At 70.2% G+C, this 56242-nt stretch carries 59 protein-coding genes (2 of these 59 cut by a window edge); 44 read left to right on the plus strand and 15 right to left on the minus strand.

Annotation, left to right across the window (positions count from 1 at the left end; genetic code table 11):
* The 4 genes from L3Q67_RS27160 to L3Q67_RS27175 form a co-directional block, all read left to right on the plus strand.
* On the plus strand, positions 1 to 763 hold the 3' portion of the coding sequence (locus tag L3Q67_RS27160) for a hypothetical protein (protein WP_499184280.1). Its footprint begins 20 nt before the window's first position; only the last 763 of its 783 coding nucleotides appear in the window; its start codon lies beyond the left edge, outside the window; the stop codon is at positions 761 to 763.
* Complete coding sequence (locus L3Q67_RS27165; protein WP_499184281.1) at positions 760 to 2055, plus strand: Crp/Fnr family transcriptional regulator; 1296 nt, start codon at positions 760 to 762, stop codon at positions 2053 to 2055. The genes L3Q67_RS27160 and L3Q67_RS27165 overlap by 4 nt, the downstream gene beginning before the upstream one ends.
* A gap of 212 nt (positions 2056 to 2267) precedes the next feature.
* On the plus strand, positions 2268 to 2429 hold the full coding sequence (locus tag L3Q67_RS27170) for a hypothetical protein (RefSeq protein ID WP_499184282.1): 162 nt from the start codon (positions 2268 to 2270) through the stop codon (positions 2427 to 2429).
* 10 nt (positions 2430 to 2439) lie between these two features.
* Entirely contained in the window at positions 2440 to 2607 is a 168-nt protein-coding gene (locus L3Q67_RS27175) for a hypothetical protein (RefSeq protein ID WP_499184283.1), read from the plus strand.
* Positions 2608 to 2638: 31 nt separating this feature from the next.
* On the opposite strand, the gene L3Q67_RS27180 is transcribed toward L3Q67_RS27175, so the two are convergent.
* The 6 genes from L3Q67_RS27180 to L3Q67_RS27205 all read right to left on the minus strand — a co-directional run bounded on the left by L3Q67_RS27180 (position 2639) and on the right by L3Q67_RS27205 (position 7964).
* Positions 2639 to 3034 (minus strand): hypothetical protein, encoded by a 396-nt coding sequence (locus L3Q67_RS27180; protein ID WP_499184284.1) that lies wholly within the window; start codon positions 3032 to 3034, stop codon positions 2639 to 2641.
* A 102-nt stretch (positions 3035 to 3136) separates the two neighbouring features.
* A complete protein-coding gene (locus tag L3Q67_RS27185; protein WP_499184062.1) occupies positions 3137 to 4258 on the minus strand; it encodes an IS630 family transposase in 1122 nt (373 codons plus the stop codon).
* Between the two features lie 71 nt (positions 4259 to 4329).
* Positions 4330 to 5412, minus strand: a complete 1083-nt coding sequence (locus tag L3Q67_RS27190; RefSeq protein ID WP_499184285.1) for a recombinase family protein — start codon at positions 5410 to 5412, stop codon at positions 4330 to 4332.
* Between the two features lie 915 nt (positions 5413 to 6327).
* The gene (locus L3Q67_RS27195; RefSeq protein WP_499184286.1) at positions 6328 to 6456 is read right to left on the minus strand and encodes a hypothetical protein; all 129 of its coding nucleotides are present in this window, start codon (positions 6454 to 6456) and stop codon (positions 6328 to 6330) included.
* 243 nt (positions 6457 to 6699) lie between these two features.
* Complete coding sequence (locus L3Q67_RS27200) at positions 6700 to 7158, minus strand: hypothetical protein (RefSeq protein ID WP_499184287.1); 459 nt, start codon at positions 7156 to 7158, stop codon at positions 6700 to 6702.
* A 266-nt stretch (positions 7159 to 7424) separates the two neighbouring features.
* A complete protein-coding gene (locus L3Q67_RS27205) occupies positions 7425 to 7964 on the minus strand; it encodes a PadR family transcriptional regulator (RefSeq protein ID WP_499184288.1) in 540 nt (179 codons plus the stop codon).
* A 146-nt stretch (positions 7965 to 8110) separates the two neighbouring features.
* Here L3Q67_RS27205 and L3Q67_RS27210 point away from each other — a divergent pair, with 146 nt between their 5' ends.
* Both L3Q67_RS27210 and L3Q67_RS27215 read left to right on the plus strand, forming a co-directional pair.
* Entirely contained in the window at positions 8111 to 9253 is a 1143-nt protein-coding gene (locus L3Q67_RS27210) for a serine hydrolase domain-containing protein (RefSeq protein ID WP_499184289.1), read from the plus strand.
* A 178-nt stretch (positions 9254 to 9431) separates the two neighbouring features.
* The gene (locus L3Q67_RS27215; RefSeq protein WP_499184290.1) at positions 9432 to 10157 is read left to right on the plus strand and encodes a dienelactone hydrolase family protein; all 726 of its coding nucleotides are present in this window, start codon (positions 9432 to 9434) and stop codon (positions 10155 to 10157) included.
* 65 nt (positions 10158 to 10222) lie between these two features.
* Here the strand turns inward: L3Q67_RS27215 and L3Q67_RS27220 are convergent, their stop codons facing one another.
* Positions 10223 to 10780, minus strand: a complete 558-nt coding sequence (locus L3Q67_RS27220) for a helix-turn-helix domain-containing protein (protein ID WP_499184291.1) — start codon at positions 10778 to 10780, stop codon at positions 10223 to 10225.
* Between the two features lie 71 nt (positions 10781 to 10851).
* Between L3Q67_RS27220 and L3Q67_RS27225 the strand changes: the two genes are divergently transcribed.
* From L3Q67_RS27225 to L3Q67_RS27290, 14 genes are all read left to right on the plus strand, one after another.
* Positions 10852 to 11556 carry an AzlC family ABC transporter permease gene (locus tag L3Q67_RS27225; RefSeq protein ID WP_499191649.1) on the plus strand — a complete coding sequence of 235 codons (705 nt, stop codon included), beginning with the start codon at positions 10852 to 10854 and terminating at the stop codon, positions 11554 to 11556.
* 11 nt (positions 11557 to 11567) lie between these two features.
* A complete protein-coding gene (locus tag L3Q67_RS27230) occupies positions 11568 to 11879 on the plus strand; it encodes an AzlD domain-containing protein (protein WP_499191650.1) in 312 nt (103 codons plus the stop codon).
* Positions 11880 to 12021: 142 nt separating this feature from the next.
* Positions 12022 to 12579, plus strand: coding sequence for a pyridoxal 5'-phosphate synthase glutaminase subunit PdxT (pdxT, locus tag L3Q67_RS27235; RefSeq protein ID WP_499191651.1), 558 nt, complete (start codon positions 12022 to 12024; stop codon positions 12577 to 12579).
* Between the two features lie 36 nt (positions 12580 to 12615).
* Positions 12616 to 13365 (plus strand): YebC/PmpR family DNA-binding transcriptional regulator, encoded by a 750-nt coding sequence (locus L3Q67_RS27240; protein ID WP_209668191.1) that lies wholly within the window; start codon positions 12616 to 12618, stop codon positions 13363 to 13365.
* A 54-nt stretch (positions 13366 to 13419) separates the two neighbouring features.
* The gene (locus L3Q67_RS27245) at positions 13420 to 13932 is read left to right on the plus strand and encodes a DUF4262 domain-containing protein (protein WP_499184292.1); all 513 of its coding nucleotides are present in this window, start codon (positions 13420 to 13422) and stop codon (positions 13930 to 13932) included.
* A gap of 79 nt (positions 13933 to 14011) precedes the next feature.
* Entirely contained in the window at positions 14012 to 14590 is a 579-nt protein-coding gene (gene ruvC / locus L3Q67_RS27250; RefSeq protein ID WP_499184293.1) for a crossover junction endodeoxyribonuclease RuvC, read from the plus strand.
* Positions 14587 to 15195 carry a Holliday junction branch migration protein RuvA gene (gene ruvA / locus L3Q67_RS27255; protein WP_499184294.1) on the plus strand — a complete coding sequence of 203 codons (609 nt, stop codon included), beginning with the start codon at positions 14587 to 14589 and terminating at the stop codon, positions 15193 to 15195. Before ruvC ends, ruvA begins: the two co-directional genes overlap by 4 nt.
* A 24-nt stretch (positions 15196 to 15219) precedes the next feature.
* A complete protein-coding gene (gene ruvB / locus L3Q67_RS27260) occupies positions 15220 to 16296 on the plus strand; it encodes a Holliday junction branch migration DNA helicase RuvB (RefSeq protein ID WP_499184295.1) in 1077 nt (358 codons plus the stop codon).
* A 144-nt stretch (positions 16297 to 16440) separates the two neighbouring features.
* Entirely contained in the window at positions 16441 to 16884 is a 444-nt protein-coding gene (gene yajC / locus L3Q67_RS27265) for a preprotein translocase subunit YajC (protein WP_499184296.1), read from the plus strand.
* Positions 16885 to 17061: 177 nt separating this feature from the next.
* Positions 17062 to 18777: a preprotein translocase subunit SecD gene (gene secD, locus L3Q67_RS27270; protein WP_499184297.1), complete on the plus strand. Its 1716-nt coding sequence runs from the start codon at positions 17062 to 17064 to the stop codon at positions 18775 to 18777.
* Between the two features lies 1 nt (position 18778).
* Entirely contained in the window at positions 18779 to 20008 is a 1230-nt protein-coding gene (secF, locus tag L3Q67_RS27275) for a protein translocase subunit SecF (RefSeq protein WP_499184298.1), read from the plus strand.
* A 134-nt stretch (positions 20009 to 20142) separates the two neighbouring features.
* Positions 20143 to 20661 (plus strand): purine phosphoribosyltransferase family protein, encoded by a 519-nt coding sequence (locus L3Q67_RS27280; protein WP_499184299.1) that lies wholly within the window; start codon positions 20143 to 20145, stop codon positions 20659 to 20661.
* A gap of 134 nt (positions 20662 to 20795) precedes the next feature.
* Positions 20796 to 23099: a RelA/SpoT family protein gene (locus L3Q67_RS27285; protein ID WP_499191652.1), complete on the plus strand. Its 2304-nt coding sequence runs from the start codon at positions 20796 to 20798 to the stop codon at positions 23097 to 23099.
* Between the two features lie 30 nt (positions 23100 to 23129).
* The gene (locus L3Q67_RS27290; RefSeq protein ID WP_499184300.1) at positions 23130 to 23909 is read left to right on the plus strand and encodes a Clp protease/crotonase-like domain-containing protein; all 780 of its coding nucleotides are present in this window, start codon (positions 23130 to 23132) and stop codon (positions 23907 to 23909) included.
* Positions 23910 to 24182: 273 nt separating this feature from the next.
* Here the strand turns inward: L3Q67_RS27290 and L3Q67_RS27295 are convergent, their stop codons facing one another.
* Positions 24183 to 25058 carry a peptidylprolyl isomerase gene (locus L3Q67_RS27295; RefSeq protein ID WP_209668180.1) on the minus strand — a complete coding sequence of 292 codons (876 nt, stop codon included), beginning with the start codon at positions 25056 to 25058 and terminating at the stop codon, positions 24183 to 24185.
* A 162-nt stretch (positions 25059 to 25220) separates the two neighbouring features.
* Here L3Q67_RS27295 and L3Q67_RS27300 point away from each other — a divergent pair, with 162 nt between their 5' ends.
* Together L3Q67_RS27300 and L3Q67_RS27305 are read left to right on the plus strand one after the other, a co-directional pair.
* Positions 25221 to 25868, plus strand: coding sequence for an MBL fold metallo-hydrolase (locus L3Q67_RS27300; protein ID WP_499184301.1), 648 nt, complete (start codon positions 25221 to 25223; stop codon positions 25866 to 25868).
* 34 nt (positions 25869 to 25902) lie between these two features.
* Complete coding sequence (locus L3Q67_RS27305) at positions 25903 to 26517, plus strand: hypothetical protein (RefSeq protein ID WP_499191653.1); 615 nt, start codon at positions 25903 to 25905, stop codon at positions 26515 to 26517.
* Here L3Q67_RS27305 and L3Q67_RS27310 read toward each other — a convergent pair.
* Positions 26489 to 27751, minus strand: a complete 1263-nt coding sequence (locus L3Q67_RS27310) for a YibE/F family protein (RefSeq protein WP_499184302.1) — start codon at positions 27749 to 27751, stop codon at positions 26489 to 26491. The genes L3Q67_RS27305 and L3Q67_RS27310 overlap by 29 nt on opposite strands.
* Between L3Q67_RS27310 and L3Q67_RS27315 the strand changes: the two genes are divergently transcribed.
* The 15 genes from L3Q67_RS27315 (at position 27701) to L3Q67_RS27385 (ending at position 42112) form a co-directional block, all read left to right on the plus strand.
* The gene (locus L3Q67_RS27315; RefSeq protein WP_499184303.1) at positions 27701 to 28342 is read left to right on the plus strand and encodes a hypothetical protein; all 642 of its coding nucleotides are present in this window, start codon (positions 27701 to 27703) and stop codon (positions 28340 to 28342) included. The genes L3Q67_RS27310 and L3Q67_RS27315 overlap by 51 nt on opposite strands.
* 76 nt (positions 28343 to 28418) lie before the next feature.
* Complete coding sequence (locus L3Q67_RS27320; RefSeq protein ID WP_499184304.1) at positions 28419 to 29207, plus strand: IclR family transcriptional regulator; 789 nt, start codon at positions 28419 to 28421, stop codon at positions 29205 to 29207.
* Positions 29208 to 29345: 138 nt separating this feature from the next.
* A complete protein-coding gene (locus L3Q67_RS27325; protein WP_499184305.1) occupies positions 29346 to 30920 on the plus strand; it encodes an ABC transporter substrate-binding protein in 1575 nt (524 codons plus the stop codon).
* 8 nt (positions 30921 to 30928) lie between these two features.
* Complete coding sequence (locus L3Q67_RS27330; RefSeq protein ID WP_499184306.1) at positions 30929 to 31891, plus strand: ABC transporter permease; 963 nt, start codon at positions 30929 to 30931, stop codon at positions 31889 to 31891.
* A complete protein-coding gene (locus L3Q67_RS27335) occupies positions 31888 to 32724 on the plus strand; it encodes an ABC transporter permease (RefSeq protein ID WP_499184307.1) in 837 nt (278 codons plus the stop codon). Before L3Q67_RS27330 ends, L3Q67_RS27335 begins: the two co-directional genes overlap by 4 nt.
* A complete protein-coding gene (locus L3Q67_RS27340; RefSeq protein ID WP_499184308.1) occupies positions 32721 to 34307 on the plus strand; it encodes an ABC transporter ATP-binding protein in 1587 nt (528 codons plus the stop codon). Before L3Q67_RS27335 ends, L3Q67_RS27340 begins: the two co-directional genes overlap by 4 nt.
* On the plus strand, positions 34304 to 35299 hold the full coding sequence (locus tag L3Q67_RS27345) for a Gfo/Idh/MocA family protein (protein WP_499184309.1): 996 nt from the start codon (positions 34304 to 34306) through the stop codon (positions 35297 to 35299). The genes L3Q67_RS27340 and L3Q67_RS27345 overlap by 4 nt, the downstream gene beginning before the upstream one ends.
* A complete protein-coding gene (locus tag L3Q67_RS27350) occupies positions 35296 to 36027 on the plus strand; it encodes a creatininase family protein (protein ID WP_499184310.1) in 732 nt (243 codons plus the stop codon). Before L3Q67_RS27345 ends, L3Q67_RS27350 begins: the two co-directional genes overlap by 4 nt.
* Positions 36024 to 36788: an amidohydrolase family protein gene (locus L3Q67_RS27355; protein ID WP_499184311.1), complete on the plus strand. Its 765-nt coding sequence runs from the start codon at positions 36024 to 36026 to the stop codon at positions 36786 to 36788. Before L3Q67_RS27350 ends, L3Q67_RS27355 begins: the two co-directional genes overlap by 4 nt.
* Positions 36785 to 37900 carry a mandelate racemase/muconate lactonizing enzyme family protein gene (locus L3Q67_RS27360; protein ID WP_499184312.1) on the plus strand — a complete coding sequence of 372 codons (1116 nt, stop codon included), beginning with the start codon at positions 36785 to 36787 and terminating at the stop codon, positions 37898 to 37900. The genes L3Q67_RS27355 and L3Q67_RS27360 overlap by 4 nt, the downstream gene beginning before the upstream one ends.
* Complete coding sequence (locus tag L3Q67_RS27365; RefSeq protein ID WP_499184313.1) at positions 37897 to 38766, plus strand: amidohydrolase family protein; 870 nt, start codon at positions 37897 to 37899, stop codon at positions 38764 to 38766. Before L3Q67_RS27360 ends, L3Q67_RS27365 begins: the two co-directional genes overlap by 4 nt.
* Positions 38763 to 39518, plus strand: coding sequence for an amidohydrolase family protein (locus L3Q67_RS27370; RefSeq protein ID WP_499184314.1), 756 nt, complete (start codon positions 38763 to 38765; stop codon positions 39516 to 39518). The genes L3Q67_RS27365 and L3Q67_RS27370 overlap by 4 nt, the downstream gene beginning before the upstream one ends.
* 6 nt (positions 39519 to 39524) lie before the next feature.
* Positions 39525 to 40481 (plus strand): dihydrodipicolinate synthase family protein, encoded by a 957-nt coding sequence (locus L3Q67_RS27375; protein ID WP_499184315.1) that lies wholly within the window; start codon positions 39525 to 39527, stop codon positions 40479 to 40481.
* 54 nt (positions 40482 to 40535) lie between these two features.
* Complete coding sequence (locus L3Q67_RS27380; RefSeq protein WP_499184316.1) at positions 40536 to 41183, plus strand: NIPSNAP family protein; 648 nt, start codon at positions 40536 to 40538, stop codon at positions 41181 to 41183.
* A gap of 32 nt (positions 41184 to 41215) precedes the next feature.
* Positions 41216 to 42112 carry a GNAT family N-acetyltransferase gene (locus L3Q67_RS27385; RefSeq protein ID WP_499184317.1) on the plus strand — a complete coding sequence of 299 codons (897 nt, stop codon included), beginning with the start codon at positions 41216 to 41218 and terminating at the stop codon, positions 42110 to 42112.
* 4 nt (positions 42113 to 42116) lie between these two features.
* Here the strand turns inward: L3Q67_RS27385 and L3Q67_RS27390 are convergent, their stop codons facing one another.
* Positions 42117 to 42845, minus strand: a complete 729-nt coding sequence (locus L3Q67_RS27390) for a class I SAM-dependent methyltransferase (RefSeq protein WP_499184318.1) — start codon at positions 42843 to 42845, stop codon at positions 42117 to 42119.
* Between the two features lie 98 nt (positions 42846 to 42943).
* On the opposite strand from L3Q67_RS27390, the gene L3Q67_RS27395 reads away from it, so the two are divergent.
* The 5 genes from L3Q67_RS27395 (at position 42944) to L3Q67_RS27415 (ending at position 49474) form a co-directional block, all read left to right on the plus strand.
* Positions 42944 to 44431: an Rv2578c family radical SAM protein gene (locus L3Q67_RS27395; protein WP_499184319.1), complete on the plus strand. Its 1488-nt coding sequence runs from the start codon at positions 42944 to 42946 to the stop codon at positions 44429 to 44431.
* A 113-nt stretch (positions 44432 to 44544) separates the two neighbouring features.
* Complete coding sequence (gene aspS / locus L3Q67_RS27400; protein ID WP_499184320.1) at positions 44545 to 46314, plus strand: aspartate--tRNA ligase family protein; 1770 nt, start codon at positions 44545 to 44547, stop codon at positions 46312 to 46314.
* A gap of 3 nt (positions 46315 to 46317) precedes the next feature.
* The gene (locus tag L3Q67_RS27405) at positions 46318 to 47259 is read left to right on the plus strand and encodes a DUF389 domain-containing protein (RefSeq protein ID WP_499184321.1); all 942 of its coding nucleotides are present in this window, start codon (positions 46318 to 46320) and stop codon (positions 47257 to 47259) included.
* Positions 47260 to 47293: 34 nt separating this feature from the next.
* The gene (locus tag L3Q67_RS27410) at positions 47294 to 48535 is read left to right on the plus strand and encodes a phosphotransferase (protein WP_499184322.1); all 1242 of its coding nucleotides are present in this window, start codon (positions 47294 to 47296) and stop codon (positions 48533 to 48535) included.
* A 93-nt stretch (positions 48536 to 48628) separates the two neighbouring features.
* Positions 48629 to 49474 (plus strand): SGNH/GDSL hydrolase family protein, encoded by an 846-nt coding sequence (locus tag L3Q67_RS27415; RefSeq protein ID WP_499191654.1) that lies wholly within the window; start codon positions 48629 to 48631, stop codon positions 49472 to 49474.
* Here L3Q67_RS27415 and L3Q67_RS27420 read toward each other — a convergent pair.
* Complete coding sequence (locus tag L3Q67_RS27420; protein ID WP_499184323.1) at positions 49428 to 50003, minus strand: TetR/AcrR family transcriptional regulator; 576 nt, start codon at positions 50001 to 50003, stop codon at positions 49428 to 49430. The two genes, L3Q67_RS27415 and L3Q67_RS27420, sit on opposite strands and share 47 nt — an antisense overlap.
* A 51-nt stretch (positions 50004 to 50054) precedes the next feature.
* Here L3Q67_RS27420 and L3Q67_RS27425 point away from each other — a divergent pair, with 51 nt between their 5' ends.
* Positions 50055 to 51188, plus strand: coding sequence for a flavin-dependent monooxygenase (locus L3Q67_RS27425; protein WP_499184324.1), 1134 nt, complete (start codon positions 50055 to 50057; stop codon positions 51186 to 51188).
* Here L3Q67_RS27425 and L3Q67_RS27430 read toward each other — a convergent pair.
* Positions 51113 to 51874 carry a metallophosphoesterase family protein gene (locus L3Q67_RS27430; protein ID WP_499184325.1) on the minus strand — a complete coding sequence of 254 codons (762 nt, stop codon included), beginning with the start codon at positions 51872 to 51874 and terminating at the stop codon, positions 51113 to 51115. The genes L3Q67_RS27425 and L3Q67_RS27430 overlap by 76 nt on opposite strands.
* Before the next feature lie 90 nt (positions 51875 to 51964).
* Here L3Q67_RS27430 and L3Q67_RS27435 point away from each other — a divergent pair, with 90 nt between their 5' ends.
* Entirely contained in the window at positions 51965 to 53335 is a 1371-nt protein-coding gene (locus L3Q67_RS27435) for a replication-associated recombination protein A (protein WP_499184326.1), read from the plus strand.
* Positions 53336 to 53371: 36 nt separating this feature from the next.
* Here the strand turns inward: L3Q67_RS27435 and L3Q67_RS27440 are convergent, their stop codons facing one another.
* The 3 genes in view from L3Q67_RS27440 to L3Q67_RS27450 are tightly spaced (at most 41 nt apart) and all read right to left on the minus strand, a layout consistent with a single transcriptional unit that may run on beyond the window.
* Positions 53372 to 54064 (minus strand): phospholipase domain-containing protein, encoded by a 693-nt coding sequence (locus L3Q67_RS27440; protein ID WP_499184327.1) that lies wholly within the window; start codon positions 54062 to 54064, stop codon positions 53372 to 53374.
* Complete coding sequence (locus tag L3Q67_RS27445; protein ID WP_499184328.1) at positions 54037 to 55437, minus strand: phosphocholine-specific phospholipase C; 1401 nt, start codon at positions 55435 to 55437, stop codon at positions 54037 to 54039. The genes L3Q67_RS27440 and L3Q67_RS27445 overlap by 28 nt, the downstream gene beginning before the upstream one ends.
* A 41-nt stretch (positions 55438 to 55478) precedes the next feature.
* Positions 55479 to 56242, minus strand: the 3' portion of a protein-coding gene (locus L3Q67_RS27450; RefSeq protein WP_499184329.1) for a phosphoribosylaminoimidazolesuccinocarboxamide synthase. 73 nt of this gene lie beyond the right edge of the window; 764 of the gene's 837 nt are visible here — the last part of the coding sequence; its start codon lies beyond the right edge, outside the window; its stop codon occupies positions 55479 to 55481.

Below are 56242 nucleotides of genomic sequence, written 5' to 3' on the forward strand. Positions count from 1 at the left end.
AACCCATGGTAACGATTCTGATTTTTCGACCTCGGCGGGCAGCGATCCGGTCATGCGCCGGGCCAACGAATCGCTGGGACGTAGGACCGGGGATCTGGATCTTCTCGAGGAACTGCGCGTGCGAGGCTTCGAAGGTCCAAGCTGGCAGCGTTTCGCCGAGGAGCTCGCGCGATACGGATGGGCGGTGATGCAAGCCTGGTTGGTCTCCGGCGAGATCTTCGCGCAGTGCGCGCTCAGGCGCAGATCAGTTGGGACGGCCCCGCTGTACTGGACCGAGGATGACCGCTTCAGCCTGGCCCAGGACACCGTGGTGGAAGGGCTCCGGCTGTTCCGAGAGCGCGGCCTGGTGCAAGGCGGCTGGAACATCGATGGCGGGGCCAGCCTGCGCACGTTCTTCATCGGTGCATGCGTCCTGGTCTTCCCCAACGTCTATAGGACTTGGCGCAAGCGGCACAACGACGAGCGCACTGCATCGCTCGTGCCAAACTGCGACGCGGTTGACTGGGTGGATACCTCCGCCTCGGACCCGGCGATGACCGCAGTCCACCGCGACGAGGCTTGGGCGGCGTTGCGAGCCATGCCGTTGCGTGAGAAACGGGCTGTGTTGCTACAGGAACTGGGTTATGGCCGGATTGAGATCGGTGAACTGCTCGCTCTCGCCGATGGTGAACAACGGCCCTACAGTGAAGCGACTGTGGCAGGCTGGCTACGGCGACAACGGCAGCGAAGCCGCGACCAGCGAGAGGAAGGTGAGCGCCGATGACCAGCCATGACGATACGGGAGGCCGCCACAGGCCAGAAGTGGCGCGGCGGCCCGGCGGGTCTCAGCAGGACACCGACTCGACGCGCGGCCACGACACGAAGTCAGACGGAATCGACGTGCTCATCGAAGGGTCTTCGCTCGGCACGCCAGGTGCAAGCAGTATGCGCAACCGTACGTCCATGCAACGCGCCGAAGAATTGGTTGCGAAGGCGTTCCCCGCCGATAACCCGGCCGGATTGACCGAATCGCGAGGTTGGGACCTCCCTCGGTCGCACCTTTTGCCCGACGCAATCGCCGCATTCGTAGCCGGTGAGCTGTCGGTCGGTGCGCAGGAGCGGGCCGCCGCGCACGTTGCCCGGTGCCGGAACTGTGCGGACGAGGTCGCGGACCAGCGACACGCCCGTACAGCAGGAAAGCGCATGGATACGCCTTCGAGTTCGGCCGGGTTCCTTGCCCGCCTGCGAACGATCCGTCAACACGCCGAACTTGGCGATACGCCGGACGACCTGGCGACCACCGAGAACGGCCACCCGGGCGTATGGCAGCGGCCCGACCAGGCGGCAGCTGGCTCGTCGCCAACCACGGCAGGACCTGCCGGGGATTTTTGGGGCCTACTCGATCAGACGCAACGGGACGTCATCCTGGCCGGGGCGCGCATACGCGAGTTTCGCGCGGGCACGGGCTTGATGGCCGAAGCGGACCGGTTCCGGTCGGTGTTGGTGATTTTTTCCGGTTTGATCAAGGTGACCTGGTCTGGCCTGGATGGGGACGAGTCGGTGTTCAGTGTGTGCGGTCCGGGTGATCTCGTTGGCGAGATCATCGCGACGGACATCGGTACACGTACAGCTGAGATGACCGCGGTTGACGCGGTGACTGCGTTGTGGCTGTCTGCCGACCAATTCGCCGAAATCGTGCGGCGGCATCCTGACATCGCCGTAGCTGTGTCCCAAGTGATCGTTGGCCGCTTGCGCACGGCTGATCTTCGGCGACGCAAGTTCCTGGAAAGGAACGCAGACGCTCGCATTGCCGATCTACTAGTCGACCTCGCGGATCGCTATGGCGTATCCACGTCGGACGGTGTGGTCCTCCCTCTGTCGAACAGCCAGCAGGACATCGCAGACCTCGTCTCGGAGCCTCTCCCGACGGTCACCCAAACGCTGCAAACGTTGCGCGACGCTGGCGTGATCAGCACTACCCGCAGAAGCCTGACCATTCACCAAGTCGCCGTTCTCCGCGACCTGCCCCGTTCACTGGCTGGCGCACGCGCTGAAGCGCCGATGACGGAGAGGTAGTCGCTGGTTACGTCGCGCGCGGCAGTCCGGCCACTCGGTCACCGGCGGGACAGTGCCGCCAGCGAGACCCCTCAGCATGAGTGCGACGACCCGAGCCCCGGTTGGCTCCGCTGGCCCGACCGACCCACCTCCTGCCGGCGATCGACCAGTGGGGCTGCATCGACCCGTAGGGGTCGATGCAGTCGCCATTGCTCTCGGGCCTTGTGCATGCGATGGAGACCGTGGTCGAGGCCCCCGCCGTACCGCGTCGTCTGGCCGAGCCCGAGCCGGCCTGCCCGCAGCGGCGCATCACGGTCGACCAGGAGGCCGCGATCCTCACCCGAGCCGATGAGCTCAATGCCCGCATCGCCCGGATCGTGGGGGAGTACAGATAGAGTCCTCTCCATGGGAGTCGACTGGGAAAGCATCCTGGGCACGAGCGGCGCCGGACTCGGCGATGCCTACGACGCCGCGGCTTCGGGCGCCATGTACCCAGATCGGCCCGAAGCGGAGGTCGTCCGGTCGTTCCCGGTCGGGGAGGAGCACGACGAGATGGAGGGGCTGCACGTTTGAAGGGTCCTTCCCGTCGCGGGGCAAGAATGGCCTACTTAACCTGGTAGGGGTCGTCGGCCCAGAGGCCGATCACGTGGAGACGGCCGGTGAGACCGTCCCGCCGTACGTCCGCGCGATGCACGTAGATCCGTCCTACTGCAGATCGTAGTGCTTCGTTCACCATGCCCGCGTCTGCGCGAGACCACACTGTCGTCAGAGCCTTGAACGCTTCTATCGACGGAATAGAAGGTACTGCGTTCTCGCCGCGCAAGGCCTCCGCCTTCGCCGTGAACATCGTGATCTCGGCCGTGAGCTCGTCACGTTTGTCTCGGAACTCGGCTTGCAAGTCCTTGATCTCGCCGGCGGCGTCGAGGAACACGTCAAGCAGTCGCTGCCGCCGGGCCTTAAGACGGGCGATCTCAGCATCGATGGCATCAGCATCGGCCAAGGCCTTCTCCCGCTTGCTCTGCTGTTCGAGAGCTCGGGCGAAGTCTTGTTCTCCTCGCGCGTTGTGCCCTAGTGCTGTGACCACATAGGTTGGCGGGGTTGGTCAGGCGGCGTGTGTGGCGCGTTGTCCCCACCGGTGACGGCGTTCGCTGCGGATACGGGCTCGTTCACGGCGTTGGGAGGCGAGGACGTCGGGGTGGCGTGCGTTGGCGTTGCGCCATCGCAGGTAGGCGTGCAGGGCGCGGGTGGCGACGGTGTGATTCGGGTGGTTCGATCCGGCGACTGCGAACATCTTCAACGGCCCGAAGTGTGCTTCGATCGGGTTGGCCCAGGAGCTGTAGGTGGGGGTGAAGCACAGTTCGACGTTGCTGCGGTGGGCCCACGCTCTGATCGCGTTGCCTTTGTGGGCGGAGAGGTTGTCCAGGATGATGTAGATCGGTGCGCCGTCCGGGCGTGCGGCGCGGATGGACTTCAGTGCGGCCAGGGTGTTCGCCGCGGATTTTCGTGCTCGGACGACGCCCCAGAGGGTGTCGTCTCCCAGCGAGTAGCAGCCGTGGAACTGTCGGACACCGCAGAGTTTGTGATAGTTGGCAGGCAGCCTGCCGGGATGGTTCTTCTTCGTCCAGCCGGCGCCGGGGTGCGGTCGGATGGTCAGTGGCCCGAACTCGTCGAACGCGAACACCCGGTCGGTGAAGTGGCTGCTCACGTGCTCGATGCGGGCCAGTTTGGTGTCCCGGTCGGGGTCGTTGGTCTCCTTCCAGGTCTTGGTCCGCTGGAAAGTGATGTCGTGCTTGCGCAGGAACTGCCGCAACCGTTCGCGGCCTATCGTGACCCGTCGGTTTCCGTGGTTGCGGGTCAGGTAGGCGCAGAGTTTGCGCAGGCTCCAGCGGGTGAAGGGCTGCTCGAGTGCTTCGGGTCGCGTGGTGGCCGTCGCGATGATGAAGGCTTCGTCCTCAGGGCTGATCAGGCGGGGACGGCCACCCGCCCACTGAGGGTCCAGGCAAGCCAGGCCCATCTCGTTGAACCGGTGGATCACCCCGCGGATTGCGTCCTCGTCGCCTTGGACCAGGCGGGCGATGGCGGGGACGGTGTTTCCGCTGGCCGAGGCCATGATCACCATCGCCCGCCGCAACCGGATCGATGATCCGGTGCCTCTGCGGACGATCTTCTGCAGACGCTGACCCTCCTGATCGGTCAGCCGACGCGCTCGTACTGAATCTGCCATCCGCCCAGACTGGGGCGCGGACGATCAGCAGCCGCGAACGTTGACCGGTGTGTCGCCAACCCGGCCAACGTTCATGGACACAGCACTAGCCAGGCGAGCATGGTCGCCTCGGCGATCGACTGCCGAATCGCGACCGGTGAGGGACACAGAATAGTGGTCTGATTGCTGTACTTGTCCCGGCCGCACTCGTAGCCTCTAAAGCGCTTTCCCCGCTTTGACGACCAGTAGATGCGCATCTTGCGCCCGCATGAGGCACAGTACAGCAGCCCCGAGAGTTTGGTAGCCGCCGCAGCCTCGCGTGGAGCAACCCGTCTGGCACGGCGCTGTACATATGCCTTCCAAGTGCTCTGCTCGATAACGGGCCGATGCGCGCCCGGGTAGTAATCAACAACGTTTGGATCGTCGGTGTTGGGATTAGCCCCGCGACGGTCGATGATCAGGCCCGCTCCGAAGCCCGAATCGAGGATCTTCCGCAAAGTCCTGCTGGTGAAGCGGCCTCCGGCGACGGTGGTGATGCCGTTCTTGTTAAGCTCGAAGACGAGCTTCGTGATCGTCTTGCCTGAGACGAACTCCTCGTAACACTTTTGAAGCCACGGCCCCGTCTTCGGATCCTCGGTGTAGACGAGGCTCGGGTCATCGTCGCGACCTATGTCGTCGTTCTTGACATAGCCGAAGCGGGGGCCGCCGCTGTGCGGCAGGCCTCGATCCCGCCGGTAATCGTGGATTTCCGTCCACGTCTCGCCTATCTGATCCGACTGCAACTGCGCGATGGCGAGCATCTGGGTCAGGGAGAACCGGCCCATCGGCGTCTCGATGTCGTCGAGGTTCTCCGTCGCCGAGGCGATGAAGCCGCCGGCCTCGTGCAGTTCGTAGACGTTGAGCATCGAATCGATCAGGTTGCGCCCCCACCGGCTCACCTTCCACACCAGGATCCCGTCGGCCTCACCGCACCGGACGCGGTCGATGCTGCGGGAGATCTGACGCTTGGTGGCCTCCCGGCCGGACTTGTCCAGGTCCGTGATCGGCTCACCGACGATGATCAAGCCCTCGCGCGCGGCCCACTTCCGGCACACGTCTTCCTGGACCTCATCGGAGATGAGGGTGTCCGCCCGGTTTCCGATCTTCGAGACTCGGATGTAGAGCAGAACCCGCATGCCCGGCTTCCACTGCTTGCGTCCGCGGCCGGTGTGTCTGGGCCTCCTCATGTCGTCAACTCGCTACACAGTTCGCTCGCCAATACCAGGTAAGGGCTTGGGGTAGCACTGAACGACATGATCACCCTTGGAGTTCTCCAGCAGGCTCGTGGCTATTCGACAGGATTCCCTCTCGCGTCTTTCTTGCAACGAGAGAGGGATTGCTTGGTTATACATCGTCTCATAAACGAGCAGTTCGACAGAGTCTAATCTAGCGGAAGCTGCAGGTGGATCGCAGGACGAGTTGGCAAAAGAGTTATACAAAATCTCGATCCGGGGAATGCTGTCGGAAGCCAGTGGTGCTCTTGGGGGCTCTCTTCTGCCCAACGGCTAAACATGTCGGGTCCTTCTTAGGTCTTTGACGAGACCCGAAGTGGGCGGAGTCTGTCCCAGGTCTTGTGCTGGGCGTTGCTGTGTCGATTCATGAACCGGCGACGGGCCGAGAAAGGGCTTGGACTGGCCGAGGGCCTACCGGGGTCTGAGCAGGGCTTGGTCGAGGTCAGGGCCAGTCCAGCGTCCTCTTGGTTCGCGCATGTGAAAGTTCGTTCGATGTCTTCTGGAATGATGAGCCGTTCCAGGTTCGGTTTCGTGCCTGGGCTCACCGACTTGAGCCAAGCCCAAGCGCGCCGAGGATCCGCCCGATCCCATAACATTTCGAGGGCTGCAGGTGGGACTCTAAGTCGTGTTCGTCCACACTGCGTGCTTCCCCGGATCAGACGATCATGAGGAAGTTTCTCGCGCCCTTGGCGCGGCGACCAGGTGCAGAGTGCGCGTCGGACCCCGACTTGCATGGCTCACCTCAACGGCGAACGAATTCTCGGCCGAGGCCAGGACTGACCGCAGACACGGCACAGAAGGGGCGTCTAAGACCGTGTGCTACATGGTGGTCTTGAGGAGGCGTTTCCAGCACAGCATGGCCGCGGCCAAGTCGAGGAAGGCCAGGTAGTTGCGCAGAAGCCGTTCGTAGCACGGGGAAAGTCGGCGGTAGCCGGTCAGCCTACCCATGGCGCAGGTTCGGTGGGTCGTCAATCTTGGACCACAGCATCAACGTGGACGACGTGCCGGAGCCCCACCGGCTGGCCGAGCGCGGCTGGTAAGCCTGCCTCGATCGAGCAAGAGGCCCTGTGGACGCCTGTCCACGGGGCCTCCTGTGAAGGAGCGTCCCGTACGCGAAAGCGCTCATGCCCGCCGCTGCATGACACACCACGGCGGGACCCTCGCGCGTGTGGGTGCCGTGCCGCTCAGTACCTACCGTGGGCGGTTGAACCAGGCGCCGGCCTGTGCGGTGACCATCGACGCCAGGATGATGCCGCCACAGGCGAGCCCGAGGACCGGCCCGCCCGTGAAGATGAGGCCGAAGCCGTCCCCAAGGCCCAGGCTGCCCAGGCAGGCCACGATCATCAGCGAGGCGTACACGATCGTGGTGACCCGGACACCTCCGCCGCCGGTGGCGAACTTCGTCCCCAGGATGATCGACAGCGCACCCAGGCCCAGCAGCACACCGACGATGGCGACCGCATCGGCGATGCTGCCGCCGGCGTTGGCGACAATGCCCGCTAAGAGGCCGGCGACGAGCACACCGACGGTGAGCTGCATGCCACCCATGACGAACAGGAGTACCCGCACCCCCCTCATCAGTCCGGGCATGTCCATGCCCGTCGGATGGCCCGCGTAGCCGTAGGAGCTGTCCGGGGCACCGGATCTCATGGTGGTGGCGTCTCCTCCGTCGGACGTCCGGGACGGCGCAGTGTACGACGGAGGCAGAGGTGAGGGTGGTGCCGCCGCGCAGGTGCTGACGAGGGCTGCACAATATCGGCGCGAGTCCGCGGCCGCCCTCGATGGAAAGAGCAGGCCCCGACGATGATCAGCACTCGGCGCGGCCTGGCGCACAGTGTCCCCGCCTGCGGCGCTGGCCTGCAATGCCTCGTTGTGGCGGGCGGTGCCGACGGGGTGGGGACCACGTCTGTGCGGTGTCAGGGGTTCGGCGGCTCGTGCCGGTCGATGTGATCGCGGAACCAGTCGAGCATGAAGCGGTGTGAGGCGATGCCGTAGTCGAGCGCCGCGCGCTGGTGGGTGACGAGGTCGCGGTGTTTCTCAGGGGAGTCCAGGGTGTCGAGGTGCTTGTCGATGGCCGCGAGCGCGGCGAGGTCGGTTTCGATGCGTGCGGTGATGCGGCGGAGCGCCGGTCCGCGTTCGACCGGCTCCAGCAGACCGAGGAAGTAGAGCCTGGACAGCGCCGCGGTCTCCAGATCGGGCCCGGCCAGCTCCTCGGTCATCCACGCGCGGAACTCCTCACGACCGGCGTCGGTCACCCGGTACACCTTCCGCCCCCGGCCTCCGGCCTCGATGCTGGCGACCTCGATGAACCCCCGCGCGAGCAGGGTGTCCAGCGCACGTTTGATGCTGCCGGAGCTGGCGCTGTAGAAGAGCGCGACGCCGGCCTCGAATCCTTTGATGAGGTCGTAGAAGCTCTGCGGGACGATCAGGAGCAGACCGAGGATCACATGGGCCATGGGCCGAGCCTAGACTGTTGTGTCTCATAGACATGTCTAGTAGACATATAAGCTCGCAGGACCCTCTCCCCATGGTCGACCTGCCTCGGCCAGTGAAGGCGTGGCGACGGGTCACATCGAGGGGAACGGAGACAAGGAGCCTTCACGTGACATCGCTGCCCGCCACGACCCATGCTCAGGACAACCGCGTTCCCGGCGACGTCGACACGCGGCTGACGGGCCTGTTGGCGAAACTTGTCACGCAACGCGGCATACACCACGCCAACGTCGCCGTCACCAGCGGCGACGGGAAACAGCGCTGGTCCGCCGCCGCCGGCCCGGCCGGTGCCGACGATCACCCACTGGGTCCCGACAGCCCGTTCTTCATCGCGAGCATCACCAAGCGCTTCACCATCACACTGGTGCTGCAGGCGCACGAGCGTGGCGAGCTCGAGCTGGCCGCGCCGATCAACAACTACCTGCCAGCGGAGGTGACCACCGGACTCCATGTCCTCGGGGGGATCGACCGGACGTCCGCGATCGCGGTGCGCCACCTCGCGAGTCACACATCCGGTCTCCCCGACCACTTCGAGAAGCGTCGTGAAGGCCCCAGCCTGTATGAGCGCCTCACCGCTGGTCAGGATCTGGCCTGGACCTTCGAGGACACGATGCGGACTACGCGCGAGCAGCAGCGCCCGCACTTCGAGCCGCAGGACCTCACCGCCGCCCGGCAGAAGGCCCGCTACTCCGACACCGGCTTCCAGTTGCTCATCCGCATCATGGAGACGGTGACCGATCGGTCGTTCGCCGATCTGCTGACCGAACGGATCCTCGGTCCGCTCGGCCTGAGGCACACCTGGCTCCCAGGACACCGGCCGCCGGATCCGGCGACCGCGGTGCCCTCGCCGCTCTACGCGAAACAGCGCCGTGTGGAGCTGACCTCGTTGATCGAGTCCAGCAACGACCTGTTCAGCACCACCGGCGATCTCCTCACCTTTCAGCGAGCGCTGCTCGACGGCGCACTCTTCGCCGACGCCCGCTCACTGAAGCTGCTCACCGAGCGGCGCAACCGGCTGCGCAACATCCCCGTCCTCCGGTACGGACTGGGCACCATGTACTTCAAGGTCGGTCGGCTCGTGTCACCGGGGCGCGGCCCCGTCACGCTCGTCGGGCACTCGGGAGTCACCGGGACTTGGCTCTTCCACTGTCCGGAGCTCGACCTGCACCTGGTCGGCACCGTTGACCAAACCAAGGGGCAGGCCATCCCCTTCCGGTTCATGGCACGGTGCCTGGGCGCCTGGCGAACGTGAGGCGAAAGCGCGGACGAGCACTGCCCGGCGCCAGTGACCTCTTCCGCGCCGCGAGCATGGTGACTACGCCGCCGGCTTCGCTACCTCCGACGGCTCGGGGTCGTCCGACGACAGACTGCTGTCTGCCATCGGTGAACACCACCCCGAGCGGGCGCGACGGTCATTACCGTTCAGTCGCATGACGACGGTCTCAACCCGTACGGTCGAATACCCGGCCGACAACCTGACGATGATCGGGTACCTCGCGCTCCCGGCCGGTGCCGGGCGCCGGCCCGCGGTCCTGATCGGGCCCGAGGGGATGGGGCTCAGCGATGTCGAGCGCCGACGGGCCGAGGCTCTGGCCGAACTGGGGTACGTGGCGCTGGCCTTCGACCTCCACGGCGGACGCTATTTGGAGGACCCGGAGGAAATGCTGGCCCGTTGCATGCCGCTGCTCGCCGATCCCGACCGCATGCGAGGAATCGGTCACGCCGCGCTCAGCGTGTTGCGTGCCGAATCACGGGCCGACCCCGACCGGATCGCCGCCATCGGCTACGGCACCGGGGGCGCAGTGGCACTGGAACTCGGTCGCGATGGCGTCGACCTGCGCGCGATCGGGACAGTCAACGCAACCACCACGGGCCGGCCGGGCGAGGCGGCACGCATTCGCTGCCCGGTATGGGCCGGGGTCGGGTCGGAAGACCCGATCATGCCGCCCGCGCAACGGGAGGCGTTCACCGCGGAGATGCAGGCCGCGGGCGTCGACTGGCGCCTCGTGGTCTACGGAGGAGCCCTTCACGCCTTCCACCACCCACCGGTCGACCACGCCGCGCCTCCTGGCGTCGGCTACCACCCACGGCACGCACAGCGAGCCTGGCGTGACATCGTCGCCCTGCTCGCCGAGTGCCTGCCCGTCACGGATTGATCCGATCGGCTCCTGGTACTCACTCCTGCCCACCGTCGTCGTCAGCTGTCCGGGTCGGGGTCGTGCTAGGCGTGCTCCGAAAGCAGGACGACGGTGGTGCCCGGTTCCAGTGCCTCGAACACGTGGGGCTCGTCGCCGGGGTAGGCGACGTAGTCACCCGGGCCCACCTCGACCGGCTCGTCCGCCAGGCCGACCAGTGCGCGGCCATGGCAGACGACCACGTGCTCGATGAAACCGGGCCGGTGCGGGTCCGAGCGGCGCGCGCTGCCCGGCTCCGCCCGGATCAGGTAGATGTCACGCCGGGCGTGCGGCGGGCAGGACGCCAGCAGGGTGGCCAGGTAGTCGGCCTCCTCGGAGGCCACGGTGACGCCCTCGCCGGAACGGATCACGTGCACCCGGGGCACCGGGGGCTCGACCAGCCGGGAGAACGGCACGTCGAGCGCCTTGCCCAGCGCCCACAGCGTCTCCACGCTCGGGTTGCCGGTGGCCGACTCCAGCTGGGACAGCGTCGACTTGGCGATGCCCGCCAGCCGGGCCAGTTCGGTCAGCGTCATCCCGGCGCGTTCGCGTTCGCGCCGGAGCGACGCCGCGATCACGTCGAGCGGGGCGCCTTCGGTAGCCATCTGTGTTCGCTCCGTCAGTCGTTTCGTTCGCCTTGACGAACAGCCGGTCCGTCTGTTCATCTTAGGCGGTGATACGTTCGATACAGCGAACCCTGGGCCGGGACCTGATGCGCGACATCGCGCTGGTCTGCCTCGCCGACGGCATCGTCGGCCTCTCCTACGGCGCCATCGCGGTCAGCTCCGGCTTCGAGGTCTGGGTGCCGATGCTGCTTTCGGTGGTCGTCTTCGCGGGGGCGTCGCAGTTCCTGTTCATCGGCCTGGTCGCCTCCGGCGGCAACCCGATCGCGGCGGTGGTGGCGGGCCTGCTGGTGAACGCGCGGCACATCCCGTTCGGGTTCGCCGTGGGCGACGTCTTCGGCAAGGGCTGGGGCCGGCGCCTGCTCGGCAGCCACCTGATGCTCGACGAGACGGTCGCGTTCGCGCTGGCCCAGGAGGATCGGCGCCGCCGCCGCGCGGCCTACTGGGCCTGCGGGATCAGCCTGTTCGTGGTGTGGAACGCCAGCGTGGTGGCCGGGGCGTTCGCCGGGACCGCGATCAGCGACACCGGCGCCTTCGGCCTCGACGCGGCGTTCCCGGCGGTGCTGCTCGCGCTGGTCCTGCCCTCGCTCAAGGACCGCGGCGTGCGCAACGCCGCGCTGGCCGGCGCGGTGCTGGCGGTGGCCGCCACGCCGTTCCTGCCCGCGGGGCTGCCGGTGCTGCTGGCCCTGCTCGGTGTGCCGCTCGTGCTCGCCGGGCGCGGCGAGCCGGACAAGACCGAGGCCGGGGTGACCGCGTGATCATCTCGCCGATGCTGCTGATCGTCTGCGCCGTCGTGCTCGGCGCGGGCACCTTCGCCTTCCGGTTCGCCGGACCGGCACTGCGCGCGAAGGTGGAACTGAACGCACGCGCCGAGAAGCTGATGGCCGCCGCCGCGGTGGTCCTGCTCGCCGCGCTGGTGGCGACCTCGGCGCTGGTCGAGGGCACCGAGTTCGCTGGCTTCGCCCGGCCCGCCGGGGTGCTGGTGGGCGGGGTGCTGGCGTGGCGGAAGGCGCCGTTCGTGGTCGTGGTGCTCGCCGCGGCCGCCACGGCGGCGGGCCTGCGCCTGCTCGGCGTGCCCTGAGCTCGACCCCCGGCTGCCGCCGCCGGCTCGAGGCCCTAGGCTTGACCAGCGGAATTCCAGTCGGGAGGAACTACACGTGTCGAAGGCGCGGCCGGTGGTCGGCGTGCTCGCCCTGCAGGGCGACGTGGCCGAGCACCTGGCGATGACCGAGCGGGCCGGTGCCGTCGCGGTGCCGGTGCGCCGCGCCGCCGAGCTGTCCGAAGTGGACGGTCTGGTGCTGCCCGGTGGCGAGTCCACCACGATGTCCCGCCTGCTGGAGACCTTCGAACTGCTCGAGCCGCTGCGCGAGCGGCTGCGCGCGGGCCTGCCCGCGTTCGGCTCCTGCGCCGGGATGATCCTGCTGGCCCGCCAGGCCCTCGACGGCCGCCCGGACCAGCACCAGCTCGACGCGCTGGACATCGTGGTGCGCCGGAACGCCTTCGGCAGGCAGGTCGATTCCTTCGAGGAGGACCTCGCATTCACCGGGGTCGACGGGCCGCCGCTGCACGCGGTGTTCATCCGCGCCCCCTGGGTGGAGAAGGCGGGCCAGGAGGTCGAAGTGCTGGCGCGGGTACCGGAAGCTCCCGGGCACCAGGACGCGGCCGCTAGGATCGTCGCGGTCAGGCAGGGGATGGTGCTCGCCACGGCCTTCCACCCGGAACTCACGGGTGACGAGCGCGTGCACCGGCTGTTCGTGCGAATCGTGCGTGGGCAGGCATAAGAACGGCGGCACGCCGCCGGATCGGATGGAGGAAAGATGAGCGGCCACTCCAAGTGGGCCACCACCAAGCACAAGAAGGCCGCCCTCGACGCGAAGCGTGGCAAGCTGTTCGCGAGGCTGATCAAGAACATCGAGGTGGCCGCGCGGACCGGCGGGGGCGACCCGGACGGCAACCCGACGCTGTTCGACGCGATCCAGAAGGCGAAGAAGAACTCCGTCCCGCAGGACAACATCGAGCGCGCGCGCAAGCGCGGTGCCGGTGAAGAAGCGGGCGGCGCCGACTGGCAGACGATCATGTACGAGGGCTACGGCCCGAACGGCGTTGCCGTGCTCATCGAATGCCTCACCGACAACAAGAACCGCGCCGCCAGCGAGGTGCGCACGGCGCTGACCCGGAACAACGGCTCGCTGGCCGACCCGGGTTCGGTGGCGTACCTGTTCAACCGCAAGGGCGTGGTGCTGCTGCCGAAGGCCGACGCCGGCGAGGACGACGTGCTGATGGCCGTGCTCGACGCGGGCGCCGAAGAGGTCAACGACCTCGGTGACAGCTTCGAGATCGTCTCCGAGGCCACCGACCTGGTCTCGGTGCGGAAAGCCTTGCAGGAAGCCGGGTTCGACTACGAGTCGGCGGAGGCGAGCTTCGTGCCGTCGGTCAACGTGCCGCTCGAAGCCGACGGCGCGCGCAAGGTGTTCCGGTTGATCGACGCCCTCGAGGACTGCGACGACGTGCAGAACGTGTGGGCGAACTTCGACGTTTCCGACGAGGTCCTCGCCGAAGTCGGCTAGTTCTTCGCCGGTGCTTCTTGGGTGGGGCCTCGGTCATGCGGCAGAATGTGAGCCGTGAAGACCGAGGCCCTCGCTCCAGAAGAACAGGCTCTGCAGGACTGGATCGTCGCCGAGGGCGAACGCCGCGGCAACGCGGTGATCCAGGTGCCCGCCGACGACGAGGGCGCCGGTTACTGCTTCACCGCCTGCGCCTGGGCGATGCACGAGGTGCCCGAGGCGGTGGTGATCGGCCTGCCCGACCACGTCGGCCCGGTGCTGCTCGACGCCTACGTCGACCGCGCGGCCGCGGGGGAGCGGTTCGAGTTCGGCAAGCTGTACCAGGACTTCTTCGAGGGGCTCCCGGTCACCTTCGAGAAGGTGGCGCTCGGGCACTACACCGAGTACTTCGGCAGCGCCTTCCTGATCTACCCCGAGGGCGATTTCCCGGCCGTGCAGATCATCGTGCCCACCCCGGACGGGAAGTGGCCGTGGGACCCCGACGCGCCCGAGGGGTTCATGACCTGGCAGCACGTGCTGACCGAAAGCGGCGAGCCGGAGAGCTGGACTCCCGGGGTCACCGGACCCTGACCGGCGCGTCCCCGCCGGTTCGGCGGCCCGGCGCCGGTAGCCTGCTCCTCGAACTGTTGTTCGGCGAGGAGTGGAACCTGTGCGTGTGCTCGGTGTGGATCCCGGCCTGACCCGCTGCGGTCTCGGCGTGGTGGACGGGGGTGCCGGGCGCACGGTCAGCTGCGTCGCGGTCGACGTGGTGCGCACGCCCCCGGAGGCGGACCTGGCCAGCAGGCTGCTCGCGGTGGCCGACGCGGTGGAGACCTGGTTCGACACCTACCGGCCCGAAGCGGTCGCCATCGAGCGGGTGTTCAGCCAGCACAACGTGCGCACCGCGATGGGTACCGCGCAGGCCGGGGGAGTGGTGGCGCTCGGCGCCGCGCGCCGCGGGCTGCCGGTCCACTTCCACACGCCGAGCGAGGTCAAAGCCGCGGTCACCGGCTCGGGCCGGGCGGACAAGGCGCAGGTCACCGGCATGGTCACCAAGCTGCTGGGGCTGGCGCAGGCACCGAAACCGGCGGACGCCGCCGACGCGCTCGCGCTGGCGATCTGCCACCTGTGGCGGGAACCGATGCGAGTCAGGCTCGCCGCCGCCGAGGCGCGCGCGGCCGAAGTGGCGAAGGTCCACCGCGCCCGGCTGGCCGAGGCAGCGAAGAAGAATGCGAGGGCGGGACGATGATCTCTTCGGTGCACGGGGAAGTGCTCTCCGTCGGACTCGACCACGCGGTGGTCGAGGTCGGCGGGGTCGGGTTCGCGGTGCAGGCCACGCCGAGCACGCTCGCCACGCTGCGCCGGGGCGAGAAGATCCGGCTGCACACCTCGCTGGTGGTCCGCGAAGACTCGCTGACGCTGTTCGGCTTCGCCGACGCCGACGCGCGTGAGCTGTTCGTGCTGTTGCAGACGGTCTCCGGCATCGGGCCGCGCCTGGCGCTGGCCGCGCTGGCCGTGCTCGACCCGGACAAGCTGCGTTCCGCGGTCGCCGACGGCGACATCAACGTCCTGACCCAGGTGCCCGGCATCGGCAAGAAGGGCGCCGAGCGGCTCAGCCTCGAACTGCGGGACAAGGTCGTCGCGGTACCCGGCGCGAGCCCGGCCGACGCGGTGCCCGTCGCCGGTGGCGCGGTGCGCGCCGAAGTGGTCGAAGCGCTGGTGGGCCTCGGTTTCGCGGCGAAGCAGGCCGAGCAGGCGGTGGACCGGGTGCTCGGCGAAGCTGGTGAAGGCGCTTCGGTGGACACCGCACAGGTGCTGCGCTCGGCGCTGACCACCCTGGGTCGCAAGCGCTAGGCGGGCACCGTGCACGATGACCCGGTGACCGAGCCCGAACCGGATCTCGCCGAATCCGAGACGCTGTCCGCGTTCGCGCAGACCGGCGACCGGGACGTGGAGACCACGCTCCGGCCCCGCAAACTGGACGACTTCGTCGGCCAGCCGCGGGTCCGCGAGCAGTTGCAACTGGTGCTGGAGAGCGCGCGCCGCCGCGGCGTGCCACCGGACCACGTGCTGCTGTCCGGCCCGCCGGGGCTGGGCAAGACGAGCATGTCGATGATCATCGCGGCCGAGCTGGACGCCGCCATCCGGATCACCTCCGGGCCCGCGCTGGAACGGGCGGGCGACCTCGCCGCGATGCTGTCCAACCTCGCCGAGGGCGACGTGCTGTTCATCGACGAGATCCACCGCATCGCCCGCCCCGCCGAAGAGATGCTCTACCTGGCGATGGAGGACTTCCGGGTGGACGTGGTGGTCGGCAAGGGGCCGGGTGCCACCAGCATCCCGCTGGAGATCGCGCCGTTCACGCTGGTCGGGGCCACCACCCGGTCCGGCGCGCTGACCGGCCCGCTGCGCGACCGCTTCGGCTTCACCGGGCACATGGAGTTCTACAGCGCCGACGAACTGGCCCAGGTGCTGCGCCGCTCGGCCACCATCCTCGGCGTCCCGCTGGAAGCCGACGGCGAAGCCGAAATCGCGCGCCGCTCCCGCGGCACACCCCGGATCGCGAACCGGCTGCTGCGCCGGGTCCGCGACTACGCCGAGGTCCGCTCGGACGGCCGGGTCAGCCTCGACGTCGCCCGCGCCGCGCTCGAGGTCTACGACGTGGACGAACTCGGGCTCGACCGGCTCGACCGCGCGGTGCTCAGCGCGCTGGTGAAGTCGTTCCACGGCGGCCCGGTCGGGGTGGCCACGCTGGCGGTCGCCGTCGGCGAGGAGTCGACGACCGTGGAAGAGGTGTGCGAGCCCTACCTGGTCCGCGCGGGTATGCTCGCCCGGACCCCCCGCGGCAGGGTCGCTACCCCCGCCGCGTGGGAGCACCTCGGGTTACGCCCACCGACCGAGGTGCCATGGGAGGCCGGACGGTTCGACCAGGGCAACCCTGGTCTGTTCGGGTAGCGGGGCGGCTCCGCGCCGGGTACGCGCCCGTGCCCGGCGACGGCCCCGCGGGTGGTACCTGGCACACTCGAACAAGCAGACCCAGAACAAATCGGGCGAATCGGCAGGCGGTCCGCCGCTGTCGCACCCGCTGAATGGAGAGTCATGGAAGGCCTTTTCCTGCCGCTGCTGCTCATGCTGGTTGTGGCGATCCCCCTGTTCCTGGGGAGCCGCAAGCAGAAGCAAGCGGCAGCCCGTCAGCAGGAGCTGCAGAACAACCTGGCCGAGGGCGACCGCGTGATGACCACCTCCGGTCTCTACGCGACCGTCGCGGACACCGGTGGCGACACCACCATCGACCTCGAGATCGCGCCCGGTGTGGTGACCACCTGGCTGCGCCAGGCCGTTCGCGAGAAGGTCGAGCCGGTTGTCGAGGACGACGTCCTCGAGGACGCCGACGAGATCGACTCGGCGACCGACGCTTCGATCATCGAGCCGACCACGGGCATCGGTGAGCCGGTCAAGACCGACAGCGCCGAGGACGAGAAGAAGGTCGCCGAGAAGGCAGGCCCGCAGATCGCGCCGCCGCTGGAGCACGGCAAGAAGTAACACCCTGCGAGCCGGCGCGCACGCGCCGATGAGGGGGTAACGCAGGGCTCACGCAGCACCGAGTAGTGTCTCGGTGCTGCGTATGCCCGCGTCCGCGCGGGCTTACCCGGACAACTTTCCACTCAGGCAGGCCCTGTTCCATTCGGGAAGGCCCCAGTTCGAGGAGACCGACGCACCGTGGCACCACCGGCCGGGCAGATCCGCCCGGGACGCTATCTCGCGTTCTTCGTCCTGATCGTCATCGGTTTGTACTCGCTGGTGTTCTTCACCGGCAACGGGAAACCGACCCCCAAGCTGGGCATCGAGCTGCAGGGCGGCACGCGGGTCACGCTGACCGCGCGCACGCTGGACGGCGCCGAGCCGTCGAAGGAAGCGCTCGAGCAGGCGAAGACGATCATCGAGACCCGGGTCAACGGGATCGGCGTCGCCGGCACCGAGGTGGTGCTCGACGGCAACAACGTCGTCATCACCGTGCCCGGTGAGCAGGGCGACCAGGCCAAGAGCCTGGGCCAGACGGCCAAGCTCGGCTTCCGCAAGGTGGCCACCGTCCAGCCGAACACGCCGACCCCGCAGCAGCAGCCCGGCACCCAGCCGCCCGCTTCGCAGCCGCCTGCCAGTGGCCAGCCGAGCGAGGCGCCCGCCGCCGGTCAGCCGTCGGCGCCGCCCGCGGGTGGTGCCGCGCCCGGTGCCGCGCCCGCGCAGGAACAGCCCGCGCCGCCCGCGCCCGGTTCGCCCGAGGCCGAGGCCGCCGCGATCCAGGCCGCCAAGGCGCTGCGGCAGAACCCCGCCCTCGTCGCCGACCCGGCCGACCCGGCCGCGGCCGCCGCCGCCCAGCAGTTGCAGCAGGAGACGCTGGCGCAGTTCCAGTGCACCCCGAACGACCCGCTGCGCGGCAACGACGACCCGACGCTGCCGCTGGTCGCCTGTCTCAAGGACGGCTCGCAGAAGTTCGTGCTGGAGCCCGAGTTCCTGCCCGGCACGATGATCGACACCGCCAGCTCCGGCTACGACAGCCAGCGCGGCGGCTACGTGGTGGACCTGTCCTTCAAGGCCGACGGCACCAAGGTCTGGGGCGACTTCACCTCGGCCAACGTGAACCAGCAGGCCGCGTTCGTGCTGGACACCCAGGTGGTCTCGGCGCCGAACATCACCGTGCCGATCCTCGACGGGCGCACCCAGATCACCGGTGGCTTCACCCAGTCCGAGGCGAAGAACCTGGCCGACGTGCTGAAGTACGGCTCGCTGCCGCTGTCGTTCGCCTCCTCCGACGCCACCACGGTGTCCGCGACCCTGGGCCTGGCTTCGCTGCAGGCCGGGCTGATCGCCGGGGGCATCGGCCTGCTGCTGGTGTTCGTCTACTGCCTGTTCTACTACCGCCTGCTCGGGGTGCTGACGATCCTGTCGCTCGGCCTGTCCGGGTTGATCGTCTACGGCGTGCTCGTGCTGCTCGGGCGGTGGATCAACTTCTCGCTCGACCTCGCGGGCGTGGCCGGGTTCATCATCGCCATCGGTGTCACCGCGGACTCGTTCGTGGTGTTCTTCGAACGGCTGAAGGACGAGATGCGCGAGGGCCGCTCGTTCCGCTCGGCGGTGCCGCGCGGCTGGATCCGGGGGCGGCGCACCATCCTCGCCTCGGACGCGGTCATGTTCCTCGCCGCCGCCGTGCTCTACCTGCTCGCGGTCGGTGAAGTGCGTGGTTTCGCGTTCACCCTCGGCATGTCCACCGTGCTCGACCTGGTCGTGGTGTTCCTGGTGACCCACCCGCTGGTGGCCATGGTGTCGAAGTCCAAGACACTGTCGAACCCGAAGATCTCCGGGCTCGGCGGGGTGCAGCGAGTCGGCTCACAACGCCGCACAGCCAAGGTCGCCGGCGCGACCGTGAAGGAGGCCTGACGTGGGGGTCGAGGACTTGGGCGCCAAGAAGAAGGGTTCGGTGTTCCACCGGCTCTACGTCGGCACCGGCGCCTTCGACATCGTCGGCGCGCGGAAGTACTGGTACGTCTTCTTCGGGCTGCTGATGCTGGTGTGCATCGGCTCCATGGGGATCAAGGACTTCAACCTCGGCATCGACTTCGAGGGTGGCACGCAGATCCAGATGCCCGCCGCCGGGGCCTCCGGCGAGGTCGACGAGCAGCGCGCGAAGGAGGTCTTCGCCGACGCCGCCGGTGAGCCCGCCGCCGAAGCGCAGAAGGTCGGCAGCGGCGCGGCGCAGACCGTGCAGATCCGGTCCGACACGCTGGACGCCGGCCAGGTCGCGAAGGTCAAGCAGGCGTTGTTCGACGCCTTCCAGCCGCTCGGTGCGAACGGCCAGCCCAGCCAGCAGTCCATCAGCGACAGCGCGGTCAGCGCGTCGTGGGGCGGGGAGATCTCGGAGAAGGCGCTCATCGCGCTCGCGGTCTTCCTGGTGCTGGTGACCATCTTCCTGGCGCTCTACTTCGAACGCTGGATGGCGGTCGCGGCGCTGATCTCGCTGGTCCACGACATCGTGGTCACCGCGGGCATCTACTCGCTGGTCGGCTTCGAGGTCACCCCGGCAACGGTGATCGGCCTGCTGACCATCCTCGGGTTCTCCCTGTACGACACCGTGGTGGTGTTCGACAAGGTCAAGGAGAACACCCGCGGCATCCTGGGCCTGACCAGGCGCACCTACGCCGAGGCGGCCAACCTGGCGCTGAACCAGACGCTGATGCGGTCGATCAACACCGCGGTGATCGCCCTGCTGCCGGTGCTCGGCCTGCTGATCATCGGCTACGTCCTGCTCGGCTCCGGCACGCTGCAGGACCTGGCGCTGGTGCAGCTGACCGGCATGCTGGCCGGTGTGCTGTCCTCGGTCGCGCTGGCCACCCCGCTGCTGGTCGACTTCAAGATGCGCGACCCGAAGTTCAAGCAGCAGGCGCAGCGCGTCAAGGCCCGCCGGGAGAACCTCGCCCGCAAGGCCGCCGAGCGCGACGCCGGGATCGAAGACGACGACTTCGACGCCAGCGACGACGAGCAGCTCAACGCCGAACTGCGCAAGGAGCGCGCGTACGCGGCCGCGGCCAGCGTGCCCGCGCGCAACCAGAAGGCCACGCCGCGGCGTGGCCGCCCGTCGGGCAAACAGCCGTCAGGCAAACGCCGCCGCTGACCGCCCACTTCGAATGCTATGAGTGGGGCATTACTTGCCTCTTCCAGACCAGCGCGCAGCTCCGTTGAGGGTCGCGGTGGGCGACGGGAGGGCGCGAGTAATGCCCCATTCATGGCATTGGGCCGGGAGATGAGATGGATTTGGACAAGGCGCTCGGCCTGATCGCCGAGGTGCCCGACTTCCCGCAGCCCGGGATCCTGTTCCGGGACTTCGCGCCGCTGTTCGCCTCGGCGGACGGTTTCGCCGCGGTCACCGCCGCGCTGGCCGACACGCTCGACGAGGGCGTCGAGCTGCTCGCGGCGGTGGAGGCCCGCGGGTTCCTGCTCGCCGCGGCGCTCGGCCAGGCCCAGGGGCTCGGGGTGGTCGTGGTGCGCAAACCGGGCAAACTGCCACAGGTCGCCGCCAGGGCCGACTACGAGCTCGAATACGGCCGGGCCACGCTGGAGCTGCCCGCCGGGGTGGTCCAGCCAGGCCAGCGTGTCGCGGTGATCGACGACGTACTGGCCACCGGCGGGACCGTGTCGGCGGCGTGCCGGCTGCTGGAGCAGGCCGGGGCCGTGGTCAGCGGGGTCTCCGTGGTGCTCGAACTGGCCGGTCTCGGCGGTCGCGACGCCCTGCCGGGACGTTCGGTCCGCGCACTGCACACCTCCTGAGCGGGGGGAACGGAACGCCGCCGCCCCGCCGCGCGTTACGCTGAACGCACGAGATGAACTAGCGACGGGAGGTGCGGGTGAGCCAAGAGCTCGAATCCGCTTCGCCGGCCAAGGACGGCGGCAAGTCCCGTCCGGTGCCGGTACCACCCGTCCCCCCGGTGAACGGCAACGGCAACGGCAGCAGCCGCGCGCCCTCGGCCACCCGGCGCGTCCGCGCCCGGCTGGCCCGCCGCATCACCGCCCAGCGCGCCGCCTCGGTCAAACAGGTCCTCGAACCGCTGGCCGCGGTGCACCGCGAGATGCACCCCAGCGCGGACCTCGCGCTGCTGCAGCGTGCCTACGACGTGGCCGAGGAGCTGCACCGCGAACAGCGCCGCAAGTCGGGTGACCCGTACATCACCCACCCGCTGGCCGTGGCGACGATCCTGGCCGAGCTGGGCATGGACACCACCACGCTGGTGGCCGGGCTGCTGCACGACACCGTCGAGGACACCGGTTATCCGGTCGAGCAGCTCTCCGCCGACTTCGGCGACAAGGTGGCCCAGCTCGTCGACGGGGTCACCAAGCTGGACAAGGTCAAGCTGGGCACCGCGGCCGAGGCGGAGACCATCCGCAAGATGGTCATCGCGATGGCCCGCGACCCGCGCGTGCTGGTGATCAAACTGGCCGACCGGCTGCACAACATGCGCACCATGCGCTTCCTGCCGCCGGAGAAGCAGGCCCGCAAGGCGAAGGAAACCCTCGAGGTGCTCGCCCCGCTGGCGCACCGGCTGGGCATGGCCACGGTGAAGTGGGAGCTGGAGGACCTCGCGTTCGCCATCCTGCAGCCGAAGAAGTACGACGAGATAGTGCGCCTGGTGGCCGACCGCGCCCCGTCGCGGGACACCTACCTGCGCTGGGTCATCGGCGACCTGACCACCAACCTGGAGGCCTCGCGGATCACCGCGAAGGTCGAGGGCCGCCCGAAGCACTACTACTCGATCCACCAGAAGATGATCGTCCGCGGCCGCGACCTCGACGACATCCACGACCTGGTCGGCGTGCGGATCCTGGTCGAGGACGTGCGCGACTGCTACGCCGCGATGGGCGTGGTGCACGCGCTGTGGCAGCCGATGCCCGGCCGGTTCAAGGACTACATCGCGCAGCCGCGGTTCGGCGTGTACCAGTCGCTGCACACCACGGTGATCGGCCCGGACGGCAAGCCGCTCGAAGTGCAGATCCGCACCTACGAGATGCACCGCACGGCCGAGTACGGCATCGCCGCGCACTGGCGGTACAAGGAGACCAAGGGCACGCACAGCGGCAACGCGGTCGACGTCGACGAGATGGCGTGGATGCGCCAGCTGCTCGACTGGCAGCGGGAGGCCGCCGACCCCGGCGAGTTCCTCGAGTCGCTGCGGTACGAACTGGCCGCGCGCGAGATCTTCGTGTTCACACCCAAGGGCGACGTGATCACGCTGCCGGTCGATTCGACGCCGGTGGACTTCGCCTACGCGGTGCACACCGAGGTCGGGCACCGCTGCATCGGCGCCCGGGTCAACGGCAGGCTCGTCGCGCTCGAGCGCAAGCTCGAGAACGGTGAGGTCATCGAGATCTTCACTTCGAAGGCCGAGGGTGCGGGCCCGAGCCGCGACTGGCTGAGCTTCGCCGGTTCGCCGAAGGCACGGGCCAAGATCCGCCAGTGGTTCGCCAAGGAGCGCCGCGACGAGGCGATCGACGCGGGCAAGGAGGCGATCACCAAGGAGGTCCGCAAGGTCGGCCTGCCGTTGCAGCGGCTGGTCTCGGCGGACTCCATGGGCGCGCTGGCCACCGAGTTGCGCCACGGCGACATCAGCTCGCTCTACGCCGCGGTCGGTGAGGGGCACACCAGCGCCAAGCACGTGGTGTCGCGGCTGGTCGCGCTGATCGGCGGGGTCGAAGAGGCGGAGGAGGAGCTCGCCGAGCGGGCCACGCCGTCCACGGTGACCCGGCGCCGCGGCTCGAACGACGTCGGCGTGATCGTCAAGGGCGCCGGCGACATCTGGGCCAAGCTCGCGCGCTGCTGCACGCCGGTGCCGGGCGACGAGATCCTCGGGTTCGTCACCCGCGGCGGTGGCGTGAGCGTGCACCGCACGGACTGCACCAACGCCGAGGACCTGCACGCCCAGCCGGATCGGCTGGTCGAGGTGGAGTGGGCGCCGTCGGAGTCGTCGGTGTTCCTGGTCGCCATCCAGGTCGAGGCGCTCGACCGGCACCGCCTGCTCTCCGACATCACCAAGGTGCTGGCGGACGAGAAGGTGAACATCCTGTCGGCGTCGGTGACCACCTCGCGCGACCGGGTGGCGGTGAGCCGGTTCTCCTTCGAGATGGGCGATCCGAAGCACCTCGGCCACGTGCTGAAAGTGGTGCGCAGCGTGGAGGGCGTCTACGACGTGTACCGGGTCACGTCGGCCTCCTGAGCGCGTTCGCCGCTGCGTAAGGTGCGAGCCATGACTGACGGGCTCCAGTTCACCGTGCACGACGAGGTCGCGCGGCTGACCTTCGCCAGGCCGGAGAAGAAGAACGCGATCACGTACGGCATGTGGACGGCGATCGCCGGGGTGGTCGCGGAGGTGGAGCGCGACCCGGCGGTGAAGGTGCTGGTGCTGACCGGCGCCGGGACGGACTTCTCGGCGGGCGCGGACATCAGCGAGTTCGGCGAGCTGCGGTCGTCCGCGGAAGCCGCCGCCACCTACGACAAGGCGATCGAGGCCGCGGTGCGGGCGCTGGCCGGGCTGCGGAAGCCGACCGTGGCGATGATCCGCGGCAACTGCATCGGCGGCGGCTGCCAGCTCTCCGTGGCCTGCGACTTCCGCTTCGCCGCGGCTGGCTCGCGGTTCGGCATCACCCCGGCCAAACTCGGCATCGTCTACGACTTCCAGTCCACCCGGCAGCTGGTCGACCTGATCGGCCCGGCGCACGCGCGGTACTTCCTGCTCAGCGGCTCACTGATCGACTCGGCGCGGGCGCGGGAGATCGGCCTGCTCAACGAGGTCTACGACGACGCCGCACTGGAGGACTCGGTCGCCGAGTTCACCCGGACGCTCTGCTCGCGCTCGCAGGCCTCGATCCGCGGGATGAACCGGATCATCGAAAAGATCCTGGCCGGCCAGTCCGAATCGGACGCCGAAATCGACCAGATCCGCCTGGACGCCCTGCACGGCGAAGACTACGCAGAAGGCGTCGCCGCCTTCCTCGCCCGGCGCCCGCCCACCTTCACCCACCGCTAACCCGCGCCCGCCTACTCCGCGCCCCATCGCCGAAGCCAGTGTCCCGCACTCTCGCAGCCGAATCCCGCACTCGCCGCTCCCGGCCGAAGTCACCGGGACACGAATGTGGCTTTGGGGGCGGATTCGGCCCCCAAAGCCACATTCGTATCCGGCGGGGGGCAGGTGCGCCGGGAACGGCGCTGCCCCAAGTCCACAAGGTTCAAAGAACCTGGCTACGCGAAAGGGCCGCCACCCGCATCGCGGATGGCGGCCCCTTGCGGACAACTGGGTCGGTCAGCCGACCGTGGCCGCGGTGAACTTGACCGGGGTCTTCGGCTTGCCGGTGCCGTCCTGGCTGGTCGCGGCGGACTCGGCGTCGATACCGTCGCGCGCCACCTTGTCCAGCACTTCCAGCCCGGGGTCGCCGATGGTGCCGAACACGGTGTAGTTCGGCGGCAGCTGGGCGTCCCCGTAGACCATGAAGAACTGGCTGCCGTTGGTGCCCTTGCCGGTGGCCGGGTCCTTGCCCGCGTTCGCCATGGCCAGGATGCCCCGGCCGTAGCTCAGCTCCGGGAAGACCTCGTCGTCGAAGGTGTAGCCGGGCCCGCCCATGCCGGTGGCCTGCGGGTCACCGCACTGCAGCATCTGCAGCCCTTCGGTGCCGAGCCGGTGGCATTCGGTGTCGGTGTAGAAGCCCTGGTTCACCAGGTTTACGAAGCTGTTCACGGTGCACGGCGCGAGCGCCTTGTTCAGCGTCAGCGGGATATCCCCCGCGGTGGTCTTCATGGTCACGCCGACCGTGCCGTTCGACGCCACCTGCCCGGCGGCGGGCGCGTTGACCGGCTTCGCGGCCGGCTTGCCCTCTTCGACCGGGTACTCGCAGGAAACCGGGTCGGCCAGCGGCTGCGGCCGCTTCGGCTCGGGCGCGCGTTCGGTCGGGATCTGGATCGGCGCCGGGGTCGACGGCGAGTCCGACGCGGCCGGGTCCGCGGCGACGTCCTCCCGGTCCCGGGTCACCAGGAACACCACCAGGCCGGCGACTAGCCCCACCACGACGATCGTCACGCCGACGCCGATGATCCTGCGCCGTTTCGCCCGTTCCGCACGTCGAGTCAGCTGCCGCTCGAGCTTGCGCTTGGCGGCTTCGCGGCGTTGCTGGTTGGTCGCCACCTGCCCTCCCGCTTCCAAATCGGTGTCACACGTCGGTGTCCTGCGTGGCGGCAGTCTATTGGCACAGCCTGTGAGAACCCTGTAGAGGGGCCGCTAGGCTGGGCCGGCCGGTTCATCCGGACGGGTGGAGAGGGTCGTTTCGCGCGCTCGGAGGTGCGGTTCTTGCTCGTCGTCGGGTTCCCCAGCGGGACCTTCGCCGCCAACTGCTACCTGGTCGCCCCCGAAGCGGGCGCCGAGTGCGTGATCATCGATCCCGGGCAGGACACCGCCCCCAAGATCGCGCGCGCCCTCGAGGAGCACCGGCTGACGCCGGTCGCCGTGCTGGCCACGCACGGACATTTCGATCACATCGCCGACGCGGCCGAGTTCGACCTCCCGGTGCACATCCGCCCGGAGGACCGCGGCCTGCTCGCCGACCCGTGGTCCGGCGCGAGCCCGCAGTTGGTCGCCGCGCTCGGCGACGCGGTCCGCCCGGTCGAACCAGGTGAACCGGTCGACCTGACCGACGGCGAACTGCGGCTGGCGGGCCTGGCGATCACCGCGGTGCACACCCCCGGGCACACCCCGGGTTCGGTGATCTTCCGCCTCGGCGACCTGGCCTTCACCGGCGACACCCTGTTCGCCGGTTCCATCGGACGGACCGACCTGCCAGGAGGCAGCTTGTCGCAGCTCGAGCGGTCACTCGCGGACCGGCTGCTCACCCTGGACGACCGGACGGTGGTGCTCCCCGGGCACGGCGGCACCACCACGATCGGCCGGGAACGCCAGGCCAACCCGTTCCTGACCGGGTTGGCGGTGTCCCGTGGCTGAACCGGAGCAGCGGCCCAAGCCGGTGGGCCGGATCATGCTCACCTCGGAGGACCCGAAGCTGCGGCGCCGCCGCGGTTGCTCGGGTTTGACCGGGGTGGTGATCTTCGCGGCCGCGTTCGGCGGCATCGGCGGGCTGATCGGCGGTCAGGTGGCCGGGCTGGTGGTCGCCGCGGTGGTCGCGCTGCCGCTGCTCTACCTGGTCGCGTTCAACCTGCGCCGCCGCGTCTGGCTCGAGTCGAACCGGTTGTACGTGCGCACGTGGCGCGTCCGCGAAATCGACCTGACCCAGGCCGCACGGCTCGACCTGCTGGTCACCGACGTCCGCGGCACGCGCTCGGTCGGCCTGCTGGTCAACGCGGGCAACCGGCGCCAGACGGTGAAGATCGACCTGGCCGTCTACGCCGGGACCGGGGGCCGCGAGCTGGAGATCCTCGCGCTGCGCAAACTCGCCGACGCGCTGGCCAACAACTTCGAGGCCAACGGCATGGTGTTCTCCCAGTTGCTCGTCGCGCAGCTGCGGGCGGAGGCCCGCGGTGACGCCGCCCCTGACCGCCCGCTCTACCGCCTGGCGTCGGCGGCTCCCTCGGGCAAGCTGGCGCAGCGGTTCACCATGGAGGCGGTCAGCCGCTTCGTCGCGAGCCTGGAGTGAGGACCTCTTCTCGAGCGGCGATCAACGCGGCGAGCACGGTGGTCACCGGAACGGCGGCCACGATGCCGATACTGCCCGCGAGGGTGCGGACGATCTCCTGCGCGATGTCCTGCGAGCCGAGGATCGAGCCCAGCCCGACGCCGGACAGTGAGGACACCAGCAGTACCGGAAGCGCCGCGCCCGCGTAGGCCATGACGAGCGTGTTGACCGCCGATCCGACGTGGTCGCGCCCGATGCGCACGCCCGCCGCGTACAACTCGCGCCACCCCAGCTCCGGGTTGGCGCGCCGGAGCTCCCAGACCGCGCTGGTCTGGGTGACGGTGACGTCGTCGAGCACGCCGAGCGCACCGATCACGACCCCCGCGAGCAGCAGCCCGCGCGCGTCGATGCCGTGCCCGAGCGCGGCGATCAGTGAGGACGTGTCGTCGTCGAGCCCGGTCAACGAAGCGGCGGCGGAGAAGATCGCGGAGATCGCGCCGATCAGCGCGAGGCTGACCAGCGTGCCGAGCACGGCCACCGAGGTTCTCGCGGACAGCCCGTGCGTCAGGTACAACGCGATGAACATGATCAGCCCGGCGCCGCAGATCGCCACCAGCAGCGGGTTCTCCCCGGCGAGGATGGCGGGCAGCACGAACAGCACGAGGACGGCGAAGCTGAGCACCAGCGCGCCGAGCGCCGCCAGCCCGCTCCACCTCCCGAGCACCACGACCGCGATGGCGAACAACGCGGCGAGCGCGGCCAGCGGCAGCCCGCGCTGGAAGTCGACCAACTGGTAGGACTCGGCATCGCGGGGCTCGTCCCCGGCGAACGAGAGCACCACCGCGTCACCCGCGGTGAACCGCGGGGTGCTCGGCTCGAGCGGCATGATCTTGCGGATCGTCTGCCCAGCCGCGTCGCCGTCGCTCAGCAGCACGTCCACGGTGAGGCACTGCTGCGTGTCCTCGGCCGGTGCACCTACTTGGACATCACCGGGGGACAGGCAGGGGCCGGTCGCCGTGGTGGTGACGTCCCCGTGCACCGGCGTGCCCACGGTGATGACGGGCCGCGGATCGGGCTGGCCCCAGGGGTAGAGCACCGCCACGCCCACGACGGTCACCAGGGCGAACGGCGCGAGCAGGATGAGGAGCAACTTCTTGACCCGCGCGGACGCCGGAGCCGCCGGTCCGTGCCCATGGCCGTGCCCATGCCCGGCCGCCGCCTGCGGCTCGGCGCCCGTGTCCAACTGGTTGGACACGCCCCGGCGCCCTCGCCGCTCAGCGCCCACGCGTTCGTTCGGCTCAGCGGCTGTCCGTTCGGCCGTCTCTTCGCGTTCAGGACGAGCCGCGCGTTCAACCGGGATGACGCGTTCGCCGGTGTCGCCGGTTTTGCGGCGAGCTGCCCGGTCGGCCGGAAGAGGGCGTTCGCCGCTATCCCCGCGAGCCGTTCGGTCGCGCGGGAGAGGGCGTTCGCCGGTATCCCCACGAGGCGCCCGATCGGTGGGCAGGGGGCGTGCGCCGGTATCGCCGGGCTTGCGGCGCACCCGGTCGACGGGCAGCGGTCGCTCGCCGGTGCCGCCGCGTTCGGCCGTGTCTCCGCGTTCAGGACGAGCCGCGCGTTCAACCGGGATGACGCGTTCGCCGGTGTCGCCGCGGGCCTCGCGCTCCCGGCGTGCCTGCCGGGTTTCGCGCGCGGGGTCGGCGCCGGGCTGGGGACGTCGTGCCACGGGACGGGCCGGACGCTCGCCGCCGGGGAGGCGGGGGATCGGTCCGGTCGGGGTGTCATCACCGTCGAAGGGGCGGCGCGGGCGGTCGCGGGGCACTGCGCCATCCTGCCCCAACCGGCGTAACGGCGGCAGGCGCGGGGCCGCGCTGCTATTATCGGTATTCCGAAAATAGGAACGACAGGCGGAAGAAGGGCAGGTCGTGGCGGCGGAGGAGAAGCAGCCCGGACCGCGGCCGGCCTCGCCCGCGGTGGGCCGCACGCTGACCGTGCTGGAGACACTGGTCCACGCCGAAGACGGCCTCACCCTGACCGCGCTCGCCCGCGAGACCGGCATCCCGCTGGCCACCTGCGCGGCCATCGTCTACACCCTCGAGCAGCGCGGGTACGCCGCGCGCCGGGTGGTCGGGCGCAGCCACTTCTGGCGGGTCACCCTCCGGCTCTACGACCTGGCCGCCCCGCTGATCAAGCAGGACGACCTCGCCGAAGTGGCCCAGCCGGAACTGCGCGACCTGGCCGACGAACTCGGCATGCCCGCCCACGTCGGCGTGCTCGACGGCGCGTCGGTGGTCTACGTGGCGAAGGCCGCCACCCCCGGGTTCATCCAGTTCGACACCTATCCCGGCAAGGTCGCGCCGTTCAACCTGACCGCGCTCGGCCGCGCGATCGCCGCCTACCTGCCCGCCGAACAGCTCGACCCGCTCCTGCCGCAGTTGGTCGCCGGGCGTGGGCCGAAGGCGAAGAAGCCGTCCGCCCGGGTCTTCCTGGCTCAACTCGACAAGGTGCACGACGCCGGGTACGCGGTGGAGGACGAGGAAGAGGAACCGGACATCGCGTGCGTCGCGGCCCCGGTTTTCCACTCGGACGGCCGAATCGCCGGTTCGCTGGGGGTGACCGGGTTCGCCAGGGACCTGATCGGCGACAAACTCGGCCTCGCCACCGAACTCGTTGTGCGCCAGGCGAAAGAGGTTTCCGCGAAACTCGGGTTCTAGGTCAGGTCCTTGCGTCCGCGGCGACCGGAGACTTAGCATCTTCGAATCGGGGAAGCTATCTTCGAAATAGCGAACTTCAGAGGTTTCCTCGCTGGACCAACGGTGTGCAGGGGACGCGAGGGACACTGGAGGGCTGCCGTGAGGCGTGCGCACGGACGGGGGGCCGCCGCGCTGGCGCTGCTCCTGCTCACTTCGGCCTGTTCCAACGCGGGCGACGCGCCACCCGAACAGCCGCAGGCCAGCGCCGACAGCGGCACAGGTCCGATCGCCCCGGGCGGCTCGCTGGTCTACGGCCAGATCGCCGGGGTCTCCCAGCTCGACCCGAACACCATCGCCAGCGGCGCCCAGACCCAGCTGCAGACGCTGCTCTGGAACGGGCTCACCACCTGGACCCCGCAGAACACCGCGAAGCCCGACCTCGCCGAGTCCTGGCAGTCGGCCCCGGACCACCGCACCTGGACCTTCAAGCTCCGCGCCGGGGTGAAGTTCCACAACGGCAAGGCGTTCACCGCCGCCGAAGCGAAGAAGAACTTCGACCGCGTGCTCGATCCGGCGATACCCGCGCAGGCCGCCGCCAAGATCGACATGATCGAGGCGGTGACCGCGCCGGACGACACCACGCTGGTGCTCACGCTCGACTCGCCCAACCCGGAGCTGCCGGTCGACGTGATCGACGTCCGGATGACCGACGTCGACGACCTGGCGAACATCGACCGCGCGGCGAACGGCACCGGGCCGTACCGGCTCAGGTCGTTCGTGCCGGACCAGACGGTCGAACTGGTGCGCAACGACGGCTACTGGGGCCCGCGCCCGAACCTCGACGAGATCCGGGTCGTGCGGTACGCCGACGCGACCGCGGCCAACGCGGCGCTGAGGTCCGGCCAGGTGCACGTGCTGTGGAGCGTCGCACCGGACAGCGTCGCCGGGCTGGCCACCGAAGGCAGGCAACTGCTCACCGCCGCCGAACCCGCCGGTTTCGTGGTCTGGGAACTCGACACCAGCGCGGCGCCGTTCGACAACCCGAAGGCACGCGAGGCTCTGTCGTACGCGGCGAACCGGACCGAAATGATGGCTGCCGCCTACGCCGGTTACGGGGTGCCGACGCCGGCCAACGTGCCGGTCAACCCGAAGAACCGGTTCTACGACCAGAGCCTGCCGTCGCACGGGTTCGACCTCGACCGCGCCAAGCAGCTGTTCGCCGAGGCCGGGGTCACCGAGGGCAGCACGCTGACCTTCTGGGCGGTCGCGGGCAACTACCAGGAATGGACCACGGTCGGCCAGATCCTGCAGCAGGACCTCGCCAAGATCGGGATCGGGCTGGAGATCCAGACCAATGAGGTGAGCACCTGGTCGGCGAAGTTCTACCCGAAGGGCAAGAGCTACCCGAACCTGCTCGCCGCGAACTACCTGTCGTTCACCCCGCCGCCGGACAGCTATCCGCTGGCCTGGTTCGAAGGCACCAAGGGCACCTGCGAGTGCAACTGGGTGGCCCCGCCGGAGTACGACCAGGCGATCGCCGCGATCGAATCGGCAGGGGAAGGCCCTGAGCGGGAGACCGCGTTCAAGGACGCGCAACGGATCCTGAACCGCGAGAACCCGGTGGTCTTCATCGGCTCGACCGCCTTCCTGTCCGTGGCGCAGCCGCGGGTGCGCGGGTTGTGGGTGCAGGCGGAAGGCACGCTGCACCTGGAGGAAGCCGGATTCGCGGCCTAGGCGGGAGCATGACCGGCTACCTGCTCCGCCGCCTCGCGGTCAGCGCGCTGATGCTGCTCGGCGTCTCCGTGCTGATCTTCGTCGTGCTGCGCCTGCTGCCCGGCGATCCGACGGTCGCGCGCGTCGGCGCGGCGCAGAACATCGATCCCGCCGCGCTCGCCGCGCTGCGCGAGGAACTCGGCCTGAACGACCCGATCCCGGTCCAGTACTGGGCGTGGATCACCGGGATCTTCGGCGGCGAACTGGGCCGGTCGTACTTCAGCCAGTTCGACGTGACGGTGCTGATCGGCCAGCGCCTCGGCCCGACGCTGGAGCTGTCCGCCGCCGGGCTGGTGCTGGCCGTGCTGCTGGCGGTGGTGCTCGCGGTGCTGCCGACCGTGGTCCGCAGCCGCTGGCCCGGCCGCCTGGTCGGCGCGTACACGGTCACCGGCATGGCGGCGCCGCCGTTCGTGTTCGGCATCGTGCTGCTGGCGATCTTCAGCGTCAAACTGGGAGTACTGCCGCACGAGGGGTACGTGCCGCTGACCGAGGACCCCGTCGGCAACCTGCGCACGCTCGTGATGCCCGCGCTGACGCTGGGCATCTGCCTGTCCGCGCCGCTGATCCGGCACCTGCGCTCGGAACTGTCCGAAGTGGATGCCGCGGCGCACGTGCGGACGGCTACCGGCAAGGGCATCGGCCGCCGGGCGGTGGTGCTGCGGCACGTGCTGCCCAACGCGCTGCTGCCCGCGCTCACCTCGCTCGGGGTGACCGTGGGCGGAGTGCTGTCCGGCGCGGTGGCGGTCGAGTACGTGTTCAACTGGCAGGGCCTCGGGATGCTGATCGTGGACTCGGTGTTCAAGCGGGACTACGGCGTCATCCAGGGCACGGTCCTGCTGCTGGCGGCGGCGTTCGTGGTGGTCAACCTGGCGGTCGACCTGCTCTACGGGGTGCTCGACCCGCGCCTGCGAATCGGGCGGGCGCACCGGTGACCGCGCCCGCCGCCGGACGCCGCCTGCTGGCCCGGCCCGCCGCGATCGCCGCGCTGGCCGTGCTTGCGGGGTTCGTGCTGCTGTCCCTGCTCGCGCCACTGCTGCTGCCGGACCCGGCGGCGATCAACGCGCGCAACCGGTTCGCCCCGCCGGGGTGGCCGCACCTGTTCGGCACCGACGAACTCGGGCGGGACCTGCTCTCGCGCGTCGCCCACGCCGGTCAGCTCTCGCTCGGCTTCGCGGCCGGGGCGACCCTGGTGGCCATGGTGATCGGAGTGACGTGGGGCCTGCTCGCGGCGGCCCGGTCCGGCTGGTTGGACGAGGTGCTGATGCGCCTGGCCGAGGCCGCGCTGGCCATCCCGATCGTGCTGTTCGCGCTGGTCTTCGTCGCCGCCTTCGGCTCGGCGACGCCGTCGATGATTTTCGTGACCGGCCTGCTGATGAGCCCGCTGACCGCGCGGATCGCGCGCTCGGCCGTGCTCGCCGAACTCGAGTCGGAGTACGTGCGCGGGCTGGAGGCGGTCGGCGTGCCGCGGCCGCGGACGCTGTTCACCGAGGTACTGCCGAACGCGGTGCCCGCGCTGCTCGCGCAGGCGTCGCTCAACCTCGCCACCGCGCTGATGCTGGAGGCCACCCTGAGCTTCGTCGGTCTCGGCGTGCAGCCGCCGGACGCCTCCTGGGGCACGCTGCTGAAATCCGGGTACGACAAGTTGTTCGAGTCGATCTGGTATCCGCTGCTGCCCGCGCTGGTGCTCCTCGTGGCGATCGGCGCGCTGAACGCGCTCGGCGACCAGGTGCAGCGCGTGCTGCGAGCGGGCGGGGGCGCGCCATGACCGTGCTTTCCGTCCAGGACCTCGCGGTCGGCCTGCGCGGCGGCCCGTCGCTGGTGCACGGGCTCAGCCTGGAACTGGCCCCGGGGGAGCGGCTCGCGCTGGTCGGCGAGTCGGGCAGCGGAAAGACGATCGCGTCGCTGTCGATGCTGCGGCTGAACCCGCCCCCGACCGAGATCACCGGCGGACGGGTCGTGTTCAACGGGGTGGACCTGGTCACCGCGGCCGACCGCGAACTGGACCGGGTGCGCGGTCACCGCATCGCGATGATCTACCAGGACCCGCTGTCCTGCCTGAACCCCGTGCGCCCGGTCGGCGACCAGATCGCCGAGGCGATCCGCGCGCACCGGGACGTGACGGCGGCCGAAGCGCGGGCGGCCGCGATCGACCTGCTTGGCGAGGTCGGCATCGAGCACGGCGCCCGGCGCGGGCGGCAGTACCCGCACCAGTTCTCCGGCGGCATGCGGCAGCGGGTGATGATCGCGATGGCGATCTCATGCGAGCCGGAGGTGCTGATCGCCGACGAGCCGACCACCGCGCTCGACGTGACCACCCAGGCCCGCATCCTGTCGCTGCTCGACGACCTGGCCACGCGCCGCGGGATGGCTGTCCTGTTCATCACGCACGACCTCGCGGTCGCGTCCGGGTTCTGCGAGCGAATCCAGGTCATGCGGGAAGGGCGCGTGGTCGAATCAGGTGGACTGCCGGGCGTGCTGACCGCGCCGGCACACCGGTACACCCGCGAGCTGCTGCGCTCGGTGGTCACCTTGCGCACGCCGGTCGAACCGGTTGAACCGATCCCGGAGCCGCCGCTGATCGAGGCGGACCGGCTGGTCCAGCGCTTCGGCTCCGGCGATGCCGCGGTCGACGGCGTGTCGCTGACAGTGCACCGCGGTGAAACCTTCGGGCTGGTGGGGGAGTCGGGCGCGGGCAAGTCCACGCTGACCCGGCTGGTGCTCGGGCTGGACTGCCCGGTGTCGGGCGAGGTACGGCACGAGGGTGTGGTGCTCGGCTCGCTGTCCCGGGGTGAACTGCGGCGAAGGCGCCGGGACATGCAGCTCGTGCCGCAGGACCCGCTCGGCTCGCTGAACCGGCGCAAGACCGTGGAACAGATCGTCGGCCTGCCACTCCAGGTGCACCAGCACGCCTCGAAGAAGGCACGGCGACGCCGGGTGGCCGAACTGCTCGACCTGGTCGGCCTGCCCGCCGCGTTCACCGGGCGCTACCCGCGCGAGCTGTCGGGCGGGCAGTGCCAGCGCGTCAACATCGCCCGCGCGATCGCGCTCGAACCGTCCTTCGTGGTGCTCGACGAGGCGGTCTCCGCGGTCGACGTGGTGATCCGTGCGCAGATCCTGCGCCTCCTCCGCGACTTGCAGCGCGAACTGGGCTTGACCTACCTTTTCGTTTCCCACGATCTCGCGGTGGTGCGGCAGGTGGCGCCGAGGCTGGCGGTGATGCGGCACGGGCGGATCGTCGAAACGGGCACCCGCGCGGAACTCTTCGACGATCCGAGGCACGAGTACACGCGCGCGCTGATCGACGCGGTCCCCGCGTTGGTCACCGGAGACGGGCAGGTGTCCCGATGAACGTTCCGGCGATCGCGCTGGCCGGGCTCGGCGAGATCGGTCTCGGCGCGCACCTGCCCGCGCTGCTGCGCAACCCGGGTGTCCGGCTGGCGGCCGTGGTCGACCCGGATCCCGCGCGCCGCGTGCTGGCCGCCGAGCACACCAGCGCGCCCGCGTTCCACTCGATCGGGGAGGTGCTCGCCGATCCGGCGATCGACGCGGTCGTGCTGGCGACACCGCCCTGGGTGACGCCCAACCTGGTCGGCCGGGTGGCCGCGACCGGCCGGTTCGTGCTCGCCGAGAAGCCGGTCGCGGTGTCGTCCTCGGCCGCCGCGCCGCTCGCGAAACTGCCCGCCGGCCAGCGCAAACGCGTGCAGGTCGGGCTGACCTACCGGCACGACCCCGCGCTGGAGGTGCTGCGCGACTGGATCCTCTCCGGCAGGCTCGGGGACGGTCTTCTGGTCAGGGCACACATCTACGACGAACGGCGGGCCCCGGACGCCCCCGAGCACGAGCGGCGGATCGAGGCCACACTGGCGCACGGAATGCCCGTGGTCCACGAGGGAGCGCACGTGTTCGACTGGTTCGCCATGCTGTTCGGCGGTCCGCCCGAGCGCCTGGAGGACTCCTGGGCGGTGGCCACCCGGCCGGACCTCCCCTCGGCGAACCTCTGCGGCGCCCGCCTGACCTACCCGGGCGGGGTCACCGTGCTGGCCGAGTTCGGCTGGCTGACCGACGCGCTGCCGCGCTGCGAGATCAGCGTCGTCGGAGATCGCGGGCACGCCGAACTGGACGGGTTCACCTTCGACCTGCGGCTGACCACGGCCGCCGGAGTGGAGTGCGTGGCGTTCGACGAGGACCGCACCACCCGGTGCTTCGACCTGCAACTGACGCGGTTCACCGAGCTGATCAGCGGCGCCCGGGCGGTTCCGTCCCCCGGCCTCGCCGACGGCCTGGCCGCACTGGAGATCAGCGAGCGGGTGGCCGTGCTCGCGGCTTGGAGCCTGGCATGACCGTGTTCACCTGGTCGGACCGCACCCGCGCCGAACTCGGCGCCGTGCTGCCGGAAGCGCTGGTCGTGCTGCCGTTCGGCGCGACCGAGCAGCACGGCCCGCACCTGGCCACCGGGACGGACGCGTTGATGGCCACGACCTTCGCCAGGCGCGCCGCCGAGCGGGCGGCCGAGTCGTCCTCGCGCGACCTGGTGCTCGCGCCGTGCCTGCCGTTCGGCGCCTCGGACCACCACCTTCCGTTCGGCGGCACGCTCTCGCTGACCACCGAGGTCGCCATCGCGGTGCTGACCGATCTCGCACGTTCGGTGGCCAGTTGCGGGGGACGGCGGTTGGTCATCGTCAATGGACACGGCGGCAACCAGGGCGTCTGCCACGCGGCGGCCGCCGCCGCGTCCGCGCGCTACGGCTTGTCCGTGTCGGTGGTGCACTACTGGGACCTCGTCGCCGACCACTCGGCGGCACCCGTGCCGGGGCACGCCGGCGAGTTCGAGACCTCGCTCGTGCTCGCCGTCGACCCGGACCTGGTGGGCCGCCCGGTCGAACGCATCGCGCTGCCCGAGACCGCCGCGCTGCCCGGGGTGGACCTGCACGACCAGGCGAACTGGCTGCGCATCGACGGCTACACCGACCGCCCCGAACGGGCCTCCGCCGAACGCGGGTCCAACTGGTTGGACGAGATCGAGAAGGCACTGGCCGACCGGCTGATCGCGCTGGCGGAGCTGCCGTGATCGACTTTCACACCCATCCGCCCGCCTGGCACGCGTCGACCTGGCTCGGCGGCGCCGAGTTCGGGCCCGGCGAGTTCCTCGACTTCCTCAACGGCTCGGGCATCGAGGCGGCGGTCGTGCTGGCCCACGACGGCCTGTTCGACGCGACCCCGCGGGCCAACGACGAGCTGGCGCAGTTCACCGCGGCCGACCCGCGGCGGATGATCGCGTTCGGCACGGTGAACCCGCGTCACGCCGGTGCCGCCGACGAGGTGCGCCGCTGCTTCACCGAGCTGGGCTTCGGCGGCCTGAAGCTGCACCCCTGGCTGCAGGGCTTCAGCATGCACGAATCCGCGCTCGACGAGATCTGCGAGGAGGTCGAGTCGGCAGGCGGCATCGTGCTTTCGCACGACGGCTCGCCGCCGTATTCGATGCCGGGCCAGATCGCCGCGCTGGCCCGCCGCCACCCCGGTGTGCCGGTGGTGCTCGGGCACGGCGGGCTGCACGACTGCTGGCGTGAAGCGCTCGCCGCGGTCACCGTGACCCCGAACCTCTACCTTTGCCTGTGCGGGACGCCGCCGTACGCTGCCCGCCACATCCTCGCCTCCGCGCCGGACGGCAAGGTGCTCTTCGGCACCGACGCCGGCCTGTCCGACCGGGCGAGCCAGGACTACGCGGTGGCCAGGATCGCCGAGATCGACGGCTGGGGCATCACCGCGAAGCAGCGGGAGGAGATGCTGGTGACCAATCCCCGGCGGCTGCTCGGCGGGTGGCTCGGATGAGCGTGCTCACGGCGAGGATCGCGGCGGTGCACACGCTGCCGGTCAGCCTGCCCGCCCACCCGGCGCTGGTGGTGCGCGGCGCGAAGGGCAGTCACGACCGTTCCGACTTCCTGCTCGTCCGGGTGGTCACCACCGAGGGCGTGGAGGGGTTCGGCGAGGTCAGCGCCACGCCGCTGTGGAGCGGGGAGGACGCGGCCAGCGCCGAGCACTTCGTGCGCAACGTGCTGACCACCGCGCTCCTCGGCCGCAAACTCGCCCCGCCCGGCTCGCTCGAAGCGATCATGGACCGGGTGCTGGCGGCGAACCCGTTCACCAAGGCCGGTGTGTCGACCGCGCTGTGGGACGCCTACTCGCGCAGCCTCGGCATGCCGCTGGTCACCGCGCTCGGCGGGCCGTACCGCGACGAGGTGCCGATCAAGCTGTCGCTCTCGGGTGACGGCGAGGTGCTGGAGAAGGCCCACAGCGCGGCCGTCGCGGCGGGGTTCACCTCGTTCAAGGTCAAGGTCGGCCTCGGTATCGACGGCGATCTCACCCGCGTGGCCAGGGTTCGCGAGCTCGCCGGGCTCGGCGCGTTCATCGGGGTCGACGCGAACGGCGGCTGGAGCCGGGCCGAGGCACGCGAGGCGGTCCGCCGGTTGACCACGTTCGCCCCGGCGTTCGTCGAGCAGCCCGTCCAGCCCTCGGACCTGGAGGGCATGGCGGCGATCCGGACGCTGGGCGTGCCGGTGGTCGCCGACGAATCCGTGTTCGGCGCGGACGACCTGGCCCGGGTCATCCGCGCGTCCGCGGCCGACGTCATCAGCGTCTACCTGGGCAAAGCCGGGGGACCGGCGAAAGCGGTGCTGCAGGGGCGGGTCGCGGAGACCTTCGGGCTGGACACGCTGATCGGCTCCAACGGCGAACTGGGCCTCGGCGCGGCCGCCCAGTTGCACGTGGCGTGCGCGCTGCCCGCGCTGAGCGAACGGCTGCCGTCGGACATCATCGGCGCCCACTACTACGCCGAGGACATCCTGGAAAAGCCGCTGGACAGCAACGGCAAACGAGTGCGGCTCACCGACGGGCACGGGCTCGGCGTGGTGCCGAGGGACGACCTGCGGCGGCGGTTCCGGTGATCGTCGACGTGCACTCCCACACGCCGACGCACCGCGAAGCCGTGCCACCGGAGGAGCGCCGCGTCTACGCGAACTGGCGCACCGACCGCGACGTGACCACGACCAACTCGTGGGCCGACTACGACCGCCAGATGGCGGCCGCCGACGTGTCCATCGTGTTCAACATCGCCGTCGACGACCCCGAACCGATGACCGGCCTGCCGTACCCGCCGGAGCGCACGAACGACGCCACCGCCGAGTTCGCCGCCGCCGACCCGGCCCGCCGCATCGGCTTCCTCTCGGTGAACCCGCTGTGGGACAACGTCTTCGAAGAGACCGAGCGTTGCCGCGAACTCGGTCTGCGCGGGGTCAAGCTCGGGCCGAACTACCAGGACTTCGACCCGCTGAGCGAGCAGGCGCTGGCCTTCTACGCCTACTGCGAGAAGGAGGGCCTGCCCATCCTGTTCCACGCCGGCGCCTCGCCGATGCGACACGCCCCGCTCCGCTACACCCATCCGCTGGTCGCCGACGAGATCGCCCTGCGCTTCCCGGAACTGCGCATCGTGCTGGCGCACATGGGTCATCCCTGGGGCACCGACACCGCGGTGACCATCCGCAAGCACCCGCACGTCTACGCCGACGTTTCCTCGATCTACCTGCGCCCGTGGGTCTGCTACCAATCGCTGCTCGCCGCCCACGAATGGGGCTGCACGGAAAAGCTGCTGCTGGGCAGCGACTTCCCGATCGCGGGCACGGCCGAGGCCATGGCGGGCATCCGCGGCGTCAACGACATCCTGGACGGCACGGCGCTGCCCAGGGTGCCGCCGGAGCAGGTCGAGCAGATCATCCACGCGGACGCGCTGAGCGCACTGGGGCTGAGCCGATGACACCCGTGGTGGACGCGCACGCCCGCATCGGCGAGGGCCGGGAGGTGGCGCTGACCGCCGCCGATCTGGTCGCCACCATGGACCTGCTGGGCATCGGCACCACGTTGATCTCGCCGGGGGAGCGGTGCATCGCGGTCGACAACCGCGAGGGCAACCTGCAGACCACGTCGGCGGCCGCGGTCTCCGGTGACCGGCTGCTGGCCTACGCGGTGGCGACCCCGTGGCGCGGTCCGGCGGCGGTCGACGAACTCGCGCGCGCGGCGGACAGTGGTGCCGTGGCCTTGGCCGTCGACTCGGTGTTGCAGGGGTTCGACCTGCTCGACGGCCTGCTGGACCCGCTGCTCGAATTCGCGCGGGACCGCGGCTGGTTCGTCTACGTGCGCACGGGCACCCCGCCGAGCGCGGTCCCGATGCCGCTCGCGCTGCTGGCCCTGCGGTATCCCGAACTCGACTTCGTGATGGGCCGCAGTGGCGCCACCGACTTCTGGATCGACGCCGCGCCCGCCCTCCGGCAGGCACCCAACCTGTACGCCGACACCGCCTACGCGCCATGGGACACCGTGCTGAGCGAATTCGCGCGCGACCCGGAGATCGGCACTTCCCGCGTCGTGTTCAGCACCGACGCGCCGTACACCGTGCCCGAGGCGGAACTGCGCCGGGTGCGGGACTGGACGATCGGGGAACCGGAGCGCGCCGCCGTGCTCGGGGGGACGGTGACCGGTCTGCTGGGCGGGTCCACTGGGAGAGGGTGATCGGGGATGACGATCGCGGAGGTGCGCGCCGAAGAGGAGGGCGTGCGACGGCCGCCGGTGCGCGGGGTGTCGCCGGTGCTGGAGGTGCCGTTCGCCGACAACGGCGACCTGGACGTGCCGGGCTTCCGGCGCGTGGTGCGGTACGTGCTGGGGACCGGGGTGAGCAGCGTGATGTTCCCCGGGTTCGCCTCGGAGTTCCACAAGCTCGGCGAATGGGAGCGCCAGCTGCTCACCGGCATCCTCCTGGAGGAGACCGCGACACGGCCCGAGGTCTCGGCGATCATCGCGGTGCAGGACCACGCCACGCGGCTCGCCGTGCAGCGCGCGGTCGACGCGGTGGGCGCCGGGGCGGACCTGATCAACCTGCTGCCGCCGCACTTCCTGGCGCCCTCGCGGCGGTCGATCGTGGCGCACGTGCGTGCCGTGCTCACCGCGGTCGCGCCGACGCCGGTGGTGCTCCAGTACGCGCCCGCGGAAACCGGGACGAGCCTCGACAGCGCCACGTTGACGGAGATCGCCCGTGAGCACTCGAACCTGGCGCTGGTGAAGGTCGAATCCAGTCCACCGGGCGCGTTGATCGAGGAACTGGCCGCCGCGGATCCGCCGCTGCCCGCGGTCGAGGGCTACGCCGGGGTGCAACTGCCCGACGCGATCCGCCGGGGCGCGGTCGGCACGCAGCCGGGCTGCTCGTTCACCGAGGTGTACGTCGAGCTGTGGCGCCGGTTCACCCAGGACGACGAGGCCGGTGGCATGGAGCTGTACCGGCGGCTGCTGCCCTACATCTCGTACTGGATGCTCGACACCGAACTGATCGTGGCCGCGGAGAAGCTGATCTCCGTGCGGCGCGGGTTGTTCGCCAGCGCGCACTGCCGCGAGCCGGGACACCTGCTGGACCGGGAGGAGATCCGGATGGTGGACCGGTTCCTGGGCGAGTTCGACGACTTCCTGCCACGGCTGGCGTGATCACTTCGAGTCACTGACAGAAGGTGTCAGTGATCCACGCCTAGCCTGCGCGCCATGACCCTTCCTGTGTTCGAACTGCGCCAGTACACCCTTCGTCCCGGCCGCCGCGACGAACTGGTCGACCTGTTCGACCGCGAGTTCGTCACCGGCCAGGAGGCGTGCGGGATGCGGGTGCTCGGCCAGTTCCGCGACGCCGATGACCCGGACCGGTTCGTCTGGGTGCGCGGTTTCGCGGACCTGCCGTCGCGGGCCGCGGCGCTGACCGCGTTCTACGGCGGCCCGATCTGGGCGGAACACGGCCCGGCCGCGAACGCCACCATGCTCGACTCCGACGACGTCCTCCTGCTTCGACCTGCCCGGCCGGACACCGGGTTCGCGCAGATCGCCACCGCAGCCACCTCGTCGACCGGGGTGTACACGGCGACGATCTGCGCGGTGGACGGCGTTGATTTCGCCGAGTTCTTCGAGGCATCGATCGTGCCGGAACTGGACGATCCGCCGGTCGCGTCGTTCGAGACGCTGGTCGCGGAGAACAACTTCCCGGCGCTGCCGGTGCGCGAAGGAGAGCGGGTCTTCGTCTGGTTCTCACGGTTCGCCGACGAGGAATCGGCGCGCAAGCAGAGCTGGCGCGAGCGGGTCGATGTCGGCGGCGAGCTCCAGAACCTGGTCCTGCACCCGACCGCCGGATCGGCACTGCGCTGAAACTGTCGGTGCCGCGTGCCATCCTGCCGGGCATGGGTACCTGGGACACCGGTCCCTTCGACAACGACGCGGCGAGAGCGTTCGCCGCCGAATTGGACGAAGTGGACCAGGCGTTCCAGCCGGAGGTCCTTCGCCGTGTCCTGCTGGACGCGGCGGAAACGACCGGACGGCTGGACGCCGGGACAGGGGAGAGAGCGGTCGCGGCGGCAGCACTGGTCGCGGCCGGACAGCCGGGCGGCGCAGCCGCCGATCTGCGTGGCGGGCCGGAGAATCCGGTGCCGTCCTGGGACGAGCAGTACCGGGAGCTCGCCGTCCGCGCCTTGGCGCGGGCCGATGGCCCCGAGTCCGAACTGGCCGAACTGTGGGAGGCAGGTGACGCCGCTGGAATGTGGCGACGGGAGCTGGCGCTGTTGCGCGATTTGCTGCACCCGGAGCCGAAAGTGCGAATCGAGCCGTGGACGGCCGAAGATCTGTGGCTGATCCGGCGGGCCAACACGCCGGAAATGACCGCGCACACGGGCGGTCCGGAAACGGAGGAGAAGCTGCTCGATCGGCAGCGGCGCTATCTGGACACCGCGCGTCCCGATTCGGTGGACCGCATGTTCCGGATCCGGTTCGGCGACGAACTGGCCGGCTCCGTGGGCTACTGGAAGCGAACCTGGCTGGGAAAGGAGGTGTACGAAACCGGCTGGGGAGTGTTTCCGGAGTTCCGCGGCAAGGGTGTCGCGGCACGGGCGGTGCGGCTGGCTTTGGCGAGCGCGCAGGAAGAAGCGCGGTTCGCCGAAGTACGCGCCTATCCGTCGGTGCACAACGCGCCTTCGAACGCGTTGTGCCGCAAGGCAGGCTTCACCTTCGTCGGGCCGTGCGAGTTCGAGTACCCGCCGGGGCACCTCATGCACTGCAACGACTGGCGCTACGAACTGCTGTGACGGTTCAGGTGGTGCGTTCGGCGAAGAAGACGAACTCGCGGCCGGGCCGGTCCGGGGCGTCTCGCACGTCCAGCACGCGGAAACCGTTGGCGGCCAAGGTGGCTTCCACTTCGTCGCGGCCGCGGAACCGGAGGGTCGAGTCGGAGGTGAGCACCGTGCCGTCGGCGTGGAAGCGGTAGCTGTGGCGGAACGAGACCAGCGGTAGGTCAACTGAGGTGACCTCCCGCCACTGCGTCACGGGCCCGGTTCCGGGGATGTCGAGCGTGACCTCCGCGGGGTCGGCCGCCCAGTCTTCCCACGCCCGTCGTTCGGGCTGCCTGGTTTCGAACGCGAGGTGACCGTGCGGGCGGAGTGCGGTGTGGATCCCTTGGAGGGTCCGCGCCCAGTCCTCGTCGGTGAGGAAAACCTGCGCCACGTTCGCCGTCATCACCGCCAGGTCCGCCTCGAGCGCGGGCAGGGTGGTGGCGTCGCCGTGGATCCAGGTGGCCTTGCCGTCGGGATCCTTCGTCCTCGCGACCTCGAGCGATGCCGCGGCCGGGTCGACGCCGATGACTGTGCGACCGTGTTCGGTCAGGAGGACCGCCAGCGCTCCGGTGCCGCAGCCGAGGTCGAGCACGCGTGTCGCGCCGACCTCGTCGGCGATGGCGAGATAGGTGGTCAGATCGTCGCGCTCGCCGTCGAAGGCGTCGTAGAGCGGCGCGAGACGAGGGTGGGCGAAGATCGGGTCCGGCACGCGGTCCAACCTAGGCGCCCGCGAGCACCTCCGGCGATCGGTTTTCCTCGCTCGCTCGTGTGTTTGACAGGAGTTCGAACGTGTGTTCGACTCTGGGGGTGCGGTGGGACAGGCAGCGGGTCGGTGACGAGGGTGAGCAGTCGATTTCCGGGTTGGGACTGGCCGGGCTGGTGCGGTCGGTGACCTCGCCCGAGTTCGCCGGGGTGACCTTCCACGAAGTGCGGGCGCGCTCGGTGCTGAACAAGGTGCCCGGCTCGTCGGCGGTGCCGTTCAGCTGGACGGTCAACCCGTACCGCGGCTGCTCCCACGCGTGCACCTACTGCCTCGCCGGTGACACCGAAGTGCTCATGGCCGACGGTGACCTCAAACCGCTCGAGGAGATCGAAGTCGGCGACGAGGTCTTCGGCACCCGGTCGTACCAGGGTTACCGCCGGGGCGCGCCCACGCGAGTGCTCGCGCACTGGGCCACGGTCAACCGGGCGTATCGCGTCGTGCTGGAGAACGGCGTCGAGCTGATCGCCAGCGGCGACCACCGCTTCCTGACCGAGCGCGGCTGGCGGCACGTCATCGCCGACCGCCCCGGCCCGGCCGCGCGCCCGCACCTCGCGGTCGGCGAGCAACTGGTCGGCATCAGCCTGTACACCACCGAACTACCCGCGCGGCTGGGGGTCGCGCGGGTGGAGGACCTCGGGCGCGAGATCCCGATGTACGACCTGACCACCGAGAGCGGCGACTTCATCGCGAACGGCGTGGTGAGCCACAACTGCTTCGCCCGCAAGACCCACACCTACCTCGACTTCGACGCCGGCAAGGATTTCGACAGCCAGGTGGTGGTCAAGGTGAACGCACCCGAGGTGCTGGCCACCCAGTTGCGCAAACCCAGCTGGACGCGCGAGCACGTCGCCATGGGCACGAACACCGATCCGTACCAGCGCGCCGAAGGCCGGTACCGGCTGATGCCGGGCATCATCTCCGCGCTCGCCGACTCGGGCACGCCGTTCTCCATCCTGACCAAGGGCACCGTGCTGACCAGGGACCTGCCCCTGCTGTCCTCGGTGAGCACCGAGGTGCCGGTCGGGCTGAGCGTGTCGATCGCCCTGCTGGACCGGGACCTGCAGCAGCGCCTCGAACCCGGCACGCCGAGCCCGCAGGCCCGGCTGGAACTGGTGCGCCGCATCCGTGACGCCGGCCTGCCGTGCGGCGTGCTGGTGGCGCCGGTCCTGCCCGGCCTGACCGATTCGGACGAGGCGCTGGACGGCCTGCTCGCCGAGATCGCCGCGGCCGGTGCAACCAGTGTGACCTCGATAGCCCTGCACCTGCGCCCCGGCGCCCGTGAATGGTTCGCCCGCTGGCTGGCCGTCGAATATCCCGCGCTCGTCCCGCTCTACCGCGAGCTGTACGGCCGCGGCAGTTACGCGAAGTCGTTCTACCGCAAGCAACTCTCCGCGCGGTTCGCCACACTGATGCGGCGCCACGGCCTCGATTCGAACGTCTTCCGCACGACCACGGTCGACCAGGTGGACGCTCTCCCCACCCAGCGGCGCGATTCGACCGTGCCCCGGCAGGAGCCGCTCTTCCCGCTGTAGCCGACCTGCGGCGACCTGCCTCAGCCGGGCCACCGGTGGTTCGTTAGCCTCTACTGCCGGGGAAAATCCCTGCTGAATCGCCAGACGAGCCACGTCCGAGGAGAGCAACCGCAGTGCTTCGCACCCACAACGCCGGCACGCTGCGTGCCGAGCACGCCGGCCAGACCGTAGTCCTCACCGGCTGGGTGGCCCGTCGGCGCGATCACGGCGGCGTGATCTTCATCGACCTCCGCGACGCCAGCGGGGTCGCCCAGATCGTCTTCCGCGAGGGCGAGATGGCCGAGCGCGCGCACAGCCTGCGCTCGGAGTTCTGCCTCCGCATCACCGGCGAGATCGCCGCGCGCCCCGCGGGCAACGAGAACCCCGAGATCCCCACCGGCGCCATCGAGGTGCTGGTGACCGAGCTCGAGGTGCTGTCCGAGTCGGCCGTGCTGCCCTTCCCGATCGACGACCGCGTCGACGTCGGCGAAGAGGTCCGCCTCAAGCACCGCTACCTCGACCTGCGCCGCAGCGGCCCGGCGAAGGCCATGCGCCTGCGCAGCGAGGTGAACCGCGCGGCCCGCGAGGTGCTGCACGCGCAGGACTTCGTCGAGGTCGAGACCCCGACCATGACCAGGTCCACCCCCGAGGGCGCGCGCGACTTCCTGGTCCCGGCCCGGCTCAAGCCCGGCTCCTGGTACGCGCTGCCGCAGTCGCCCCAGCTGTTCAAGCAGCTGCTCATGGTCGGCGGGCTGGAGCGGTACTACCAGATCGCCCGCTGCTACCGGGACGAAGACTTCCGCGCCGACCGCCAGCCCGAGTTCACCCAGCTCGACATCGAGATGAGCTTCGTCGAGCAGGACGACGTGATCGCGCTCGGCGAGGACATCGTCACCGCGCTGTGGAAGCTGATCGACGTCGAACTGCCGCGACCGTTCCGCCGCCTCAGCTACGCCGAGGCCATGTCCAAGTACGGCTCGGACAAGCCCGACCTGCGCTTCGACCTCGAACTGACCGAGATGACCGAGTACTTCGCCGACACCCCGTTCCGGGTGTTCCAGGCGCCGTACGTCGGCGCCGTGGTGATGGCCGGTGGCGCCTCGCAGCCGCGCCGCACGCTTGACGGCTGGCAGGAGTTCGCCAAGCAGCGCGGCCACCGCGGCCTGGCCTACGTGCTGTTCAACGAGGACGGCACGCTCGGCGGCCCGGTCGCCAAGAACCTGTCGGAGACCGAACGCGAAGGCCTCGCCGCAGCCGTCGGCGCGAAGCCCGGTGACTGCGTGTTCTTCGCCGCGGGCAAGCCCAGCGAAGCCCGCGCGCTGCTCGGCGCCGCGCGCGTGGAGATCGGGCACCGGCTCGGCCTGATCGACGAGAACGCCTGGTCGCTGGTGTGGGTGGTCGACTTCCCGATGTTCGTCGCGACCGACGAGTCCGACGACGTCGCGGTCGGCAGCGGCAACTGGAACGCCCTGCACCACGCGTTCACCTCGCCGACCCCGGAGTGGATCGACAAGTTCGAGCAGGACCCGGGCAACGCCCTGGCCTACGCCTACGACATCGTCTGCAACGGCAACGAGATCGGCGGTGGCTCCATCCGTATCCACCGCGCCGACGTGCAGAGGCGCGTGTTCGAGCTGATGGGCCTGTCCGCCGACGAGGCGCAGGAGAAGTTCGGCTTCCTGCTCGACGCCTTCCAGTTCGGCCCCCCGCCGCACGGCGGCATCGCCTTCGGCTGGGACCGCATCACCATGCTGCTGGCCGGCGCCGACTCGCTGCGCGACGTCATCGCCTTCCCGAAGACGGGCGGCGGGTTCGATCCGCTGACCGCCGCGCCCGCGCCGATCACCGCCGAGCAGCGCAAGGAGGCCGGCGTCGACGCGAAGCCGGCGCCCGTCAAGGGCTGAGCCGTGCTGCACCTGCGCGCGGTCGCACCACCGGAGAAGACCGAGCGCGTGCTCGAGCTGCTGTCCGAGCACCGCGGCGCCACGCACCTCGTGATGCACAAGGGCGTTGCGATCCAGCCCGCGGGCGATGTGGTGGAGGCCGACATCGCTCGCGAGTCGGCGGACGACATCATCGACGGGTTGTGCGAGCTGGGCCTCGACCACACCGGGGGCATCACCCTCGAAGTGATCGACACCGCGCTGTCCGACGCCGCGGACCAGGCGGAGGAGGAAGCACCCGGCGAGGGCGCCGACGCTGTGGTGTGGCAGGAGCTGCTCGGCCGCACCGGCGAGGAGTCACGGCTCAACGTGACCTTCCTCAGCTTCCTGACCATCGCCTGCATGCTCACCGCGGTGGGCGTGGTGACCGGCTCCTCGGTGACCATCGTCGGCGCGATGGTGGTGGGCCCGGAGTTCGGTCCGCTCGCCGCCGTCGCCGTCGGCCTGGTGATGCGGCGGTGGGACCTGGTGCGCCGGGCGGCCGCGGCGCTCGCGGTCGGCTTCCCGGTGGCGATGCTGATCACCCTCGCCTTCACCGTGGTGGGGGAGGCGACCGGCCTGTTCGACCGCGCGGCGCTGCTCGGTGACCACGATGTGGACTTCATCTACCAGGTCGGCCCGTACTCGCTGATCGTCGCGCTGCTCGCGGGCGCGGCCGGGATGTTGTCGCTGACCTCGGCGAAGTCGGCCGCGCTGGTCGGCGTGTTCATCTCGGTGACCACCGTTCCGGCGGCCGGGTACGCGGTGGTCGCGGCCGTACTTAACGAGTGGGGCCGCTGTATCGGTTCCGTGGTCCAGCTCGTGATAAACCTGGTGGGAGTCGTCGCGGCTGCGGCCGTTGTGTTGATGCTGCGACGCAAGGGACAACGCAGGGCCTCCACGGAACGTCCACTCTCACGCGGGTGACGGGCACGCACGCTCACGAGTAGGGTCGGGGACAATGACTGTGGACACTTCGAAGGACTCCACGAACAAATCAGGCAACGGGGCGGTGGTTTCGGCAGGCACCAGGGTTGCCGCCGGCGAAGCCATGAAGGTCACTGAGGCTGACGAAGCGCTCGAAGCCGCGATCAAGGCGGGCGAAGCGGTCCTGGCGCACCGGTTCGGGAGCGCGATCCCGCTGGTCGAGCCCGAGGACCTGCGCGGGACGGGGCCGGCAACGGTGGTCCGCGTGCGGGTCGCCGCGTCGCCGTTCGCGCTGCCGCGCACCCTGGTGATCAAGCACTACCCCGGCGAGCCGCCGGAGCTGGGTGCGGATCCGTTCGCCCAGGAGGCGGTCAGCTACCAGCTGTTCACCGCACTGGCCCAGGAAGAGCGCATGTGCCCGGAGCTGGTCGCGCACGACGGCGGCCACCGGGTCATCGTGCTCGACGACCTCGGCCGCGCGCCGACCCTGCAGGACCGCCTGCGTGGTTCGGACGCCAGGGCCGCCGAGCGTTCGCTGCTGTCCTGGGCGCGTTCGCTGGGCAGGCTGCACGCCAACACCGCCGGTCGCGAGGCCGACTTCAACGCGCTGCTGCGCCGCCTCGGCGGCCGGGCCGTCGGCGACGACACCACGCCGGTGCTCGCCTGCGCCCAGCTGCCCGCGCTGCTGTCCGAACTGCTCGGCGTGGACACGCCGGACCCCGTCCACCGGCACGCCGAGCACATCGCCGAGCTGGCGCGGTCGGCGCGCTACCGCGCGTTCAGCCCGGTGGACCTGTGCCCGGACAACAACCTCGCGACCAACGGCGGGGTCCGCTTCATCGACTTCGAGCGCGGCTGCGTGCGCAGTGCGCTCGTCGATGCCGCGTACCTGCGGGTGCCGTTCGCGTCGTGCCCGTACGCACTGGCGCTGCCCGCCGGGATGAGCGAGGCGATGGTCGCCGCCTGGCGCGCCGAAGTCGCCGGTGTCTGGCCCGCGCTGGCTGACGACGACGTCCTCTCCGAGCACCTGCTGGAGAGCCAGTTGCTGCGCGTCTGGCTGGCGACCTGGGAGCTGCTGCCCGAGCTGGCCCCGGAACGCGGCGCCGCCCCGACGAGCCGGGCCGCCGCGCTGGTCAGCTGGTGGGGCGAACTGGGCAAGCACGCTGAACGCGCCGGGCTCGACGACGTCGCCGCGCACGCGCTCGAGGTGTCCACCGCGTTGGACGAGCGCCACGGGCCGGGCCTGCGCCTGGCGCTGTACCCGGCGTTCCGGTAGCCGCGCACCGAGGATTTTCCCGAGGCGTCCTCACGCCTTCACCCGGTCCTCATCACGGGTGAGCCTGGGTGCCGGAAGGTTCCCGGTGTGACCGTGCTGCGTGAAGACTTCACCCTGGCATCCGAGGTTCCCGACCGCACCGACTGCACCCCACTCGCGCCGAGGCGGGTGTCCCGGCTGGCCGTGCTCGGCGACTCGACCGCGGTCGGCCTTGGCGACCCGCTGCCGGGCGGGACCTGGCGCGGGGTCGGCCCCCTGGTCGCCGAGGCGCTGGGCATCGAACCGGACGGCTACCTGAACGCCTCCTTCACCGGCGCGCGGATGCGCTGCGTGCGGACCGAGCAGCTGCCGGTCGCGCTGGCGCACCGGCCCGAGGTGGTGCTGCTGATCGTCGGCATGAACGACACCCTGCGCTCCGATTTCGACGCCGAGGCCATCGCCGCCGATCTCGACGAGGTGGTGACCGAACTGCACGCCGTGGGTTCGGTGGTCATCCCGGTGCGCTTCCACGACCACGGGCGGGTCTTCCGCCTGCCCGGTTCGCTGTCGCGGGCGCTGCGGGCGCGGATCGACGAGCTGAACGCGGTGATCGACGGCGTGGTCGCCGCCCGTGGTGTGCCCTGCCTCGACCTGATGGCGCTCCCGGGTGCTTACGACCTGACCGCGTGGAGCGTGGACCGGCTGCACCCGTCGGAACTGGGGCACCGGATGCTCGCGCAGGGGTACGCCGACCTGCTGACCCAAGCCGGCATCGAGATCCGGGTGCCGGTCAGCCTCGAATGTTCAGGCGGGGCGACCGCGGGCGCCGTGCAGCACGTCGGCTGGCTGGTGGTGAAGGGCATCCCGTGGCTCTGGCGGCGCGGCCGCGACCTGCTGCCCTACGCCGCGCGGATCATGTGGCGGTCGTACTGGGAGAACCGCCCAGCCCCATCGCGCTGACCAGCAGCCGCAGCGATTCCTCCGGCCGGAACTCCTCCGACGGCCGGCTCAGTTCGTGCAACACCATGCCCTCGATGTGGTCGAGCAGGATCTTCGCGTGCAGGTCCGGCTGGTTCGACCCGGCCGCGACGAGCAGCGCGCGCAGCGGTGCCGCCGCCCGCGCTCCGGCCACCTCGAGCTGGAGTCGCAGTTGCGCATCCCAGGCCGCCTCCAGGAACAGGGCGTAGCGCGCGAGCGTCGCGACCCGGTCCGGCCCGGCCATGTGCCGGGCGAACCGGGCGGCCCCTTCGGCGAGCCCGTCGTCCGCGAATTCGACGGCGACGCTGAAGTCACGCTCGGCCAGGCCCGCCAGCACGCCGGTGAGCAAAGCCCCACGCGTGCGGAAGTGGTTGGACGTGGTGCCGGCCGGCAGCCCGGCCTCCGCGTCGACCGCGCGATGGGTCAGCCCTCGCGCGCCCTGGGTTCCGAGCACGGTGATCGCCGCTTCGACCACCTCGTCGCGGCGGGTCCGTTCCTGGGGTGAAGGCACTCCGGCAGCGTACTACTACGCCTGTGACTACACCTGTAGTACGGTAGTCGTATGACAACGAGAATCGCGGTGGTCGGCGGTGGGATCGGCGGGCTCGCCTGCGCGCTCCGGTTGAACCAGTCGAACCTGGACGTGACGGTCTTCGAACGCCGCCCGCGGATCGAGGGCAGGGGCACGGCACTCGGCATGTGGCCGGACGCGTTGCATGCGTTGGACGCGATCGGCCTGGGGGAGCGGGTGCGGCTGACCGGCGTCGCGCAGCGGGAGATGCGGTTCCGCCGATCGGACGGGCGGACGCTCGCGCGGCTCGACGTCGGCCGCCTCGAACGCCGGACGGGTGACCTCCCCGTGTTGATCTCCCGCGCCGCGTTGATCGACCTGCTCCGGGACGCATTCCCGCCGGAGCGGGTGCGCACGGGTCGACCAGTTGAACCGGCCGACGTCGGACAGTTGTGCGCCGAGTACGACGTGGTCGTCGGCGCGGACGGCACGGGCAGCGCCGTCCGCATGGCCCGCTTCAGCGCCGCGCATCAGCCGCGGTACTCGGGCTACTCCGCGTGGATCGGCATGGTGCCGTCCGAGGGCGAAACCAGTCAGGAGATCTTCGGCCGCGGGCGCAAGTTCGGCGTCACCCCGGCCGAAGGCGGCCTGACCAACTGGTACGCCCCGATCCGCGTGCCCCGGGGTGGCCTCGCCGAGGACCCGATGGTTCAACTGCGTGAACTGTTCGGCGACTGGTGCGAGCCGGTGCCGTCGTTGATCGAGCGCAGCGCGGGCACCGAGATCCTGAACTACCCGATCCGCTACCTCGCGCCGAGACTGCCGAGCCTGGTCTCCGGCAACGCCGTACTGATCGGCGACGCCGCCCACCTGATGACCGCCGATCTTGGCCAGGGCGCCTGCCAAGCCCTGGTCGACGGAGTCGCGCTGGGCGGTCGCCTCGCTGATGGCGGCGAGCTCGTGCGCGTGTTGAACCAGTTCGACCGCGAACGCCGACGGTCGGCTCAGCGCGTCGCGACCGCCGCCCGGTTGCTCGGCGAGTTCACCTCGCGCCCCGGACTGTCCACCGTGCGCGACCTGACCTTCCGCGCCGCCGGGTTGCTCGGCCGTCAGGAACCACGGCCGTCGCGTGGAGCGAACAGCGTGAGCGCTTCGGCGTCGGACGGCGGGTTGCGCACGAAATAGCTCACCCACTCCTCGATGTCCGAGTAGGTCGACGTCGCCACGATCGAGTCCGCGGCGGCCTCGGCATTGAACAGCGTGCGCCGGTGCTGCACGGCCGGGCCGTCCCCGCCGCCGAGTAGCACCCAGTGCGCGCCCGGCGAACCGTAGGGCATCCCGACGCTGCCCGCGTTGACCACCAGCCTGCGGTCGACCAGCCTGCTGAACGGCATGTGGGTGTGACCGCAGACGACGGTCTGCTCGCTGACCCCGTCGAGCACCTCGGCCCACCGTTCGAGCGAGCTGTCCACCAGCACGACCTCCTCGTCGTCGCGCGGGGTCGCATGGCAGAAGAGGACCGGTCCGAGCCCCGTGATCTCCAGCCGGACCGTCGCGGGCAGTCGCGCCAGCAGGTCCACCTGGTTGGACCGCAACTGCGCGGCGCACCACGGCGCGATCGGGTCCGGGATGTTCGTCTCGCCGCCGTGCGCCAGCTGGACCAGCTCCCGGTCGGCGTTGCCGTTGACCCACACCGCCCGGTCCCCGAGCGTGCCGAGCCGGTCCAGCACCTCGGCCGGTTGCGGGCCCGCGGCGATGTCGCCGGTCAGCACGATCCGGTCCGCACTCGCCACGTCCGGTTCGGCCAGGACCGCGTCCAACGCGGGCAACACACCGTGGATGTCGGACAGCACCGCGACTCGATCGAGCATGCCCAGAGTCTGCTCGCCGCCCGCAGTCCCCGGCAGGGGTGTTCGCGGCCAGCGGACCGGGTGTCGGACCCAGCGGCTAACGTCAACGGCGTGGCGCAGGACGAACTCTTCACGGTGAACCCGGACGTGGCGGCTCCACCGCCGGAACCCGCGAAACCGGTGGCCGAGCGGGCGGTCCCGGCCGGCTCGCCGCTGGCGGTGCGGATGCGGCCGCGGTCGCTCGGCGAGGTGGTCGGCCAGCAGCACCTGCTCGGCGAAGGCGCGCCCCTGCGACGACTGGTCGAGGGCGCCGCGCCCGCGTCCGTGCTGCTCTACGGCCCGCCGGGAACGGGCAAGACCACGCTGGCCAACCTGGTCTCCACCGCCACCGGACGCCGATTCGTCGCGTTGTCCGCGCTGTCCGCCGGGGTCAAGGAGGTGCGCGGGGTCATCGAGGAGGCCCGGCGGCGCCGCAACTACAACGCCGAGAACACCGTGTTGTTCATCGACGAGGTGCACCGCTTCTCGAAGACTCAGCAGGACGCGCTCCTCGGCGCGGTCGAGGACCGCACGGTGCTGCTCGTCGCGGCCACCACGGAGAACCCGTCGTTCTCGGTGGTGGCCCCGCTGCTTTCGCGCTCGCTGGTGCTGCAGCTGCGCCCGCTCAGCGACGAAGACGTGAGTGACCTGATCGACCGCGCGCTGACCGACGAGCGCGGCCTGGGCGGCGCGCTCGAACTGGACGAGGACGCGCGCGACCACCTGGTCCGGCTGGCTTCCGGGGATGCGCGCCGGGCGCTGACCGCGCTCGAAGCCGCCGCGGACGCGGCCGGTGCCACCGAGCACGGCGTGATCGACCTCGCCACCGTCGAGTCCACCGTGGACAAGGCGGCCGTGCGCTACGACCGCGACGGCGACCAGCACTACGACGTGATCAGCGCCTTCATCAAGTCCATCCGCGGGTCCGACGTCGACGCCGCGTTGCACTACCTGGCCCGGATGATCGAGGCGGGGGAGGACCCGCGGTTCCTGGCCAGGCGGCTGGTGGTGCACGCCAGCGAGGACATCGGCATGGCGGACCCGACCGCGCTGCAGTCGGCGATCGCCGCCGCGCACGCGGTGCAGTTCATCGGCATGCCCGAGGGCAGGCTGGCGCTCGCGCAGGCGACGGTGCACCTGGCCACCGCGCCGAAGTCGAACTCGGTGATCACCGGGATCGACGCCGCGCTGGCCGACGTGCGCGCGGGCAAGCTCGGCACGGTGCCGCCGCACCTGCGCGACGGCCACTACGCGGGCGCGGCGAACCTCGGCAACGCGCAGGGCTACCGGTATCCGCACAACGTGCCCGAGGGTGTGCTCAACCAGCAGTACCCGCCGGACGTGCTCGTCGGCACGGACTACTACCACCCGACGCAGCGCGGGGCTGAGCGCACGCTGGCCGAACGGGTGCCGAAGCTGCGCCGCACCATCCGCGGGCAGTAGCTTCGACACCCGTATAACGGCCTATACCGCGTGGCTTTACGGGGTGAACCCGGGCTGGCCGTTCTCCACGTGACCGGTCAAAGCGCGGAGGAAGGCAGGGGCACCTTCCGCCGTGACGCGGACGTCGTACCAGCCCGCCTCGGTACGTACCGGCACCTGCGCGGAGCGGCCCGGTTCAACCCGTACGACACGACCGGAGTCCACCCGCAGCGACACCGCGGCGGCACCCGAGTTCTCGAGGGTCAGCTCCAGGCCGCTCCGATGCGGCAGGATTCGCGTCCGCACGTCCACCCTCGCGGCCGCGCCCGACCGGCTGCCCCGCAACTCCCACCAACCGCGGTTCGGCCCCTGCACGACGACCCGGTACTGGTCACCCTTGTTCGGCAGGATTTCGGTGTGGGTGCCGAGGACATCGCGGTGTGCCGGTTCAACCAGTTCGCCCGTGTACGCGTAGATCGCGAAGTGCGCCGACGCCGAACCGCTGTTCTGCAGTGAGACAGCCAGCTCGCCGCTCGCGTCCAACCCACCGGACACCGACGCCTGGTACGGCAGCGCCCGCGCCCGGCGACGGCCCGGCTCCGGCGATGGCAGCGCCTGCTCGGCCGGCGGTGTCGGGTGCCAGCGCGAGATCGGTTCGGGCACCGGCCCCGGCTTGGTCACCGCCGGCGGACGGCCCGCGCGCTCGAAGTCGAACGCGCCGGTCAGGTCACCGGCACGGAACGCCGCCACGCGGAGATGTTCGGCTCGGCGATCCCGGTCCACCGCTCCAGCAGCCGGATCACCGAGGTGTGGTCGTACACGGTCGAATCCACGTAACCGCCGATGGTCCACGGCGACACCACGGTCATCGGCACGCGCGGGCCGAAGCCGAGCGGCTGCCCGCCCGCGTGGTCGGCGTCGTCGGGGGCGGTGGCCGGCGGTACCGGCGGCGGCACGTGGTCGAAGTAGCCGTCGTTCTCGTCGAAGTTCAGCAACAGCACGGTCTTCGACCAGGTGTCCGGATCGGCGGCGATCGCGTCGAGCACGTCGTAGATCAGGTTCGCGCTGCCCACCGGCGTCGACGCCCCGGGGTGCTCGGAGTCCGCCGCCGACGGGACCAGCCAGCTGACCTTCGGCAGCGTGCCCGCGGCGATGTCCGCGCGCAACCGCCCGACGAGCGACTCCGGCTCACCGCGGAACATCGCGCGGTCGAACAGGTCGCGCTCGGCCGCGGTCAAACCGGCTACACCTTCGTCGAACTTCGCCAGCAGCGCCTTCTGCTCCTCCGGCGACTTGTCGAACAGCGCGAAGTAGAACTCCTCCGTGGTGCGGTACCCGCCCGGCACCGCGGCGAGGATCTTGTGCCCGATCTTCTTGAACGGCACGAAGTACTCGACCGCGTTGTCGGTGAAGTTGTCCCACTCCTGGTAGATCCGCCACGGCACGCCGGCGGCCTGCAACCGCTCCGGGTAGGTCGTCCAGGAGTAACCGGGGTGGTCGTACGAGTAGGCCGCGTTGGTCACCGCGCGCGACCCGTTCGGCTCGAACCCGGTGGTCCCGGTCATCAGGAAGTTCCGGTTCGGATTGGTGGACCCGAAGATCGAGCAGTGGTACGCGTCGCAGATGGTGAACGTGTCGGCCAGTTCGTACTGCAGAGCGATGTCCGCGCGGTCGTAATAGGTCATCGTGGCCGCGCCCTTCGCCGCGATCCACGCGTTGTTCCAGCCCCGGGCCCACGCCTTGCCGCTGCCGCCCCAGCTGTGGTCGAGATCGCCGAGGTACTGGAGGTCCTCCGGGTCGCGCCCGGCCCGGATCGCGCCCTCGCGCAACGAGAACGGCAGCACCACACCGCCCGCCGGGTCCGGCTGGTTGAACACGTCACCGCCACCGGGCAGCTCCAGCGGGTGCGCATCGCCGAAGCCGCGCACCCCGCGCAATCGGCCGAAGTAGTGGTCGAACGAGCGGTTCTCCTGCATGAGCACGATGACGTGCTCGACCTCGCCGAGCCCGCGGCCCCGGCGCATCGGCGCCGCCATGGCGGCGTGCAGGGACGGCGGCAGCAGCGAGCCGGCGAGCGCGGCCCCGGAGGTGGCCAGCAACCGCCGGCGTGAAAGTTCAGGCATGACCCGAACCTTCACCTATCCGGGTGAACGGAACACGAACTTCAGCGGGCCCAGGTGTTCCCGGTGATGCGCTCGTAGACCTCGACGTACTTCGCCCTGGTGGCGGCCACGATGTCGGCGGGGATCTCCGGGCCGGGCGGGGTCTGGTCCCAGCCGGTCGTCCTCGACCAGTCACGCACGAACTGCTTGTCGAACGAGCGCTGCGGCCGGCCCGGCTCCCACTCGTCGGCCGGCCAGAACCGCGAGGAGTCCGACGTCAGCACCTCGTCGCCGAGGGTCAGCGTGCCGTCGGCGTCGAAGCCGAACTCCAGCTTCGTGTCGGCGATGATCACACCCTTGGTCGCCGCGTGCGCCGCGCCCCGGCGGTAGATCTCCAGGGTGAGGTCGCGGAGCCGGTCGGCGGTGTCCTGGCCGATCTCGCCCACCACCTCGTCGAAGGTCATGAACTCGTCGTGCCCGGTGTCGGAGATCTTCGTGGTCGGCGTGAAGATCGGCTCGGGCAGCTTGTCGCCCTCGACCAGGCCCTCGGGCAGGCGGATGCCCGAGACCGCGCCGTCGCGCTGGTACTCCCGCAGGCCCAGCCCAGTCAGGTGACCACGGGCGATGCACTCGACCTGGATCATCTTCAGCGGCTTGCACCGGATCGCGCGCCCGGCGAACTCGGCGGGCACGTCGGTGGCCGAGATCAGGTGGTTGGGCACGACCTCGCGCAGGTGCTCGAACCACCACACGGACAACTGGGTGAGCAGTTTGCCCTTGTCCGGCACCGGCGTCGGCAGCGACACGTCGTAGACGGAAACGCGGT

The organism is Saccharothrix sp. AJ9571 (assembly GCF_021725495.1).
In the GTDB taxonomy this organism is placed as follows: domain Bacteria; phylum Actinomycetota; class Actinomycetes; order Mycobacteriales; family Pseudonocardiaceae; genus Amycolatopsis; species Amycolatopsis magusensis.

Coding starts and splice junctions, on each gene's coding strand:
- L3Q67_RS27350 (WP_499184310.1), top strand. CDS start 35,296: ATGACCGTGTTCACCTGGTCGGACCGCACCCGCGCCGAACTCGGCGCC.
- L3Q67_RS27375 (WP_499184315.1), top strand. CDS start 39,525: ATGACGATCGCGGAGGTGCGCGCCGAAGAGGAGGGCGTGCGACGGCCG.
- L3Q67_RS27425 (WP_499184324.1), top strand. CDS start 50,055: ATGACAACGAGAATCGCGGTGGTCGGCGGTGGGATCGGCGGGCTCGCC.
- L3Q67_RS27280 (WP_499184299.1), top strand. CDS start 20,143: ATGGATTTGGACAAGGCGCTCGGCCTGATCGCCGAGGTGCCCGACTTC.
- L3Q67_RS27190 (WP_499184285.1), bottom strand. CDS start 5,412: ATGCGGGTTCTGCTCTACATCCGAGTCTCGAAGATCGGAAACCGGGCG.
- L3Q67_RS27240 (WP_209668191.1), top strand. CDS start 12,616: ATGAGCGGCCACTCCAAGTGGGCCACCACCAAGCACAAGAAGGCCGCC.
- L3Q67_RS27165 (WP_499184281.1), top strand. CDS start 760: ATGACCAGCCATGACGATACGGGAGGCCGCCACAGGCCAGAAGTGGCG.
- L3Q67_RS27305 (WP_499191653.1), top strand. CDS start 25,903: ATGCTCACCTCGGAGGACCCGAAGCTGCGGCGCCGCCGCGGTTGCTCG.
- L3Q67_RS27205 (WP_499184288.1), bottom strand. CDS start 7,964: ATGGCCCATGTGATCCTCGGTCTGCTCCTGATCGTCCCGCAGAGCTTC.
- L3Q67_RS27175 (WP_499184283.1), top strand. CDS start 2,440: ATGGGAGTCGACTGGGAAAGCATCCTGGGCACGAGCGGCGCCGGACTC.
- L3Q67_RS27170 (WP_499184282.1), top strand. CDS start 2,268: ATGGAGACCGTGGTCGAGGCCCCCGCCGTACCGCGTCGTCTGGCCGAG.
- L3Q67_RS27380 (WP_499184316.1), top strand. CDS start 40,536: ATGACCCTTCCTGTGTTCGAACTGCGCCAGTACACCCTTCGTCCCGGC.
- L3Q67_RS27330 (WP_499184306.1), top strand. CDS start 30,929: ATGACCGGCTACCTGCTCCGCCGCCTCGCGGTCAGCGCGCTGATGCTG.
- L3Q67_RS27200 (WP_499184287.1), bottom strand. CDS start 7,158: ATGAGATCCGGTGCCCCGGACAGCTCCTACGGCTACGCGGGCCATCCG.
- L3Q67_RS27345 (WP_499184309.1), top strand. CDS start 34,304: ATGAACGTTCCGGCGATCGCGCTGGCCGGGCTCGGCGAGATCGGTCTC.
- L3Q67_RS27340 (WP_499184308.1), top strand. CDS start 32,721: ATGACCGTGCTTTCCGTCCAGGACCTCGCGGTCGGCCTGCGCGGCGGC.
- L3Q67_RS27430 (WP_499184325.1), bottom strand. CDS start 51,874: ATGCTCGATCGAGTCGCGGTGCTGTCCGACATCCACGGTGTGTTGCCC.
- L3Q67_RS27220 (WP_499184291.1), bottom strand. CDS start 10,780: ATGGCTACCGAAGGCGCCCCGCTCGACGTGATCGCGGCGTCGCTCCGG.
- L3Q67_RS27445 (WP_499184328.1), bottom strand. CDS start 55,437: ATGCCTGAACTTTCACGCCGGCGGTTGCTGGCCACCTCCGGGGCCGCG.
- ruvA (WP_499184294.1), top strand. CDS start 14,587: ATGATCTCTTCGGTGCACGGGGAAGTGCTCTCCGTCGGACTCGACCAC.
- L3Q67_RS27410 (WP_499184322.1), top strand. CDS start 47,294: ATGACTGTGGACACTTCGAAGGACTCCACGAACAAATCAGGCAACGGG.
- L3Q67_RS27360 (WP_499184312.1), top strand. CDS start 36,785: ATGAGCGTGCTCACGGCGAGGATCGCGGCGGTGCACACGCTGCCGGTC.
- L3Q67_RS27195 (WP_499184286.1), bottom strand. CDS start 6,456: ATGGGTAGGCTGACCGGCTACCGCCGACTTTCCCCGTGCTACGAACGG.
- yajC (WP_499184296.1), top strand. CDS start 16,441: ATGGAAGGCCTTTTCCTGCCGCTGCTGCTCATGCTGGTTGTGGCGATC.
- L3Q67_RS27230 (WP_499191650.1), top strand. CDS start 11,568: ATGCTGCTGATCGTCTGCGCCGTCGTGCTCGGCGCGGGCACCTTCGCC.
- L3Q67_RS27385 (WP_499184317.1), top strand. CDS start 41,216: ATGGGTACCTGGGACACCGGTCCCTTCGACAACGACGCGGCGAGAGCG.
- L3Q67_RS27315 (WP_499184303.1), top strand. CDS start 27,701: ATGCCCGGCCGCCGCCTGCGGCTCGGCGCCCGTGTCCAACTGGTTGGA.
- L3Q67_RS27185 (WP_499184062.1), bottom strand. CDS start 4,258: ATGGCAGATTCAGTACGAGCGCGTCGGCTGACCGATCAGGAGGGTCAG.
- L3Q67_RS27215 (WP_499184290.1), top strand. CDS start 9,432: ATGACGACGGTCTCAACCCGTACGGTCGAATACCCGGCCGACAACCTG.
- pdxT (WP_499191651.1), top strand. CDS start 12,022: ATGACCGAGCGGGCCGGTGCCGTCGCGGTGCCGGTGCGCCGCGCCGCC.
- L3Q67_RS27370 (WP_499184314.1), top strand. CDS start 38,763: ATGACACCCGTGGTGGACGCGCACGCCCGCATCGGCGAGGGCCGGGAG.
- L3Q67_RS27290 (WP_499184300.1), top strand. CDS start 23,130: ATGACTGACGGGCTCCAGTTCACCGTGCACGACGAGGTCGCGCGGCTG.